At 60.5% G+C, this 57263-nt stretch carries 51 protein-coding genes and 1 tRNA gene; 27 read left to right on the top strand and 25 right to left on the bottom strand.

Going from position 1 to position 57263, the window contains the following annotated elements:
• The first annotated feature begins 521 nt into the window (after positions 1 to 521).
• The 3 genes from NW851_RS10535 to ubiE all read left to right on the top strand — a co-directional run bounded on the left by NW851_RS10535 (position 522) and on the right by ubiE (position 2456).
• Positions 522 to 776, top strand: a complete 255-nt coding sequence (locus tag NW851_RS10535) for a hypothetical protein (protein ID WP_414334100.1) — start codon at positions 522 to 524, stop codon at positions 774 to 776.
• Positions 777 to 897: 121 nt separating this feature from the next.
• On the top strand, positions 898 to 1623 hold the full coding sequence (locus NW851_RS10530) for a hypothetical protein (protein WP_414334099.1): 726 nt from the start codon (positions 898 to 900) through the stop codon (positions 1621 to 1623).
• Between the two features lie 89 nt (positions 1624 to 1712).
• The gene (gene ubiE, locus NW851_RS10525) at positions 1713 to 2456 is read left to right on the top strand and encodes a bifunctional demethylmenaquinone methyltransferase/2-methoxy-6-polyprenyl-1,4-benzoquinol methylase UbiE (RefSeq protein WP_414338347.1); all 744 of its coding nucleotides are present in this window, start codon (positions 1713 to 1715) and stop codon (positions 2454 to 2456) included.
• Between the two features lie 462 nt (positions 2457 to 2918).
• On the opposite strand, the gene NW851_RS10520 is transcribed toward ubiE, so the two are convergent.
• A complete protein-coding gene (locus NW851_RS10520) occupies positions 2919 to 3788 on the bottom strand; it encodes a SpoIID/LytB domain-containing protein (protein ID WP_414338345.1) in 870 nt (289 codons plus the stop codon).
• 50 nt (positions 3789 to 3838) lie between these two features.
• A complete protein-coding gene (locus NW851_RS10515; RefSeq protein ID WP_414338343.1) occupies positions 3839 to 5128 on the bottom strand; it encodes an MFS transporter in 1290 nt (429 codons plus the stop codon).
• A gap of 193 nt (positions 5129 to 5321) precedes the next feature.
• On the opposite strand from NW851_RS10515, the gene yidD reads away from it, so the two are divergent.
• A complete protein-coding gene (yidD, locus tag NW851_RS10510) occupies positions 5322 to 5600 on the top strand; it encodes a membrane protein insertion efficiency factor YidD (RefSeq protein ID WP_414338341.1) in 279 nt (92 codons plus the stop codon).
• Positions 5601 to 5670: 70 nt separating this feature from the next.
• Here yidD and NW851_RS10505 read toward each other — a convergent pair whose 3' ends face one another.
• The gene (locus tag NW851_RS10505; RefSeq protein WP_414334105.1) at positions 5671 to 6087 is read right to left on the bottom strand and encodes a RidA family protein; all 417 of its coding nucleotides are present in this window, start codon (positions 6085 to 6087) and stop codon (positions 5671 to 5673) included.
• 140 nt (positions 6088 to 6227) lie between these two features.
• Here NW851_RS10505 and NW851_RS10500 point away from each other — a divergent pair, with 140 nt between their 5' ends.
• Both NW851_RS10500 and NW851_RS10495 read left to right on the top strand, forming a co-directional pair.
• Complete coding sequence (locus NW851_RS10500; RefSeq protein WP_414338339.1) at positions 6228 to 6578, top strand: phenylpyruvate tautomerase MIF-related protein; 351 nt, start codon at positions 6228 to 6230, stop codon at positions 6576 to 6578.
• A gap of 158 nt (positions 6579 to 6736) precedes the next feature.
• Positions 6737 to 7402, top strand: coding sequence for a TVP38/TMEM64 family protein (locus NW851_RS10495; protein ID WP_414334087.1), 666 nt, complete (start codon positions 6737 to 6739; stop codon positions 7400 to 7402).
• A gap of 69 nt (positions 7403 to 7471) precedes the next feature.
• Here the strand turns inward: NW851_RS10495 and gshA are convergent, their stop codons facing one another.
• Entirely contained in the window at positions 7472 to 8608 is a 1137-nt protein-coding gene (gene gshA, locus NW851_RS10490) for a glutamate--cysteine ligase (protein WP_414338336.1), read from the bottom strand.
• A 114-nt stretch (positions 8609 to 8722) separates the two neighbouring features.
• Between gshA and NW851_RS10485 the strand changes: the two genes are divergently transcribed.
• The 7 genes from NW851_RS10485 (at position 8723) to NW851_RS10455 (ending at position 15795) form a co-directional block, all read left to right on the top strand.
• Positions 8723 to 10156, top strand: coding sequence for an NAD(P)/FAD-dependent oxidoreductase (locus NW851_RS10485; protein WP_414338333.1), 1434 nt, complete (start codon positions 8723 to 8725; stop codon positions 10154 to 10156).
• Positions 10157 to 10158: 2 nt separating this feature from the next.
• Positions 10159 to 11439 carry a hypothetical protein gene (locus NW851_RS10480; RefSeq protein WP_414338330.1) on the top strand — a complete coding sequence of 427 codons (1281 nt, stop codon included), beginning with the start codon at positions 10159 to 10161 and terminating at the stop codon, positions 11437 to 11439.
• A 22-nt stretch (positions 11440 to 11461) separates the two neighbouring features.
• Positions 11462 to 12739: a hypothetical protein gene (locus NW851_RS10475; protein WP_414338327.1), complete on the top strand. Its 1278-nt coding sequence runs from the start codon at positions 11462 to 11464 to the stop codon at positions 12737 to 12739.
• 57 nt (positions 12740 to 12796) lie between these two features.
• Positions 12797 to 13249, top strand: coding sequence for a hypothetical protein (locus NW851_RS10470; protein ID WP_414334079.1), 453 nt, complete (start codon positions 12797 to 12799; stop codon positions 13247 to 13249).
• Positions 13250 to 13385: 136 nt separating this feature from the next.
• Positions 13386 to 14687 (top strand): gamma-glutamyl phosphate reductase, encoded by a 1302-nt coding sequence (locus NW851_RS10465; RefSeq protein ID WP_414338325.1) that lies wholly within the window; start codon positions 13386 to 13388, stop codon positions 14685 to 14687.
• A 130-nt stretch (positions 14688 to 14817) separates the two neighbouring features.
• Entirely contained in the window at positions 14818 to 15459 is a 642-nt protein-coding gene (locus tag NW851_RS10460) for a hypothetical protein (RefSeq protein WP_414334076.1), read from the top strand.
• A 3-nt stretch (positions 15460 to 15462) separates the two neighbouring features.
• Entirely contained in the window at positions 15463 to 15795 is a 333-nt protein-coding gene (locus NW851_RS10455) for a DUF3493 domain-containing protein (protein WP_414334074.1), read from the top strand.
• 7 nt (positions 15796 to 15802) lie between these two features.
• Here the strand turns inward: NW851_RS10455 and NW851_RS10450 are convergent, their stop codons facing one another.
• The gene (locus tag NW851_RS10450) at positions 15803 to 16192 is read right to left on the bottom strand and encodes a hypothetical protein (RefSeq protein WP_414334072.1); all 390 of its coding nucleotides are present in this window, start codon (positions 16190 to 16192) and stop codon (positions 15803 to 15805) included.
• Positions 16193 to 16436: 244 nt separating this feature from the next.
• Between NW851_RS10450 and psaC the strand changes: the two genes are divergently transcribed.
• Positions 16437 to 16685 carry a photosystem I iron-sulfur center protein PsaC gene (gene psaC, locus NW851_RS10445; RefSeq protein ID WP_244348937.1) on the top strand — a complete coding sequence of 83 codons (249 nt, stop codon included), beginning with the start codon at positions 16437 to 16439 and terminating at the stop codon, positions 16683 to 16685.
• 16 nt (positions 16686 to 16701) lie between these two features.
• On the opposite strand, the gene nadD is transcribed toward psaC, so the two are convergent.
• Together nadD and ruvA are read right to left on the bottom strand one after the other, a co-directional pair.
• Positions 16702 to 17364 carry a nicotinate-nucleotide adenylyltransferase gene (gene nadD / locus NW851_RS10440; protein ID WP_414334070.1) on the bottom strand — a complete coding sequence of 221 codons (663 nt, stop codon included), beginning with the start codon at positions 17362 to 17364 and terminating at the stop codon, positions 16702 to 16704.
• Entirely contained in the window at positions 17361 to 17975 is a 615-nt protein-coding gene (ruvA, locus tag NW851_RS10435; protein ID WP_414334069.1) for a Holliday junction branch migration protein RuvA, read from the bottom strand. Before ruvA ends, nadD begins: the two co-directional genes overlap by 4 nt.
• Positions 17976 to 18083: 108 nt before the next feature.
• Here ruvA and NW851_RS10430 point away from each other — a divergent pair, with 108 nt between their 5' ends.
• Positions 18084 to 19019 (top strand): alpha/beta fold hydrolase, encoded by a 936-nt coding sequence (locus NW851_RS10430; protein WP_414338320.1) that lies wholly within the window; start codon positions 18084 to 18086, stop codon positions 19017 to 19019.
• On the opposite strand, the gene NW851_RS10425 is transcribed toward NW851_RS10430, so the two are convergent.
• Positions 19016 to 19549 carry an HNH endonuclease gene (locus NW851_RS10425; protein WP_414334103.1) on the bottom strand — a complete coding sequence of 178 codons (534 nt, stop codon included), beginning with the start codon at positions 19547 to 19549 and terminating at the stop codon, positions 19016 to 19018. The genes NW851_RS10430 and NW851_RS10425 overlap by 4 nt on opposite strands.
• A 103-nt stretch (positions 19550 to 19652) precedes the next feature.
• Here NW851_RS10425 and NW851_RS10420 point away from each other — a divergent pair, with 103 nt between their 5' ends.
• Together NW851_RS10420 and NW851_RS10415 are read left to right on the top strand one after the other, a co-directional pair.
• Entirely contained in the window at positions 19653 to 21230 is a 1578-nt protein-coding gene (locus NW851_RS10420; RefSeq protein ID WP_414334065.1) for an apolipoprotein N-acyltransferase, read from the top strand.
• Between the two features lie 82 nt (positions 21231 to 21312).
• A tRNA-Thr gene (locus NW851_RS10415) sits at positions 21313 to 21385 on the top strand.
• Between the two features lie 66 nt (positions 21386 to 21451).
• Here the strand turns inward: NW851_RS10415 and NW851_RS10410 are convergent.
• The 10 genes from NW851_RS10410 to sufR all read right to left on the bottom strand — a co-directional run bounded on the left by NW851_RS10410 (position 21452) and on the right by sufR (position 36124).
• Complete coding sequence (locus NW851_RS10410; RefSeq protein WP_414338317.1) at positions 21452 to 23749, bottom strand: DUF1796 family putative cysteine peptidase; 2298 nt, start codon at positions 23747 to 23749, stop codon at positions 21452 to 21454.
• 329 nt (positions 23750 to 24078) lie between these two features.
• The gene (locus NW851_RS10405) at positions 24079 to 25413 is read right to left on the bottom strand and encodes a sensor histidine kinase (protein WP_414338314.1); all 1335 of its coding nucleotides are present in this window, start codon (positions 25411 to 25413) and stop codon (positions 24079 to 24081) included.
• 24 nt (positions 25414 to 25437) lie between these two features.
• Positions 25438 to 26019: a tRNA-(ms[2]io[6]A)-hydroxylase gene (locus tag NW851_RS10400; RefSeq protein WP_414338312.1), complete on the bottom strand. Its 582-nt coding sequence runs from the start codon at positions 26017 to 26019 to the stop codon at positions 25438 to 25440.
• 345 nt (positions 26020 to 26364) lie between these two features.
• A complete protein-coding gene (locus NW851_RS10395) occupies positions 26365 to 27435 on the bottom strand; it encodes a 3-deoxy-7-phosphoheptulonate synthase (RefSeq protein ID WP_414336186.1) in 1071 nt (356 codons plus the stop codon).
• 556 nt (positions 27436 to 27991) lie between these two features.
• Positions 27992 to 29353 (bottom strand): efflux RND transporter periplasmic adaptor subunit, encoded by a 1362-nt coding sequence (locus tag NW851_RS10390; RefSeq protein WP_414338309.1) that lies wholly within the window; start codon positions 29351 to 29353, stop codon positions 27992 to 27994.
• Positions 29354 to 29403: 50 nt separating this feature from the next.
• Positions 29404 to 30696 carry an NAD(P)/FAD-dependent oxidoreductase gene (locus NW851_RS10385; RefSeq protein ID WP_414338307.1) on the bottom strand — a complete coding sequence of 431 codons (1293 nt, stop codon included), beginning with the start codon at positions 30694 to 30696 and terminating at the stop codon, positions 29404 to 29406.
• A gap of 74 nt (positions 30697 to 30770) precedes the next feature.
• On the bottom strand, positions 30771 to 31307 hold the full coding sequence (gene petC, locus NW851_RS10380) for a cytochrome b6-f complex iron-sulfur subunit (RefSeq protein WP_414338304.1): 537 nt from the start codon (positions 31305 to 31307) through the stop codon (positions 30771 to 30773).
• 117 nt (positions 31308 to 31424) lie between these two features.
• Positions 31425 to 32015 carry a DUF3365 domain-containing protein gene (locus NW851_RS10375; RefSeq protein WP_414333930.1) on the bottom strand — a complete coding sequence of 197 codons (591 nt, stop codon included), beginning with the start codon at positions 32013 to 32015 and terminating at the stop codon, positions 31425 to 31427.
• Between the two features lie 42 nt (positions 32016 to 32057).
• Entirely contained in the window at positions 32058 to 35273 is a 3216-nt protein-coding gene (locus tag NW851_RS10370; RefSeq protein ID WP_414338301.1) for an efflux RND transporter permease subunit, read from the bottom strand.
• A 122-nt stretch (positions 35274 to 35395) separates the two neighbouring features.
• On the bottom strand, positions 35396 to 36124 hold the full coding sequence (gene sufR, locus NW851_RS10365) for an iron-sulfur cluster biosynthesis transcriptional regulator SufR (RefSeq protein WP_414333924.1): 729 nt from the start codon (positions 36122 to 36124) through the stop codon (positions 35396 to 35398).
• Between the two features lie 162 nt (positions 36125 to 36286).
• On the opposite strand from sufR, the gene sufB reads away from it, so the two are divergent.
• The 4 genes from sufB to NW851_RS10345 all read left to right on the top strand — a co-directional run bounded on the left by sufB (position 36287) and on the right by NW851_RS10345 (position 41524).
• Positions 36287 to 37723, top strand: a complete 1437-nt coding sequence (gene sufB, locus NW851_RS10360; RefSeq protein ID WP_414333922.1) for a Fe-S cluster assembly protein SufB — start codon at positions 36287 to 36289, stop codon at positions 37721 to 37723.
• A gap of 123 nt (positions 37724 to 37846) precedes the next feature.
• Entirely contained in the window at positions 37847 to 38620 is a 774-nt protein-coding gene (gene sufC / locus NW851_RS10355) for a Fe-S cluster assembly ATPase SufC (RefSeq protein ID WP_414338298.1), read from the top strand.
• Positions 38617 to 39924, top strand: coding sequence for a Fe-S cluster assembly protein SufD (sufD, locus tag NW851_RS10350; RefSeq protein ID WP_414333918.1), 1308 nt, complete (start codon positions 38617 to 38619; stop codon positions 39922 to 39924). Before sufC ends, sufD begins: the two co-directional genes overlap by 4 nt.
• Positions 39925 to 40303: 379 nt before the next feature.
• Positions 40304 to 41524 (top strand): S-layer homology domain-containing protein, encoded by a 1221-nt coding sequence (locus NW851_RS10345; RefSeq protein ID WP_414338295.1) that lies wholly within the window; start codon positions 40304 to 40306, stop codon positions 41522 to 41524.
• 128 nt (positions 41525 to 41652) lie between these two features.
• Here NW851_RS10345 and NW851_RS10340 read toward each other — a convergent pair whose 3' ends face one another.
• Positions 41653 to 42288 carry an exopolysaccharide biosynthesis protein gene (locus NW851_RS10340; protein ID WP_414338292.1) on the bottom strand — a complete coding sequence of 212 codons (636 nt, stop codon included), beginning with the start codon at positions 42286 to 42288 and terminating at the stop codon, positions 41653 to 41655.
• Positions 42289 to 42387: 99 nt separating this feature from the next.
• On the opposite strand from NW851_RS10340, the gene NW851_RS10335 reads away from it, so the two are divergent.
• Positions 42388 to 42813: a hypothetical protein gene (locus tag NW851_RS10335; protein ID WP_414338290.1), complete on the top strand. Its 426-nt coding sequence runs from the start codon at positions 42388 to 42390 to the stop codon at positions 42811 to 42813.
• Between the two features lie 37 nt (positions 42814 to 42850).
• Here the strand turns inward: NW851_RS10335 and NW851_RS10330 are convergent, their stop codons facing one another.
• The 4 genes from NW851_RS10330 to NW851_RS10315 all read right to left on the bottom strand — a co-directional run bounded on the left by NW851_RS10330 (position 42851) and on the right by NW851_RS10315 (position 48150).
• On the bottom strand, positions 42851 to 43843 hold the full coding sequence (locus NW851_RS10330) for a tyrosine-type recombinase/integrase (RefSeq protein WP_414333909.1): 993 nt from the start codon (positions 43841 to 43843) through the stop codon (positions 42851 to 42853).
• Positions 43844 to 43936: 93 nt separating this feature from the next.
• Positions 43937 to 45292, bottom strand: a complete 1356-nt coding sequence (gene accC / locus NW851_RS10325; RefSeq protein ID WP_414333908.1) for an acetyl-CoA carboxylase biotin carboxylase subunit — start codon at positions 45290 to 45292, stop codon at positions 43937 to 43939.
• A gap of 144 nt (positions 45293 to 45436) precedes the next feature.
• Positions 45437 to 46546 carry a hypothetical protein gene (locus tag NW851_RS10320; protein WP_414338286.1) on the bottom strand — a complete coding sequence of 370 codons (1110 nt, stop codon included), beginning with the start codon at positions 46544 to 46546 and terminating at the stop codon, positions 45437 to 45439.
• On the bottom strand, positions 46543 to 48150 hold the full coding sequence (locus tag NW851_RS10315; protein ID WP_414338283.1) for a hypothetical protein: 1608 nt from the start codon (positions 48148 to 48150) through the stop codon (positions 46543 to 46545). The genes NW851_RS10320 and NW851_RS10315 overlap by 4 nt, the downstream gene beginning before the upstream one ends.
• Positions 48151 to 48413: 263 nt before the next feature.
• On the opposite strand from NW851_RS10315, the gene NW851_RS10310 reads away from it, so the two are divergent.
• The 3 genes from NW851_RS10310 to NW851_RS10300 all read left to right on the top strand — a co-directional run bounded on the left by NW851_RS10310 (position 48414) and on the right by NW851_RS10300 (position 53234).
• Positions 48414 to 48794: a cupin domain-containing protein gene (locus NW851_RS10310; RefSeq protein WP_414333931.1), complete on the top strand. Its 381-nt coding sequence runs from the start codon at positions 48414 to 48416 to the stop codon at positions 48792 to 48794.
• A 137-nt stretch (positions 48795 to 48931) separates the two neighbouring features.
• Positions 48932 to 50878 carry a cellulose biosynthesis cyclic di-GMP-binding regulatory protein BcsB gene (locus NW851_RS10305; RefSeq protein WP_414338280.1) on the top strand — a complete coding sequence of 649 codons (1947 nt, stop codon included), beginning with the start codon at positions 48932 to 48934 and terminating at the stop codon, positions 50876 to 50878.
• Positions 50879 to 50939: 61 nt separating this feature from the next.
• The gene (locus NW851_RS10300) at positions 50940 to 53234 is read left to right on the top strand and encodes a glycosyltransferase family 2 protein (protein ID WP_414338277.1); all 2295 of its coding nucleotides are present in this window, start codon (positions 50940 to 50942) and stop codon (positions 53232 to 53234) included.
• Between the two features lie 80 nt (positions 53235 to 53314).
• On the opposite strand, the gene NW851_RS10295 is transcribed toward NW851_RS10300, so the two are convergent.
• Together NW851_RS10295 and NW851_RS10290 are read right to left on the bottom strand one after the other, a co-directional pair.
• Positions 53315 to 53584: a hypothetical protein gene (locus tag NW851_RS10295; RefSeq protein WP_414338274.1), complete on the bottom strand. Its 270-nt coding sequence runs from the start codon at positions 53582 to 53584 to the stop codon at positions 53315 to 53317.
• A gap of 313 nt (positions 53585 to 53897) precedes the next feature.
• Positions 53898 to 55625 carry an alkaline phosphatase D family protein gene (locus tag NW851_RS10290; protein WP_414338272.1) on the bottom strand — a complete coding sequence of 576 codons (1728 nt, stop codon included), beginning with the start codon at positions 55623 to 55625 and terminating at the stop codon, positions 53898 to 53900.
• Between the two features lie 274 nt (positions 55626 to 55899).
• On the opposite strand from NW851_RS10290, the gene clpS reads away from it, so the two are divergent.
• Together clpS and NW851_RS10280 are read left to right on the top strand one after the other, a co-directional pair.
• Positions 55900 to 56181, top strand: coding sequence for an ATP-dependent Clp protease adapter ClpS (gene clpS, locus NW851_RS10285; protein WP_414333897.1), 282 nt, complete (start codon positions 55900 to 55902; stop codon positions 56179 to 56181).
• Positions 56182 to 56196: 15 nt separating this feature from the next.
• Entirely contained in the window at positions 56197 to 57003 is an 807-nt protein-coding gene (locus tag NW851_RS10280; RefSeq protein ID WP_414338270.1) for a lysostaphin resistance A-like protein, read from the top strand.
• Positions 57004 to 57263 lie beyond the last annotated feature (260 nt).

Below are 57263 nucleotides of genomic sequence, written 5' to 3'. Positions count from 1 at the left end.
CCCCCCCCCCCCCCCCCCCCCCCCCCCCCCCCCCGCACTAATATTTTAAAAACCCCTCAGCGGGAATCGCTTTTCGGGTTTTGTGTGGGGGGCTCGTTTTTTTGTATACTCGCCCGGGGGGGGGGGTGAGGATTTCGCGGCTGTTGGGCAGAGCAAAAGTAGCGGAGCCAGGGGCTTCCGGCTGGGCAAGAGCAGGAGCAACCCAGAGCAGACTCAACAGTAGGCCACAGGGGGCGGAACGGGCAAGGTGCAACTGGGATCCCGCCAAGCCCATCTGCCCTTGAGGAAGTCGCAGCGGATCCCCAGCTACATTTTCCATCGCCATTGCGTTGGGATTCTCAACATCACCCCTAGCAGTATCGCAGAATGAAAGACAAAAATAAAACGGTTTTCCACAGGCTCTCTTGCTGCTCCGCTGACCTGCCCGACCTGCGTCCGGTGGGATTTGCGCTCTGCCCAAGCACTGGGTTCCATGGAATGCCACCAAGTAGATTTAGGATCTGAGTAGCACGAGTTCAGCCATGACCAGTCCCAAGCCGGCATCTTCTCCCCCCCAAAACTCTCCGCCCCTCTGGCTCAGCCTGGCGTTGGGGCTCACCACCGCTCCGGTTCTGTTGGGCCTGGTCTTGGCGGATCGGGCCGGCAAATGGCTGGGATCCCTGAGCTGGGAAGATCCGGGTTGGTGGCTGGGGGAACGGCTGCCCAACTTGGACAGGGCCACGCTGCAGGCCCATGAGCAACAGCGCAAAAACTCTGCCCCAGTCGAGAATTCTTAGCTTCCCTATTGCTTGCGTATCATAGGTAAAGCGAATCTGCAGCAGGAGTTAACAGCCTTTGCGTAGACTGGCCAGACCGCCGCAGGAGTTCACCTCCGGGTTCTCGGGGGTGCTGTTTTGGTTGAGCGCATTCCTCTTCACGGCGGTGGTGAGCGCTTGTCTGGGCTATCTATTCGGCCAACGAGCCCTATCGGGGGTTTCTTCTCCCGTCACCGGTTCCGGTCAGGCTTCTCGCTCCCGCGCAGTTCGGGATCCCCGCAGCGTGCCCTTGCTGAACGAGGCTGAGGTGATCGCAGCAGCGGAAGCAAACCTTCGCCCACCCCCAACGCCTACCCCTCTTTTCACGGCAACGCCCACGCCAGTCGCAACACCTACCCCAACGCCCACCCCCCGCCTGTCGCCTGAGTTGGCGGCGGCCCCCTCTCCAACGCCTACCCCCCGACCTGTCACTCCATCTCCGCCGCCTCCCCGCGCCTCGTCACCGGCGCCCACCCCACCTCCCCTCCCTCGGCAAGTTGCCACCAGTGGCCAGGTTGCCATGCAGGTGCTCTCGGTTCGTCGCGAGGGAAGCCAAGTAGTCTTGAATGTGGCTATGCAGAACAACTCGTCAGAGACGGTGCGCTTTCTCTACAGCTTCATGAACGTTACCGACGACAACGGACGCTCGATCAACGCTCTTGCCCAAGGTTTGCCGGGGGAGTTGCCCCCCAACAGCCAAGTTTTCCAGGGCATCATCCGCATCCCGGCTTCCAGCTTGGCCGGATCCCGCTCCCTGTCCCTGAGTTTGGCCGATTACCCCAGCCGCCGCCACCGAGTGGGAGCCAGCGGGATCCCGGTGCCGCCCTAGCCCCCCTCTTCTTTTGGCTTCAGGCCGGCGATCCGTTCGCGCTCTTGGGGCTAGATCCCCAGGTCTTTACAGGGAAACATGAGGTGGCAGTGCCCAGTCCAACCTTTGAACAGCCTGAGCAAATCCGAGAGCTCTTCGACCGCATTGCTCCCCACTACGACTTCTTTAACCAAACCTTGAGCTTGGGTCTCCATCAGGTTTGGAAGCGCATGGCCGTGCGTTGGTCGGGCGCCAGCTCAGGGGATCACGTGCTGGATCTGTGCTGCGGAACCGGCGATCTGGCCCTGCAGTTGGCCCGCCGAGTAGGACGCAGGGGTCGTGTAGTGGGCCTAGATTTCTCTCCCGCCATGCTGAACATTGCCCGGCACCGCTCCCGGCAGCTATTCCCTAACCATCCCATCGAGTGGGTTCTAGGAGACGCTCTGACCTTGCCTTTTCCCAACGATAGCTTCGATGCCGTTACCATGGGCTACGGCTTGCGCAACGTGAGCGATATTCCCCAAGCCTTGCGCGAGATCCGACGGGTGCTAAAGCCGGGGTGCCGTGCCGCCATTTTGGATTTTCATCGCCCTACAGGGATCCCTTTTCTCGAACACTTTCAGCGCTGGTACTTGAACACCCAGGTCGTTGCCCAGGCCAAAGCCTTGGGACTGGGATCCGAATATGCCTACATCGATCCCAGCCTGGATCGCTTTCCATCTGGAGAAGAGCAACGGCGAATAGCCCTGCAGGCAGGGTTTGCTAGCGCCAAATTTTACCCCCTAGCGTGGGGCATGATGGGAGTACTGGTGATTGAGGCCTGTCACTGCGATCGTCAGTGTAGCGCCTCATAGGGATCCTTTCGCCTCTGCCTAAGTAGATAGGGATCCACCTGAGGCTCAGGCTCTGACCTAAACCATTGGTAGCAAACAAGCTGGACATCTTCTTGATTAAAAAACGGTGGATTCTGATGGTGAGAGGGGAGATCCTTGTACAATTCCTCATCAATAAACAACTCATCCAGCGAGTCAATTAGATTGGCAACATCCCGATCCTTCTGATAAGTTTCCCAAAGTTTCTTACAGTCTCTCTTCTATGTACGAATGCTTTTGATATGGGTAGCCAAGTCCAGCTTCCACCCCGTTCTCACGGGGAATTTTTGCGCTGGGTAAACCGGTTTATGGGCAGCGTTCAGATCCTAACTCCTCCAGAACTGGCTGAGCAGCATGCCAAGCTGGCTGAGGAACAGTTGCAGAGGTACCTAGAGCACACTCGATGCGGGCAAGATAGAAGGCCGGGACGAGACGTCGAGGATCTCACTCCGGCAGACGGGCCAAGCTGACCCCTCGGTAGTAATAGGCCAAAATTTGGTGGTAAGTCCAGCCCTGACGGGCCAATTCTTGGGCGCCCCACTGGCTCATGCCAATGCCATGCCCGTACTTGGGATAGGGGCTAAAATCCGGCAGACTTCTCAAGTAGGGGATCCCGCTCACCCCAACGGTTTGGCTGCCGGCGCTGGCGCTGTACATGGCGTTTACAAATTGCCCCCCATACACCATGACGATGCCGCGGGTGGCGTGTGTTGCTGCTAGGGCGGCGGCTGAGCGCTGCGAGAGGCCCCGATACACCTGGGAGCGGGTGTCGCTAAACACATCAAACCAGCCGCGGGAATTGCGGTGGTGAAGAACATAGGTGCGGGCTGCCACCGCCTGGGCCTTGAGGGCCTCGGGCAAGAAGCGGGATCCCATCTCGGCTTCCACCACGCCGGCCACGTAGTCTTCTAGATCCACGTAGTTGATGGCCATTACCCTGTTATACCCGGTCAAGAGCACCTTGCCGGAATACCAGCGGCCATCCACCGCCACCAGGCCACCCGCTGGCGGCTCGATGAACAACACCGGGCTGACCACCCCCTGCAGGCGCACCCCCTGAGGGCCGGGCTGGGCCAGAAACCCTTGCATCGGGGGCAACTCGGCCAGCACCTCTTGGCGGCCGTTGGTCAGTTGGGCGGGGCGAGAAACGCCCACCACCACAGGGGCGGTGGCGTCGGCCAATTGCACGCGCACCGTCACCCCCCAAGCGCTCTCTATCCATCCCCCTAAGGTGCCCACCAGCAGGGATCCCATCAGGGCAAGCCAACCCCGTGCTCCCATAGCCTCTGTCCAGAGTTCTTTTTTGTACAGCAACCCCAGCCTAGGATAGAGCAAATCGGACTTGGGAACGAAAATCAGGGTGCCTAAAGGGCGGGACGGGATCCCGTTGACAAGGGAGCGGGCGGATGGGGTTGCTCCAAAGGGAGAGAATCAGGTTGTCGAAACCGATCCGGTTCCAGGCCCAAGGCAAAGCACAGGGAGGACGCCGGTCGTCCATTGGAGAAGCAGAGAAAAGCTCCCAGCGAAGCCAATGCCAGAAGGGCCGCATAGCCGAACATGGCCCGATAGCCGGATCCCAGCGCCAGGGTGCCCAGGATCGGCCCCGCCAGCCCAATGCCCAAGTCAAACCCACACATCACCAAGCTGAACAAACGCCCCCGCTCCGCCGGCTCAGAGCGATCGGCTACCAGGGCGGAGATCAGCGGGATCAAGGTGCCAAAACCCGACCCCACCACGATCCCGGCGACAAGAAAAGCCCCGACGCTGTCGGCAACCAACAGGATCCCCATCGCCAGAGCATAGGTGGCCAAGCTCAGAGAGATAAACGGCCCCCGCCCGTAGCGATCGGAAGCGCGACCAGCCAGCAGGCGCACGCCGAAGCTGGCAAAGGCCACCGCCGTATAAAAAAGACCGGGATTGAGGGGAACTCCGACCTCTTGGATCAACAGGGCCACAAACGTGGTCTGGGTGCCGAAGGCCAGCCCCACCAAGAGCATGACCCCGGCGAGAGAGCACACCTTGGGGTTGAGCACAAGGCTCCAAAACGCTCCATCCGGGGGCAGGGATCCCCAACCCCCACGGCGCTGCTCGCGAACCGATTGGGTACAGAGAAAGCCCACCAACCCCAGCAGAGCGGCAAAGAGAAACAGAGGGCCATAACCAACCAGCTCCTGCAAAAAGCCGCCCAAAGCAGGGCCGATGGCTACACCAATGGGATTGACCAAACTCATGTAGCCCAAGATCTCGCCGCGTTTTGCTTCCGGGGCAAAATCCGCCACCAAAGTAACGTAGGCGGTGGCAAAAGCGGCGATGCTGATCCCGTGAAAGGCCCGCACCAGCGCTATCCACGGGATCCAATCCCAGAGCCAGTACCCCAAAGGCGCCATCCCCGCCGCGCCCATGCCGATGAGCAAGACGATCCGGCGACTATGGCCATCCGCCAGCCGCCCCAACCAAGGGCGAAAAGCCAGCAGCCCAATCGAGAAGGCCCCCATCACCAAGCCCACCTCTTGGCTGGTGCCGCCCACATCCCGGACGTAGAGCGGCAGTGTGGGCAACAGCGAAGACAGACTGGCCCAAAAGAGCAGCCCGGCCACGAAGAGAATGCCCAAGTTGCGCCGCTGCGCCGGCTGTAGCTGCCCGAATACCCTCACGCCCACTCCCGATGAAACTCTCACAACCCTGCCAGGGAGCAAAGCCGTCTCCACAGCATCCCTGAACAGAAATATTACGAAATGTCTATTTGGGTGCTGACTTTTTCAATCTTAACCTCTTGTCTGGAACTGTGCAGGATCCCTGTTCAGGGGCAGCCGTTAGCCTGGAAGTGGCCTTTTTGTACGCTCGCCTATGGCGGAACGGTCGGATCCCTTGACTCGCGGTTTGGTTGCCCTGATTCGGGGCTACCAGATAGGCATCTCCCCTTGGCTGCCTCCTGCCTGCCGCTACTACCCCACCTGCTCCCAGTACACCCTGGAAGCGGTGCGGCGCTACGGCGCCATCCGAGGCAGTTGGCTGGGGATCCGCCGCCTCTGCCGCTGCCACCCTTGGCATCCGGGGGGCTACGACCCAGTGCCCGACTTGCCAGGATCCGCACCTGACGAAACTTATCGCCCCAGCCGAGATTGATTGACGAGGGGGATCCCTGTCAGGCCAAGATCGGTGTTGCTGGAAAAGGCTGTATTTGGGAGCCGGTCAGTCAGGAATAGCAGGCCACCGCCTCGATTTCCACCAAGGCATTCAAGGGCAAGCCAGCCACCTGCACGCAAGAGCGGGCCGGCGCCGGGTCTGCGGCAAAAAACTCTCGATAAACCTCGTTCATGGCGGCAAAGTCTTTCATATCCGCCAAGAAAACCGTGGTCTTCACCACATTGGCCAGGCTCGTGCCCCCTGCTTCCAGCACCGCCTTCAGGTTCAGCAACGCCTGCCGAGTTTGCGAGGCAACATCTTCCCCCGCTAGCTTGCCAGTTTTGGGATCCAGGCCCACCTGGCCGGCGGCAAACAGAAAAGGCCCCGAAGCAACAACGCCCTGGCTGTAAGGGCCGACAGGAGCAGGAGCGGCCTCGGTTTGTACAGCACAAGGGCCTGGCCCGGTTTGGCCCTGCGGATGGCCCATCGCGGAATTGGCCAGATTGCTCGGCTCCATAGAGGTTTGCCCCCGTGAAGAGAAGCTCTTTCGCTACGCTACCACAGGCGGATCCCAGAGAAGACGAACCCGCAATGCCAAAATAGGCTTGTCGGGAAGAAAAAGTGCTCATGCCTTTGATCAAGTTGCAAACCTCTCTGCAGCCAGAACCTGCCACCGTGGCAGACCTACTCAAGTTCCTCTCTGCTGCTCTGGCTAAGCAGTTGGGCAAGTCGGAAGCCTACGTAATGACTGCTTTTGAAGGAGGGATCCCGATGACCTTTGCCGGCAGCGCCGATCCCTGCTGCTATGTAGAGATCAAGAGTATTGGGCAGTTTTCCGCCGATCAAACCCGATCCCTGAGCGAGTTGTTTTGCAGCACCATCGAGGACAAATTGGGGATCCCCAAGAAGAGGATTTACATTGAGTTCGGCGATGCCAAAGGCTATCTTTGGGGATGGAACGGCACGACCTTTGGGTGAAAGCTACTTCACACAAGTCAAGCATCTCCTCGCCTGGCTGCTCCAGCCTATCTAGCAAAAGCTTTTTGACGCTCCCGACCGCCGTGGCAGACCCCACCCAACCCAGAACAAATCCCGCAAAGCAGCAGCTTCTGCTGAAGCTTGCTGGCGTTTTGGGCGTGGCCGTTCTTGTTTTTTGGGCAGCCCATCGATTGGGATTTTTTGGAGTTATTCAAGACTGGTTCGCCGAGGCTCTGGGCTGGGTGGAAGGCTTGGGACCGGTGGGGCCGGTGCTTTTCATTGCCATCTACATTGTGGCCACTGTGCTGCTTCTGCCGGCTTCGGTGCTGACCTTGGGCGCAGGGGCTGTGTTTGGGGTGCTGGCTGGGGCTTTGTACGTGCTGATTGGGGCAACCATTGGAGCCAATTTGGCCTTTCTCATTGGGCGCTACTTGGCGCGGGAACGGGTGGCCAGATGGATCGAGGGCAATCCCCGGTTTGCGGCCATCGATCGGGCGGTGGGGCGCGAGGGATGGAAGATCGTCGGCTTGATTCGTCTGTCGCCCGCCTTTCCCTTTAATCTGCTCAACTACGCTCTGGGACTGACCCAAGTTTCTTTTCTGGATAACCTGCTGGGCACCGTCGGGATCGTGCCGGGCACCTTTATGTATGTGTACATCGGCTCGCTGGCGGGATCCCTGGCCAACAGGGAAGGCCTGGATCCCCAAGCGCAAATGGTTCAGTGGGCCGTTCGCCTTGTGGGCCTCATCGCCACCGTAGCTGCCACCGTCTACATCACCCGTGTGGCTCGGCAAGCCCTACGGGAAGTGGTGGAGCCTGTCTAGGCCAATCCAAGTCAGGTTTGAACTGGGGAGCCCGCGGGGGGTTAGCAGCGTCCACACTTGCGCAGAGGCTTAGCCAACCAGTTGGCAGAGGGTCTCTTGTCTTTCTCGGTCTTGTTCGGCCAGTTCCTGGATGGCGCGTTGGTACACCTGGGCGGGTGTGGATCCCTGGTTAACCTGCTTCAGCCAGCGCTGGGCCTCATTGCCTTCCTGGAGCAGGGTTTGCAAGGGAGCCAAGAAGCAACCCAGCCCCTGGGGCTGGCCCAGGCGCCACGCTTCAGTCAGCAGCTCTTCAATCCACTCCTGGGCTAAGCATTCCCGGCCGGTACGCCAGTCGAGCAAGCGGGCTTGCAGCGATTCTCGAGCAGCGGCCTGCTCGTTGGCCTCGCAAAGGCTCTCCAGCTCCGCTGGGGTAAAAGGCCCCCCCAAGGGATCCAGCGCCTCCGGCTGAGATAGCAATTGCCAGAGGCGGGCCTCTACTAGGGCGGTGATGGCCAGAATCATCACCGGATCCGCCACCAGGTCGCAGATGCGCAGCTCCACTCGGTTGAGGCGATAGGGCCGCTCCGGGCCGTTGGGCCGCACGGAAGCCCAGAGGTGGCGCACGTTCTGCATCGTGCCCAGGGCCAGTTGCTCCTGCATCCAGGCGATGTAGTGGGCGTGATCCCGGAAGAAGGGCACCTGGGCCGGCGTTTTAGGAAACACCTGCCAACGGCTGGAATGATAGCCCGTTACCTGGCCGTCCAGGAAAGGAGAAGAAGCGCTCAGGGCCAAATAAAGAGGGGCTTCCGCCCGCAATAGGCGACAGGCGAGGAAAATGGCTTCCGTATCCGGCAGACCGACATTGATGTGGATGCTGGCGGTCACCACCCGCGTGCCGTAGGTGCGCTCGATGTAGTCGTGGTAGGGGTTGCCCGGATCCGAGCGCTCGAAGTGGTCGCTGCCGCCCAGAGCCAGGGTGCTCCCCGGCAGCAAGGTGTAGGGGCCCAGGCGGCGCAAAAATTGCCGCAATTGCAGCCGGGGTTGTAGCAGGGCGCAGAGCAGGTCTTCGTAGCGGCGGAGAGGAGGAGTGATGTATTCAACGTTGCGCCGATCTGGTTCTCGCACAAACCCCGGCAAAACCTGGCAGATGCGATCCGATAAGCCCACCACTTCCCCGGCGGCGGTGCCGGTGTACATCTCCACCTCAAAGCCCTTGGTCAACAGCACAGGCCAGCCTCCAGCCGCAGCCTCCTCAGTCTACCTTTTTCCTCCTCTACCCATTTTCCCAGTCTCGCCCCACATTACAATGTCGGCAGCACTTGAAGGCAGAAGTAAGGCGAGATGCGGGATCCCATCTATATCCTAGGGGCGGGGCCAGCGGGCATGGCGGCTGCCTATCGCCTGACCCAGCTAGGCTTCCCCGTGGTGGTGGTGGAACGAGAAGACAGGGTCGGGGGCCTGGCCAAAAGCATTCGCTACCAGGGGTTCATTCTCGACTACGGCCCGCACCGGTTTTTTACCAAGATCCCAGCGGTGCTGGAGCTGTGGAACCGGGTTTTGGGATCCGAACAAGTGACTGTCCGGCGGCTTACCCGCATCTACTACCGCAAGCAATATTTTCAGTACCCCATTCAAGCCTGGGAAGTCCTGCGCAAAGTCGGCTGGTGGGAAAGTCTGCGCATTGTCCTTTCCTATCTCTGGGCGCAACTCATCCCCCGCCCAGCTCCCCAGAACTTTGCCGACTGGGTCAAGGGAAAATTCGGCACCCAACTTTTTCAAATGTTCTTTAAGGGCTACACGGAAAAGCTGTGGGGGATCCCTTGTACCGAAATCAGTGCCGATTGGGCTGCCCAGCGCATCAAAGGTCTCAGCCTTGGGCAAGCGATCCGCAAGGCGCTGGGGTGGAAGCGCGGCTCCGTCAAATCACTGATTGACCAATTTCAGTTTCCTCGCCTGGGATCCGGTCAGCTCTACGAAAAAATGCAGGAGTTTTTGCTGGCCGAGGGCCAAAAAGTTTGGCTAAATACAGAGGTCATTGCCCTTAGGCAGGAGGGATCCCGGATTGTTGAGCTGCAACTGCGCCATCTTCAGGATGGAAGGGAAACATGGGTCTCCCCCTCCCACGTCATCTCTTCGATCCCTCTGACAGTGTTGGTGCAGAGCCTGCGGGAACTGCCTCCCCCAGAAGTGCTGCAGGCAGCCCGCAACCTCAAGTTTCGCAACACGGTTTTGGTTTACTTGATCGTGGAGGGATCCCAGCTTTTCCCCGACAACTGGCTGTATATCAACGACCCAACAGTGCAGGTTGGTCGGGTAACCAACTTTGCCAATTGGTCACCGGCTATGCTCCCCAACCGGGAACAAACCCCCTTGTGCTGTGAGTATTGGTGCAACTTTGGGGATCCCTTGTGGCAAGCCCCTGAGGAGCAATTGCTGGCTTTGGCTGAGAAGGAGCTACGCCAAATTGGCCTGCTGCAAGGCCAGAAGATCCGCGGCGGCTTTGTGGTGCGCCTGCCCCGCACCTATCCTATCTATGCCGGCAGCTACAAAGAAGATCTAGCCACTTTGCAGAAGTATCTTGGCCAGTTTGAAAACTTGCAACTGGTGGGTCGCTACGGCTCGTTTAAGTACAACAACCAGGATCACAGCTTGCTGATGGGCCTATTGGCGGCGGAAAACGTCCTCCGCCCCGGCAGCCACGATCTCTGGCAGGTGAACTCCGACAGTGATTACCAAGAAGAGATCAAAGTGCCACCCCCACCTGCGAAGGTCTGACGATGAGCTTCTCTCTTAGCCATCTGTTGCGGCAAAGCCGGCAGCGTCTTGCCCCTTTCTCTATCCAGGTTCTGCTGCCAAGCTTAGCCTTGACAGGGTTGCAGATCTTCTTAATCTCCCTTTGGAGCCAGGAGGATGACTATGCTTCCATCTTCAAGGGTTTAACCCAGTGGGATAGCCATTGGTATTTGGGGATTGTGCGGCAGGGCTATCAGTTTGTCGGCTTTGACAAGATTGCCTACGAGCAGAGCAATGTGGCCTTCTTTCCTGGCTACCCTCTGGCCGTTATTGCCCTCAGCCGCTTGTTGCGGGTTGAGCCTGAGTTAGGGCTTTACCTGACCGCCCAGCTCTTTTGCTGGCTGATGTGGGTTTATCTCCTTCTACTTTACCGTCTCTGGCAGATCCCCTTGCTTTGGCAAGTCCTGGCAAGTTTGATGATCTTGGTCTATCCCAGCAGCTTTTACCTTGTCGTGGGCTACAGCGAATCCCTCTTTATGGCCAGCTTGTTGGGTTTTTTCTACTGGTCGGCCCACTTGAATTCAATGAGGTCAGGACTCCTGGCCGGGATCCACGGCTTGGCGATGAGTGCCACCCGCATTGTGGGTTTGCCGGTGGCGCTGGTTCCTCTGCTGCGGCTATCCCGCCCTTGGTTTTGGACAGCCAGCGCCGTTGTTTTGGCCTTGTCGGGCGGGCTGAGCTTTTTCCTCTACTGTCAGCTCCGCTTTGGCCGCTGGGATCTCTACCTGGAAATGCAGCGCTACTTTGGCCCCAGTTCTTTCGATTACCTGGCTATTATTCAACCTCGTACTTATGCCCCCCTCTTTTCTCTTGGGTACTGGCAGTCCTTATTTTCCTTTTCCGAGGCTTTGGGGGATGGGATATGGGCCATTTCCCTCAGTCAACTGTTTGTTCCCCTCACCCTGGGATCCCTAGTTGTTACCAGTTTGCTGGATGGGTGGAGTGTCCTGGCCGGCAAGAGCCGGCACTGGCAGGAGCGGCTGGGGTTCCATTTGGCTGCCTGGATTATGTTCTCCATTTCCGTGGCCGGCATGAGTGCCGTGGCCCAGAGAAGTATGATCCGCTACTGTCTGCCGATTCACACCCTGCAGGTGCTGGCCTGGTTGCATGGGATCAGATACACCGATTTCAGCTTCATCCCCCAACAGGTGCGTTTCTATCTTGGCAGTGTCCTGAGGCTGGGCTACTGGATCTTGGCTTTAGTCTTCTTTGCCCTAAACCAAATCCTCACCTGGCGCTACGTCCAGCATCTTTGGGTGGCTTGATCGAACCTTGGTGGTGAAGCTGATGAGTTTGCGCCCTGGCCCTCTGCTGCAGCAGATTCGCAAATGTTTAGTTGGCTTTTCTACTCGGATTTTTTTGCTGGGCTTAGCGCTGACTATCCTACAAGTGTTAACGATATACCTCTGGACAAAACGCGGCAGCTATGCTTCTGCTTTTACAGCCCTGAGCCAGCGCGATAGCTATTGGTACCTGAGCATTGTGGAGCGGGGGTATCAGTTTGTGGGCTTTGACAAGATTGCCTACGAGCAGAGCAATGCAGCTTTCTTTCCCGGCTATCCGCTGGCAGTGACCATAATGAGCCGCCTATTAGGAGTTGATCCGGAGCTGGGGCTTTATCTCACTGCCCAGCTCTTTTGCTGGCTGATGTGGATTTACCTTTTCCTATTTTACCGCCGCTGGCAGATCCCCTTGCTTTGGCAAGCTTTGGCAAGTTTGATGATCTTGGTCTATCCCAGCAGCTTTTACCTTGTCGTGGGCTACAGCGAATCCCTCTTTATGGCCAGCTTGTTGGGTTTTTTCTACTGGTCGGCCCACTTGAATTCAATGAGGTCAGGACTCCTGGCCGGGATCCACGGCTTGGCGATGAGTGCCACCCGCATTGTGGGTTTGCCGGTGGCGCTGGTTCCTCTGCTGCGGCTATCCCGCCCTTGGTTTTGGACAGCCAGCGCCGTTGTTTTGGCCTTGTCGGGCGGGCTGAGTTTTTTCCTCTACTGTCAGCTCCGCTTTGGCCGCTGGGATCTCTACATGGAAATGCAGCGCTACTTCACTGGCGTGCAGGCCAATTACCAAGCCCTTTTCCAAGCTTCTACCTATGTTCTTTCCCCTGAGCGATGGCAAGTCTTGCTCTCTCCTTCTGCACCCGTGAAGGATCCTGGCCTGTGGTCTGATGCTCTCAGCCAACTGTTTGTGTCTGTTACGTTGGGATCCCTAGTTGTTACAGGCTTGCTGGATGGGTGGAGTATCCTGGCCGGCAAGAGCCAGCGCTGGCGGGAGCGGCTGGGGCTCCATTTGGCTGCCTGGGCCATGTTCTACATCGCTGTAGCCGGCATGAGTCCCCTGGGCCAGCGAAGCATGATTCGCTACTGCCTGCCGGTTCACGTCGTACACGTGCTGGCCCTCCTGCACTGGGCCAGGCACACAGATTTCGGCTTCCTTCCCCTCTGGGCCCGTCCCCACCTGAGCAGAGTTCTCAAGCTGGGCTATGGGCTTCTGGCTCTCATCTTCCTCGTCCTCAACCAAATCTTGACCTGGCGCTACGTTCGCCATCTCTGGGTAGCTTGACTCCACTTTCTTGAAGATAGGATGTGAAGGATCCCGACTTCTCCCCAACTAGGAGCTGTGGCGTTTTCTTCTCCCCGCAAGTTGCCTCGGCAGAAATCGTCCCTGCGGGTGGCTCAGCCGATTGAGCCCACCAAGATCTACCCCTGCCCGTGTTGCCATCAGGGTCAGTTGCGCCTGATCACCCTGACCGAGGCTTTTGGCTGCAGCCGTTGCCAGCATATTTTCGCCATCACCCCCGACCGTTTGCATATTGAGCAACTGGCGGTTTCTTATCCCTATCGCAAAATGTGGTTCTGGAACGGCCATCAGTGGGTCTTGCGGCGGGAAAATGCCCTCCAGGGATCCACGCTCTTGGGCCTCACCTTTAGCCTGGGGGTTGTTTTGGTGGTGGGGTTTATCGGTGCGGTGCTCTTTCCCAGCCAAACCCAGTTGCTCAGTTGGTTTCTGATTCTTGGCTTGTTGCTGACCCTGTTGATGGCCACGGCGATCCTGCTGCTGCGGCGGCCTTAAGATTGGCGGGACTTTCCCCGGCGATCCCCTGCAGAATCAGCAGCCCCGGCACTTGTGGATCCAGCCATTTCTTGTTAGCAGTGGTCTGGAGAAGGGAGCAGGTCTGTCGTCGGTCAGCCAGGCAGGAGAGAAGCGAGTGACAGATTTCGGTTCAGCCTTTGACCTAAGCACTACTCTGCGACAGGTACGCCGTTTGCTGCCGCAGATGCAGCGGCTGAGCAGCCAAACCAAGCGCCAGGCCCTGTTGGCTCTCTCGCGTTGTTTGCTGGATCGCTCCGATCTGCTGCTGGAGGCCAATACCCTCGACCTGGAAAGCTGCCGCGAGCAAACCCTGCCGGAGTGGATCCTCAACGGCCTCAAGCTCACTCCTGAGCGCCTGCAGCGATCCGCCCAGTTGCTTGCTCTCTTGGCCCAACAGCCGGATCCCATCGGTAGCCTGGAGAGGGGGTGCCGTCAGGACAACGGGCTGTTTATTGGCCGCTACCGCGTTCCTTTGGGGCTGATCGCCTTGGTCTACGAGATCTACCCCGAGTTTGCCTTGAATGGCATTGGCATGTGTCTCAAGACGGGCAATGGCGTGATTCTGGCCGGCAGCGGCCCTATCCAGAAAACCCATCAGGCCCTGGTCAACCTGTTGGCAGAGACCGCCTACGAGCACGGGATCCCGGAAGGGGCCATTCAAACCCTGCCCGTCCAAGACCAAACGGCCGATCCTCAGGCCGATTCCCCACTGTTGCTGTTGTTGCAGCAAACCCGCTACGTGGATCTGGTGATCCCCTGCGGTCGCCCCGGCTGGGTGGAGTTCCTGTTGCAGGCCAGCAAAGTGCCGACTCTGGTCACCCATCTGGGGTACGGCCACATCTACGTGGATCGCACGGCTCCCTGGCCTTTGGTCAAGTCAGTTGTGTTGGATCCCCTGGCCCAGTATGGCGCGGAAGGGATCCCGATTTATCAGCCCCTCACCCTTTGGCTGCTGATCCACACCGATTGGTCCGCCAATCATCTGACCGCCCTGATTGAAGACTTGCTGGGTCAAGGGATCGATATACAGGCAGCAGCCCCTATTCTGGAGCGATTCCCCCAGCTTCACCCGCTTGGGGAGGGCTTTGACTCCACAGAACAGCCTCATCTGCGCCTACAGCCCGTTGCCGACCTGACGGAGGCGATCGCCTGGATCAACAAAAATGGCTGTCGTCAATCGGAGACGATCCTCACCGATAGCCAATCGGCAGCCCAGCGCTTTCTCCAGGAGGTGGATGCCGCCCTGATCCACCTCAACACGTCCCCCCTCTCGGCAGGCCGGGGAGCCGGGATCCCCACCTTGGGAGCGTTTCGCGACCTGTCTTTGGGCATTTCCACCCAGCGGCTGCACGTGCGCGGGCCCATTGACCTGGAAGCTTTGACAACAGTGAAGGTGGTGGCTCAGGGTGGCCTGTAGCGGGGAAAAGTTGGGATCCCGAACTGCCGTTCTCCCCAAAAGCCAGGAGATGGCGTGAGACTAGAAAGGGAGGGATGCCGGCCCGGTCGTCCGACGTCCAACCCAGCCCAACAGACGGGGGAGAACTCCTTTGGGGATTGACCTGCGCAGTTATGTGTTTTTGGATCGGCTCCAGCCCCAGTACGCGGCCTACCTGGGCACGGTGGCCCAGGGCTTTTTGCCCCTGCCAGGGGATACTTCCCTCTGGGTCGAGATTTCCCCCGGCATCGAGATCAACCGCGTCATGGACATCGCCCTCAAAGCCACTTCGGTGAGGCCTGGGCTGCAGGTGGTGGAGCGCCTCTACGGCCTTTTGGAGGTACACTCCAGCAATCAGGGGGATACCCGCACGGCTGGCCGCGCCATTCTATCTGCTCTGGGGGTGAGCGAACAGGAGCGCCTCAAGCCGCGCATCATCTCCAGCCAGATCATCCGCAACATCGATCCCCACCAAACCCAGTTGATCAATCGTTTCCGCCGCGGCCAAATGCTGTTGGCCGGCCAAACCCTCTACATCCTGGAGGTGCAGCCGGCAGGCTATGCCCCCCTGGCCGCCAACGAGGCAGAAAAATCGGCCCGGATCAACATCCTCGAGGTGATGCCCTTTGGCAGCTTTGGCCGCGTGTACCTGGGCGGGGAAGAGCAAGATATTCTGGCCGCCTGCCGCGCTGCCGAAGCCATTTTGGCGGGGGTTTCCGGTCGGGATCCCCTTCTGTTGCCCGAGGAGGTGTAGTCGATGGCAGAATCGGATCCCAAGTCTTCGCCCAAAGCCAGCTTGCCCCAGGATCCGATGGCGGATCGGGTGAGGCTGCTCACGGAGCTGGCCGCTCCCTATCGGAGTTTGCGGCGCTTCATCTACCTGGCGGTGGGATTCTCGGCCACCATCGGGGCATTTGTATTTTTCTTCCGGGCCTTGGCGGGGCGAGATCTGGAGACCACCCTGCCCAGCTTGGCGCTGCAGTTGGGGATCCTGGCCGGCGCCCTCGGCCTGAACAGGCTGGAAAACCGTTCCCAGCAAAAGCTGGTCAGACAGGTGAAGCAGCGCTTGGGCATCCGACAAGACCGCTAGCCCGGCTCTAAAAATCCCAGTTCTCTGGGCCGGGATCGGAGTCGTCCTCCGCGTCGGCGCTGGGCAGATAACGGCGCTCCCTTGCCGGGGCTTCCTGGGGCCATTTTTGAACTATTTGGATGGCCAGAAAGGCAACCAAGGCAACCAAGACCGCCAAGGTGAGCAGCGGAATCGCCAGGATCACCACCGCGCCCAACACGTAGATGGCCACCTTGGGCAAGGAGGGATCCACCCTCCAGCCGCGGCGGTACACCCACTCGGTGAGCTGCCGATCCCATTGGCGCAGGCGAGGGACGTTCTCTGCGTAGATCTCCTGGAGGATATCGGCCAAAACAGGCCCCAGGCGGCGCATCTGGCCTTGGGTTTGCCTTCTCCAATTCCGCAGCGAGCGTCCCATTGATAGGATCCCTTGCCCTGGTCTTTCTCAGGCGATCCTAGCCCAACGGGAACAACGGCTCCGGGGCCCTTATGACAGCCGTTCCGCTAGCCCAATCCTGTAAATTTGTTTGAACATTTGGATCGGAGCTTGGGGTGTCTTGGCAGGACTACAGTACACTGAGGGCACTTGCGCAGCGATGTTGCTGCCACGCCGATTGGTCAATCTTTTTTAACTTTTCAACCTGCTCGACTGGAGAACGCTAATGGCTCACTCGGTCAAGATCTACGACACCTGCATCGGCTGCACTCAGTGTGTGCGAGCTTGTCCCACCGACGTGTTGGAGATGGTGCCCTGGAAAGGGAACAACAAAGCCGGGATGATCGCGGCCTCTCCCCGCACCGAAGACTGTGTTGGCTGCAAACGCTGCGAAACTGCCTGCCCCACGGATTTCTTGAGCATCCGGGTCTATCTCGGCCCCGAAACCACCCGCAGCATGGGCTTGGCCTACTAAGGGGTTGGGGGTACTTCTACCGGATTGATTCGGAGGGGAGGGATTCCTCCCCTTCTTCACGCTGCAGGTAGAGGCGGTGCTGGCGGATGTAGTGCTCCACGGCAGGGGGCACCAGGTAGCGAATGGATCCCCCCTTTTGGATTTGCCGCCGCAAGTAGGTGGAAGAGAGGGTCAAGGTAGGGGCTTCCAGGATTTCCGCCTGGATGGGCAACTGTTGGGCCACCAACCGCAACACCTGGGCGGCATCGCCGGCATCCACCCGTGGGGCGACAATCCAGTGGCAGAGGCGGGCCAATTCTTCGGCTCGATACCACTGGGGCAGATCCCGCAGGGCATCCACGCCGAGGATCCAGTACCACTGGGTATTGGGTTGCTCCTGGATAAGGCTGCGCAGCGTCTCAATGGTGTAGGAGCGCCCCGGACGGCGGATCTCCAGCTCTGAGCAGGCGAAGCGCTGGTGGTCGGCAATGGCCAGTTTGACCATAGCCAAGCGGTCGGCTTTGCTGGCGCCGGCGGCCAGGGGCTTGTGGGGGGGATCCCCTGCCGGCATCCACAGCACCTGATCCAGGTCAAACTGCCAAAGGGCTTGTTCCGCCATGATCAAATGGCCGTGATGTACAGGGTTAAAGGTGCCGCCCAGGATGCCGATGCGGGGCTGCTTGCGGACAGAGGGGCTCATGGCTGGCGGCTGAGGTAGGTGATGGCATCCCGCAGCCACTCTTCCGTTGGGCGAGGCTGGGAGGGCAAAGCTTGCAGGGCCGCCTGAATTTCTTGAGCGCTGTAGCCCAGGGCCAGCAAGGCCATTTCCACCTCTTCCCGGATGGGCATGGGCGGCCCGCCGGCCAGGGGGCGATCTGCGTTCTCCAAACCTTGTCGCCAGTGGGCCAGCTTGGTTTTCAGCTCCAAGGCCAGCCGCTGGGCCGTTTTGTGACCTACCCCTGGTGCGAGGGAAAGTAGGCGCACGTTTTCGGTCACCACTGCCTGAACCAGCTCCGGCAGGCCAAAGGTATTCAGCAGAGCCAAACCCAGAGCCGGCCCTACCCCCGCAACTTTGATGAGCTCCACAAACAAATCGCGCTCGGCTGGCGAGCCAAACCCGTACAACACCAGCTCGGTCTCTCGCACCACCAAGTGGGTAAACACCCGCACGGGCTCTCCGATGGGGGGCAGTTGCTTGAGAAAACGCGCCGGGGCCTTGACCCGATAGCCGATCCCCTGCACCTCAACGGTGAGGCTGCTGCGCTCTCCCCATTCGATGGCGACGAGGTGGCCGCTCAAAAAGGCGATCATGCTGCAAGTCCAATCCGTGTTTAGGATACTCTGCGCGGCTACAGCTCCAGAGTCGGCTGAGCAGAATTTAAAAGAATCTAGAATAAGAAAAGCTTACAAGCGACTTCTATGGCTTCAACATCGGCATCGGCCACTCCCATTTCGGCGCGGTGGACTTGGCGAGGGCAGTCGGTTCATTATGTCAAACAAGGCGAGCAGGGTCAGCCTTTGCTCTTGGTGCACGGCTTTGGGGCCTCCACCGACCACTGGCGCAAAAACATTCCCGAATTGGCGCAACACTATCAGGTGTATGCCATCGATTTGCTGGGTTTCGGTCGCTCCGCCAAGCCCAACTGGGACTACCGCACCGAAATCTGGCGGGATCAACTGCGGGACTTTTGCCAACAGGTGATCCGTCGGCCCGTGGTGGGGATCGGCAACTCCCTGGGCGGCTATGTGGTGCTCAGTCTGGCGGCGGAGTGGCCGGAGTGGGTGCGGGGCGTGGTGCTCTTGAATGGGGCAGGGGGGTTCTCCACGCTCAAAGGATCCCCGAGCGGCTGGCGGCAATGGCTGGGCGGATTGGTGGGCTGGGGCCTGCGGCAGCGCCTGGTATCTTACTTGCTGTTTCAGTACTTGCGACAGCCGCACGTGATCCGGGCCAAGCTGAAGCAGGTCTACTACGACCCGGCGGCGGTGACAGACCAACTGGTGGAAGACATCCACCGCCCCACGCGGGATCCGGGGGCTGCCGATGTGTTTGTAGCCTTGATGCGGGGCGGGCAGAAGGGACGCTACGTGGATGAGCTGCTGCGCAGCTTGGTGCGCCCGCTGTTGTTGATCTGGGGAGAACGGGATCCCTGGATGCGGGCCCGCGAGCGCTCTAAGCTCTACCGGGCTCACTACCCTCAGGCGGTGGAATACTTCCTGGAGGCCGGCCACTGCCCTCACGATGAGCGCCCCGAACAGGTCAATGCCCTGATCCACCAGTGGATCGAGACGGGGATCCCGGCCACCACCTCTCCCCCCATTTCCAAAGCTGCCCCCACGTCAGAACTCCATCCTTAGCCGTTGTCCAACGGTTCCTCTTGGGGATCCCCTTCCAGGCCGATGGCGTACTTGGACCATTCTCGGTGGGAACCACTGTCAACCGCTTTGGAGATTTCAAAGTAGAGGGTGCTGTGGGGACGGCGGGGTTGGCGCAGCAGGGGCATACCGGCTTCGCGGGGGGTGCGGTTGCCCTTTTTTACGTTGCAGCGCACACAGGCGCTGACCACGTTCTCCCAAGTATCTCCACCGCCGCGGGAGCGCGGGATCACGTGATCAAGGGTGAGGTCTTCGCCGTAGCAACCGCAGTACTGACAGCGGTGCCCATCCCGGTAGAGGACGTTGCGGCGCGTGAGCGGGATCTCCTTGTGGGGAACGTGGACATAGTGGCGCAGACGAATGACAGTGGGCAAAGGAATGTTGCCGTACACCACTCGACCGTTGTGCTCGATTTGCTCGGCCTTGCCCTTGAGCAGCAGAACAACCGCCCTGCGCCAACTGGTGATGTTGAGCGGCTCGTAGGAGGCATTCAAAACCAAAACCTTGCCCATAGTGCTACGCACCGCTGACGAGATCCCCAAGCCAAGCCGGAAGGCGCCAGACCCCTGAAGTTATGCAAAATGTTAACACAGCTTTAGATTTAGGCGCTTGTTGATGAAGCTGAAAGTGGGAGATTCAACCCAACAGCAGGATCTGCTCCAAAAAGGAAACCCAGGCAGGCGCTGGCTGATGGGGCTGGCCATTCTGCTACTTTGCCTGGGATCCCCCAACCGCTGGCTGCATTGGTTTCCGGGGGCGCTGCTGGGCCTAGCCCCGCTGTTTGACTTGTGCGAACAACAGCAAGGGTGGGCGCGGTGGCGTTTGGCCTATGGCCTTTGGTTTTGGGTTTGCCTGTATGCCTTCTGGGTGGATCCCTTCTCAGTCAAGGTGCTGAGCGCCTGGGAGATCTTGGGGGGCGTGGTGGTGGCCCCCCTGATCCCCCTTTTCTTTACCACTGCTACGCTCCTGAGTTTGCATCTGAGTCATCCCCTGCCGCCTTGGGCGCGTCCGCTGGGCTTGGCCACGGTCTGGACAGGTTTGGATGGGCTGTTGGGCTTGCTCTGGTGGCCTATTCCCTTTCATTGGGGCTCCCTGTTGTTCGATTGGCCCCTTGCCATCCAGGTGGCCGATATCACAGGCATCTGGGGGGTTACCTTTTTTGCTGTGTTTGTCAATGGGGTGCTTTGGCAGATGGCCAGGCAGATGGCCCGAGGATCCCTGAGAACCTGCTTGGATGAGCTGCTCAGGAACAGGGATTTCTGGAGTACGCTCGCCTGGGGCCTGGGGTTGACGGGGCTGGTCTTGGCTTATGGAAGCGTGCGCCTGGCCTACTTCGATGCTTTGGCCAGGGATCCCGGCTTTCGGGTGGCGGCGGTGCAGCAGGTGGCTTGGTTGGAAGCCGATCGCAGTTGGGACTACCGCAGGGAGCGCTACCGGGAGCTGCATCAACTTTCTGCCCAGGGGGTGGCCGCCGGCGCACAATTGGTGATTTGGCCGGAGGGGGCGCTGCGGGCGCGGCTGCTGAATACCGCCCTGGAACCTTATGTGATCGAGCCGATGCAAGCGATTCTGCCGCCAGAAGGCGCTTTGATTACGGGGGCAACAGAGCCGGATCCCCGCACAGCCCATCTGCCGGAGGAGCAGCAGCGATTGTTGAACATGGCCCTGTTGTTCGACGCCCAGGGCAGCTTGCTGGATGGGTTTGGCAAGCAGTGGATCTTTCCCTATTTCGAGTCGGGGCGCTATGTGCCCTCGCCGGATGGCTATCGGCCTTTGGCCGGGGGCGAGCTTTTCGGGCCTTTGGGGGTGATGATCTGCCTGGAGAGCGTGCTGCCTGCGCCCAGCCGCGCTCTAACCCGTCATGGCGCCGAGTCTTTGATCGTGATTTCGGATGATAGCTGGTTTGGCAATAGCCACTGGCCGATGCTGCACGGCAAGCTCTCGGTTTTCCGGGCTGTGGAAAACCGGCGTAGCATGGTGTTTGTCAACAACACCGGCGGCAACCTGGTGGTGGATCCCTCAGGTCGGCTCCAGCAGGTCGGCCCCATCTTTCAGCGGGGGGTGATCACGGGAGAGGTAAGGCGGCGTTCTGAGACCACCTTCTACAGCCGCACGGGGGATTGGTTGGTGTGGCTGACGCTGGGGCTATCTCTGGGGTTGTGGCGCCGGGGATCCCGAGTAAGGCAAGGATGAGGTAAGATCAGTAAGCTTGCCCAGGATCAAGATCGGGATTGCTTGCTCCGGAGTGGCGGGTTCCCCCATCGAATCAACCGTTGCTGATGTAGCTCAGTCGGTAGAGCAGCTCACTCGTAATGAGCAGGTCATCGGTTCGAGTCCGATCATCAGCTTTCTGGATTGAGCACCTTGGAGCGCCTCAAACTTCTGCTCTATCCCCACCCGCCCATTGTCGGCGCCTACAGTTGTGGGGGGCACCAGAAAAGATTGCGGCTAGAGACCCCCAAGGAATGGAGAATATCCCTCATGATCCCTGTGCAGTACTTCCAATGCTCGGGATCTGCACACATGCGGTCGGGGTTAAACTCCAAGTTGTAATGGATAACATTGGGGATCCCTACAAACTCATCGGAAGACTGAAGGGAAATAACCAGCAACAAGAAAGGCTTGCCCCTGCGCTTAGCCGCCAGCTTATCTACCAAGTCAACAACAGCCTCTCGCCGGCAACCGCCTGTGCGCACGAACAAAACTTTATCGGCCTTTTCCAAGACATACAGAAAGCGCTTGGCGCGAGCTGTATAACGAGTCCGCATCCGCTCGTGGATTGGATTCATATTCTGCAGTGGATCTTCCCCTTCTTCCACCTCATGGCCGAAAGAAAGACCTGTCCACTTGCTGTGATAAATTCGCCTGTCTTCAGGGCTGTAGTGCAAATATTGCGGATCCCACATGCCCTGAAACTCGTGCTGGATCATATCGGCCACATCGGCCAAGTTGCTGGTGCGGGTCAGATCAAAAGGAAATGCAGGCCCGTCATATTCCAACTTGTAGAGCAGCATTCGCACCGCACAGCGATCCCCCAGGGGAACAACAGCAACGCGATGAATATCAGATAAGGCGCATGTGTATTCCAATAGCATGACCGAGTTGGGAGCGGCCTTGACCCGGCTTTCCAACCCCCCTTCTCCAATCATCAACGTGCGGAAAGGAGCATCGCGATAGAGGGGATCCTCATAAACCCCTGGTGGCAGAGCTCTGAGGGCAGCCCGCACTTCCTTCCACATGGGGTGGATGTTGTACTCGTGATTGCTCCGATTGATCACGCACAGGCGAGGCCTGGGATCAGAAGAGCCTTTTGAAGATCCACTGAGCTTGAGCAGGATCAGGGATCCATCCTCGAAGATCGTTTCTACTGCTTCTGCGGAAAAGAACTGAGCTATTGGGGAGAAGATGAGGTCGGCATCTGCAGGAATGGAGAGGGTGGTTTGAACCGAACTGTCCTCTTGTATGGAAAGTAAATGTAGGGTCTTGTCTCCTATCCTTGCATCGCTTCTGCCAATATACAGTCCCGGCTGCAGGCGTGATTTTTGGAAAGCAGTTTGCAAAGATTGCCAAGTTGGCGCAAGGGTATAAGGGTAGGGGGTTATATTCACGATGCGAAATTGATCTCTGCCTATTTCTGCAGCTACCCAAAAGCCATTGCCGTCTTCAAAAATGATTCGTTCTGCAGTGGATTGAGCCAGCTTTCCACGAGCCGACAGAACTTGGCCGGGATCCAAGAGCGAGAGATCGATGGCCTCAAACATGACCTGATGCCCCCTGGAATTGGGGTGAGCGGGGTCAAAAGCAAGGTCTGGTTTCCAGCGGCCCTGGCCATTGTCTAGGATGGGCAGCCAATTGAACACAGGGCATCCCCAACCGAGCATCTTTTGCTGAGTTTCCTGCAGAAGCAGATGCTGTTCTGGACCATAGTCGCCGTGAGGATAGACCCCTGCCAAGATGGGCAAAGCGCCTATATTTTGAATCTTCTCAATCAGGCGTCGCAGGCCGTTTTCAAACCGCCTTTGGACGGCACGTCGATGCTCCGGCAGAGCCGTGGCCAAGCCCTCATTTCCCAACGACAAGGCCACAATTACCACGTCCGGTTGTTCGGGAACGACAACTTGATCAAACCGTGCCAGCGTTCGGCTGACCGTAGCCCCCAATTCCGAGAGATTACGCACCCGATGGCCGTAGCGCTCCCGCAAGGCTTTCTGCAACAGCCAGGCCCAACCTCGCAATAGCCAGGCGCTGCACCCCAGGGCAACGGAGCTACCCAAAACAACTATCTTCAGTCCCGGCAAATCTTCAGGCTCAGGCTCAAGAATAGGGGTGGCAAAATAGCCGTAAGGACAGGAAGGGATCCGGCCAAACTCGCCATCTTCCACGATCAAAACTGATGGCAAAGGCTGAGGCTCAAGCGGCACCCAGCGATTCCTATCGGCAGCTTCCCAAATAACTTCGCCATCGGCCTGAACGCGCAGATATCGGTACTCCACTCGAGGGGTCTCTTGAGGCCACTCCCCGGAGGATAGGGGGCCAGAAGTGCCATCTGCCGGGCCTAATGGCAACTCCACCCACCAGAGCGGATAACAAGCGGGATCCGTCTGCAGCCAAACACAGCGGCTCGGATCCCAGGCGCCCAACCGAGGGCTGGATCCCACCAGGGCAATTCGATCACCGGGCTGAGTGGTGGCGCGAACTTGGAAACGATACATTTTTTTGGAAGTTTTTGGAGGAGGGGGAGAGGAACTTCTCCGGACTTGCCGGTAAACAGACATACTCAAGCAGTCGGCTTACTACCCTGCCGGCAACTTGCAAGAGAAAGCAGAGGCTGGGATCCAGTTCCGCCTCATCTGTCTTAGTCCTGACTTTGCTTTTAAAGAGAAATTCTGAAATCCGGAAACAGAAAATGACGGAAAGTCAGAAAAAGAGCCTCGGCTCAAAAGTAAGGCTATTAAGCCAGGATGTTTGCAGTAAAGAGTAGACTGAACTTTAGCCTTAGTTTAACATACTGTCCAAGGATTGTCTGTTTTCTAGAGCACCTTTAGACAGTTTCTGGAGTGCAAGTTTCCAATCGTCGCTGGGGCAAAATCACCTCAAAGGTGGATCCCTGCCCCACCTTGCTCTCAACCCGCACCTGTCCCCGGTGCTGCTCGGCGATGCTTTTGACAATGGCCAGCCCCAAACCTGAGCCCGACCGCCGATTGGGATCCCCGCTGCGGGCCGGATCCACCCGATAGAAACGGTCGAACAGGTGGGGCAGTGCCTGGGGTGGGATCCCCGGCCCGGTATCTTGCACCTGCAGCACCAGTTCTGGGGATCCGGAGCGCAGCCGCTGTTTTAGCCGCACCTGCACCTCGCCGCCGGGGGGGGTGTGGAGAAGGGCGTTTTCGATTAGGTTGGTGAACAGGCGGGCCAGTTGCTCTTCATCCCCCCAAAAGGCAAAGGGATCCCCTCCTGTCTCCTCTGGGGGGGCGGCCATATCCAGCTTTAGACGGATCCCTTTTTGGTTGGCCAAGCCCTGCAACTCTTCCACCACCTGCAGCAGCAGAGCATCCAGGGCACAGCAGCGGGGCTGGAAAGGCACCATGCCGCTGTCGTGGCGGGCCAGAAACAGCAGGTCGTCCACCAGCCGGCCCAGCCGCAGGCACAGCCGCTCCACCATCTGCCAGCGCTGGCGGGTGTCGGCATCCAATTGGGAGTCTGCCAAAGCCACCTGTACCGTGGTCTGGATGCTGGCCAAGGGGCTGCGCAGCTCGTGGGAGGCATCGGCGGTAAATTGCTTGAGCTGCTGGTAAGACTGGCGGATGGGCTGCATGGCCAAACCGGAGAGCAGCCAGCCGATTCCTCCTACACAGGCCAAACTGGCCGCTACCCAGAGGCTGAGATCCCGAATGAGCTGGCGTGTCGGCTTGCTCACCTCAAACCAGGGGTGGCTGACCCGCAAATACCCCAGCAGCTTCCCACTGGCCAGGATCGGCTCGGTGAACTGGCGCAGCCAATACCCAGGCGCGATGCGGGCGGTGTGCAGGGATCCCTCCGTCAGCAGGGGGGCAGGGATGCCGCCGGGCACGGTGGACCAGATGAGGGATCCCTGGGGATCAAACCACTCCAGGTCGATGTGGTCGTCTGCTAGGGTGCTGGGATCATCCCGAAAGCTGGCTTCCAAGCTGTGGCGGGCCTGCTGCGGGTCCAAGAGGCTCTCGTCCACCACCAGGGAGCGCTCGACAATTTCCACCACATGGCCCAGCGTGTCGTCCACCCGCTCAATCAGGGTTGACTGCACATACCAGTAGAAGCTGCCGGCAAACAGCAACAAAAACACCCCCGTTACCACCGTGTACCAGAGGGCCAGCCACCGCCGCGTTGCCTGGAACATGGGGTTGCACGGGAAGGGGAGAGGTTAGCTGTGGACACGAGGCTCGGGGTGAAGGGTGGAGAGGATCTCGGCTTCCACCTGCAGCAAAGCGTCCAGCCGCTCCTGCACCGGCTCGGCGGGGAACTGTTCTAGCGCCAGATCCAAATACAACTGCCAGTGCCGCTCTTCAGCCGCCGCCAGCCAGAGGTAAAACTGCCGCAGCTCCGGGTCGGGGACGTGGATCCCCAGCAGGCCTAGGCGTTCGTGGCTGCGGGCCTCGATGATGGCGGCCACTAGCAGTGCATCCAAGAGATGCTCCGGCTCGGAGCGGCGTAGGTGCTGGTTGAGGCGGCTGGCATAGGGAGCAGCCGAGAGGGGCCTGATCGGGATCCCCAGCCGTTGCAGGTGCCGGTGAACCCGCTCAAAGTGCTGCAGCTCCTCCCGCGCCAGTGGTGAAAGGGCTTCCACCAGCCGCCCGTTGGCCGGGTAGCGAAACAGCAAACTGAGGGCATTGCCCGCTGCTTTCTTCTCGCAGTTGGCGTGATCTAGCAAAATCAGGTCGAGGTGGCGAATGGCCTGCTCGATCCAGGCCGCGGAAGTTGGCGAGGCCAGTTGTAGCGTCGGCACAGGGTCAGAAGAGGTTGCAGGGATCAACAGCTTCCAAGTTGACCCATCCCGCCCGCTGCGGGAGCAGGGAACGGAACTGGGTCAATCGGATCTTAGCCTTGCCAGCGTACCCCTTTCTGCTAACTCCTAGATCCCGTCTGATGCTCTGGCAGCAGTTGTCCTTATCCCCGGCCCCTCTCCCAGAGAGAGTCAGCCCAAGCGCTCCGCGCCGCTCACGCGACCACCCCCAGCCCCTCTCCCAGAGGGAGTCAGCCCTCACCCCCAGCCCCTCTCCCAGAGGGAGAGGGGAGTTGCACTGCTGCCGAGCACAACTTTATTGCCTTGCTTGGGTCTTGCGGGGCTTTTTTAGTGATTCAAAGCCAAGGTTTTCCCTGCTACGACTGCTGCCATCTCCTGCAACAGATCCTCGGTCTCCTCCCAGCCGATGCAGCCGTCGGTGATGGAAACGCCGTACTTGAGTGGTGCCCCTTCCTGCCAGGTTTGCTTGCCTGGGTTGAGGTTGCTCTCCAGCATCAGCCCCATCAAGGCCCGCTGCCCTGCTTGGTACTGCCGCAGCACTGCCCGACAGACGGCTCCCTGCTGGCGGTAGTCTTTGTGGGAGTTGTCGTGGGAGCAGTCCACCATCACCGAGCGCGGGATCCCTTGATCCTTCATCAGCAGCGCCGCCCGCGCCACATCTTCCGGGCCGTAGTTGGTCTTGCCGCCGCCGCCGCGCAACACAATGTGCCGGTCTGGGTTGCCGGTGGTTTTCACCAGGGCCGTCATGCCGTCTTGGCCGATGCCCAGAAAACTGTGGGGGTGACTGGCGGAGAGAATGGCGTTGAGGGCAATTTCCAGCCGCCCGTCGGTGCCATTTTTGAAGCCCACGGGCATAGAGAGGCCACTGGCCATTTCCCGGTGGGTCTGGCTTTCGATGGTTCGGGCGCCGATGGCCGCCCAGCTCACCAGGTCTGCGGTGTATTGGGGAGTTACCGGATCCAACATTTCTGTGGCACAGGGCAAGCCCAGCTCGTTGATCTGCAATAGGATGGAACGGGCCAGTTGCAAGCCAGTGGCAATATCGCAGGAGCCGTCCAGGTGGGGATCATTAATGAGGCCCTTCCAGCCCACTGTGGTGCGCGGCTTCTCAAAATAGGTGCGCATCACAATCACCAGGTGCTCGCGGGTTCGATCGGCCACCCGCTTGAGGCGGTGGGCATACTCCAAGGCCGCTTCGGGATCGTGGATGGAACAGGGGCCGACAATCACCACCAAGCGATGGAGATCCCGCCCGTGGATGATGTCGCGGATGGCTTGCCGCGTGGAGAGCACCACTTGGGCTGCCGTTTCCGTCAGCGGCAGCTTGGCCTTGACAGCAGCAGGGGCAATCAAGGGAGTCACCTCTTGGATGTTGCAGTTGTCGGTTTGGGGGGGCATAGAACTGTCCTTCATCGTGGGCAAGATTGTGTGCAAGGGATGGGAAGTGAGGGAATGGAGCATCGAGCCATCAAAAAAGCCCTGGCACTGGGCTCAGGGCTTCAGGACTGACTCGGGTAAACCTAGGCTCTATAGTTTACGCGCCACCCTTCCGCCCTGGTCGTTGCCAGGGAAAGCTAAAGTAGCCAAAAAAGGGAGCGCGCCAGGTCATCTTCAGGGGAAGGAACTCGGAATCTGTACGAGATGAGTATAGCGGAAGTATACCCAAAAAGAAACTGGATTTACCAAGACGGGTTCAGGTTCTGGGTCGCTCCCAGGGTTCCCAGGCGCAGCCCAGAGGACGGTTTTCTCCCACCCAGATCAAGAAGCTTGCCCGCTCCGTAGCCATCACTCTGCGACGCTGTTGCAAGCGGGGCGAGGAGAAAAGCTTCAGGGCGGTGAGGGACTTCTTTCCGCTGCCTCAGCCCGACAAGGTCGCAGCGGCGAAAGCCCCGCAAGCCCGGTGGAAATCAAGAAAGTCAGCAGAACTCTGGGCTTCTGTCCTAGGAAACAGTTTTCAGAAGGATCTAGCCCGGACGGCAGCCGCTTCCTGGATTACCTCGTCTCCAGGCTGTAGCCCACTGTGGATCTCCACCTGATCCCCATAGCGGGATCCCACCACCACGGGCGTAAACAGCGGCTTGCCGTCCACCAGCCGGTACACGCCCGTAAGGCCGAACTGTTCTACCAGGCTTGCTTGGGGCAGGAGCAGGGCTTGGCGGGTTTCTCCTGCCAACTTCAGACGGCCCAGCATGCCCGGCATTGCTCCGGGGAGCGGGGGAATCTCCACCTTCACCTCCACCGTTCTTGAGCTGGGGTCGGCGCTGGGGATGATTTGGCGGATGGTTCCCTCCACGGTTTGGTTGAGGCTGTCGATGCTGATGGGCACCGCTTGTCCCACCCGGATTTGGCCGGCCAGGGATTCGGGCAAGGCCACGGAAAACCGCAGCCGCTCGCTGCTTTCTAGCTCCACAATCGGCTGGCCCGGCCCCGCCAAAGCCCCTACCTCCACATACTTGCGGGTGACAACGCCGGCAAAGGGGGCAACCAGGGTTCCGTAGGCAAGGTTGGCTTGGGTTTGCGCCACCCCTGCCTGGGCCTGGGCCATGGCTGCCTGCACCTCAGGGATCCGGCTTTCCGCCTGGGCAAGCTGGGCCCGTGCTTGGGTCAATCCCTGTTCGGCCTGCTGGATCCCGGCCTCGAGCTGGGCCAGGCGGCCCAGGAGCACGGCTACCCGCGTATTGGCCTGATCCACCTGGGCTTGGGCCACGGCTCCTTCGGCGTGCAGCTTCTGCATCCGCTCTTGGTGCAAACGGGCCTCCTGCAGCTCCGCTTCCGCCTGCTGCTTCTGGGCTTGCACCTGGCGCAAGGCTTCTTCCGCTCCCCTCACCCCCGCCTGGGCGGCCAGAAGGCCTGCTTGGGCCTGCTGCAGTTGCGCCTCAGCCTGTTGCCGCTGGGCTTGGGCCTGTTGCTGGGCGGCTTGCACATCGCTGATATCCAGGCGGGCAATCAGGGATCCAGCCGCCACCCGCTGCCCCTCCTGAACCGGCAGCTCCACGACTCGGCCCACGATGCGGCTGCTGAGGGGGGTGCGCTCCACGGCCTCTAGGCTGCCCACCAGGATCCGCTCTTGGCTGATTTCCCGTGGCTTGACCTCCAGCGTGGTCAGCGGGGCGGCCTCGGTGGCTTCCAGGGATCCTGTCCCGCCGACGCGACCGGCAACCTCCAAAGCTGCCCCCCCTTGGCCGGGCCGGCCTTGGGATCTCAGCAGCCAGCCGCCCAGCCCCCCTAGCGAGAGGAAGAGCAGCGCCCAGCCCAGGTGGCCCCAGCTCCAGCCGGAAAACGTTTGTTGTTGCAACCTGCCGACTTGAGTTTTCATAGCGCAAGTGTCCGGCGTAACTTGAGCGTGACGAGAAAATCGGAACTTTTCTAAGGGGAGACCAAATCTCCCAATGGCTTGGAGATGGGCTCTATCAGAGAGAGCCCCACCCCCTGCAAACTGAGGCGCTCAAACCAAGGCACCGCCCACCCCCAGCGCATCTTGGCCAGGAAATAGTGCTCAAAGGCGGACTTGAGCCAACTGACCCATGGCCCTTGTACGGCCAGGGCGCGGCGGCGGCGCCCCAGCACCGGCAAGACAGGATCCGCCAAAAAGAGAATGCCCGTATCGCCGAAGTCGGCAAAGCAGATGGCTTCCAGCGTCGGGCTCACGGGTTCCCCCCGCAGGGCTCCCAGGCGCAGGGCGATATTGTGCGCCACTGCCATCCCCATCGCCTCGGTCATCTGGCCGGTTTTGGGCACTCCCACCGGCAAAGGGGTTGTCTCGGAAGGGGCTAGCTGGGTCACCACGCCCACCGCATAGAAGCTATCGAAGTCGGGATGCTGGTAGGTGGAAGTTACCGGCAGGAAACCGCGGGCGTCCGTCAGGCCGGGGACTTCCCGCAGGAACTGGGCTCCCCGGAAGGGCGGCAGCAGCATGGCGTAGGCAAAAGGGATCCGCTCCCCTTCTGCCAGCACGATTTCCCCCTCTTCGACACGGGCAATGGCAGTATTGGCCAAAACCCGGATCTGCCGCTGGGCCAGCAGCCGTTTCACCAGCTCCTCGGCCCCCGCCATGCCGCCAATCCCGAAATGGCCAGCATAGGGCTCCGGCGTGATGAAGGTGATGGGCACCTGCTCCCGCAGCCCTCTTTTTCGCAACTGCCCCTCGGCCAGCAAGACAAACTCATAGGCCGGCCCAAAACAACTGGCCCCCGGCACCGCCCCCACCACCAGCGGCCCCGGCTGGCGGAGAAACTCTGCCCACGCCTTCTGAGCTAGCAAAGCATGGTGCGGCGTGCACACCGACTGGGTAAACCCCTGTTCCGGCCCCAGACCTGGGATGGCGTCCAAGGCCAACTCCGCTCCCGTGGCCACCACCAAGTAGTCGTAGGCCAGAGGCTCCCCGTTAACCCGCAGGGTGCGCTTTGGCGGCTGCAAGTCGGTTACCGTGCCCTGGATAAATTCAATCCCCTTCCTCTCCAGCCGCTGCGGCAGCTCCACCTGAATGTCCGCCAGCCGCTTCAGGCCCAGCGCCACCCACGGCAGAGAAGGGGTAAACGTAAACTTTGGAGTATTGCTGACTACAGTTACCTGGTGGGATCCCTGCGGCAAAAGATGCCGCAGCTCGTAGGCAGTAGGCAGCCCTCCCAGCCCAGCCCCAATGATGACGACGCGAGCCATAGAAAATGCCCCCTCTTTTCTGAACTTGATGAAAAAAACCTGCGGCCAGAAGCCGATCCCAAGAGCGCCCTCCTTCACACCCACCAGGGCAGACTCCCCGTTCGCGGATCGACATCCAACCAGGGAGAGAGCCAGATCCACCCCTCCCGCACCTCCACCCGCACCAGTTTCAGAGGCAGCGCTGCCGGCCCTCGAATCACCGAGCCATCAGCCGCATAGCGGGATCCGTGACAAGGACACTGGAACTCTTCGGCCAGCGGGTTCCACGGGAAGGTGCAGCCCAGGTGGGTACAGTTGTTCACCAGCCCTTGCTCGTCCAGCTTCCCCCCCTCCCTAACGGTAAGGTAGGTGGGCTCCCCCGCCAGACCCGCCACCAGCGCCCGCGTCCCAGACGGCTCTGCCAAGATCTGCTCCGCCGGGATCGGGTTCCCCAGTTTGTCTTTGGCCAGGGCCGATCCATTGGCGGATCCCTCCGCCGGCGGGATGAGATAGCGGCCCAGCGGGTAGAGCACCGAACCCGCCACCGCCGCCAGCGCCGAGCCGGTCAGGAAGTTGAGAAAACGGCGCCGCGACAGCGGCGGCTCTTCAAACGGAACCAGGGCGGCGTCCATAGAAATTAAACTCCTTTGCAACCTTCTCCTATCATTATCATTATTTTGGCAAACTATATAACTATATGTCGATAGAAAGATAATACAGAGTCCCCTTCCTCTCCCTGGGACAAGGGGCTATTGAGGAGATTCCTCCTCTTCGGGAATGAACACGGCGTACATGCCCCGCAGGTCTCCCACCTTGAAGTCGTAGGCCCGGTCTTGGGGGTACTTGCTGACAATGAAGGCCGGTCGCGAGTCCTTGGGCCCATGACAGGCCAGGCAGCTAGCCTCGACGTTGATGCGGCGGTAGTAGCGAATGCCCCTCTGGCCAGCCAGCACTTCCCGCTCCCAAAAGCCAATGAGCTCCGGATCCCGCTGGAAACGGGCCAGGGCCATCGTGGCGTGTAGATTGTCGGGGGCGTGCTCCGGGTTACGGTACTTTTGGGCAATTTGCTTAACTTGCCAGCCATTTTCTTGGGCCAGGGCCTGCGCCTGCACCGCCACAGGGCGACAAACCTGTTTGAAGGTCTCGGCATCCACCCCCGCAGGTGGGGATCCGGCCAAGCTGGCCGCCAGGCCGTGCCGCAGTTGATCCAGGTATTCTACGGACTCCACCGCTTTGGCCAGTTGGGCGGGATCCGGCTGGGCCAAGGCTGCGGCAGCGCCCCAGCCCAAGCTGCCTAAGGCCACCGCCAGCAAGAGCCATCTTCTCAGGTATGTCCACATCGTCTTGTCTCCTTCTCGAAGGGTGGATGTCAAAAAGTTTCTCTACGGGTGGGATGGCTGGTGCTCCAGAGCCGGCTTGGCTTTGGCAAGGCGGATTTGCTCCCCGTAGAACCAGATGGGAATGACCACCAGGGTCAGAGCCGAAGAGGTCAACATCCCCGTCAACAGCGTCCAGGCCAAGCCTGACCACACCGGGTCGGACAAGATGGGTACCGTGCCCAGCATGGTGGTGATGCTGGTCAGCAAAATCGGACGGAAACGAACGGCCCCGGCTGCCACAAGGGCTTTCTCCAGGCTGACTCCCTGCGCCCGCTGGTCGGCGATAAACTCCAGCAAGACGATGGCGTTGCGCACCACGATCCCCGCCAAGGCGATCACCCCAATCATGGCCGTGGCGCTGAAGTACACTCCGTTGAGGCTAAAGCCCACCAGGATGCCGATAAGGGCCAGGGGAATGCTGCCCAAGATGATCAGCGGAACCTTGAAGCTGCGGAACTGGCCCACCAGGATGAGGTAAATCAACAAAATGGCTACCAACATCGCGAGGCCCAGATCCCGGAACACGTCCAGGGTCAGCTTCCATTCCCCATCCCACTGGATCCAAAAGCCCTTGGGGAGGGGATGCCGCCAGAAATAGGCTATTTGATCCAAGACTGCATAGACCGAGGAGCGGCGGGCCATCTCGCCCATTACGTAGGCCACGGGCCGCTGGTCTTTATGGAAGATGGGCTCGTCGGCCACTGTGGGCACCCACTCCACCAGCTCCGACAGGGGAACCAGGGATCCCGTCGGCGTCGGCAGTTGAATGCGGTTGAGATCCTCCAGGCTTTGCCGGGCCGACGGCTCGAGGCGGACATGGATCCCCACGGGTGTCAGCTCCCCAGGCAGTTGCAGGATGCTGACGGTGGATCCCCGCAGGGCCAAGCTCAAGGTCTGGGAGACCTCCGCCGTGGTCAGGCCGACGCGGTTGGCCCGCTCCGGATCCACCTTCAGGGTCAACTGGGGAATGGGGTTTTTCACCGAGTCGTCGATGTCCACCACGCCCTCCGTCTCGCCAAACACCTGGCGCACCTGCTTGGCCAACTGCCGCAGTTGGGCGTAGTCGGGGCCATAGATTTCTGCCAGCAGGGTAGACCGCACGGGCGGCCCAGGTGGATCTTCCACCAGCTTGACGATGGCGTTGTGCCGCTCCGCCACCGCTTGCATAGCAGGCCGTAGGCGCAGCACGATCCCTTCCGAGTCGATCCGACGGGCTTCCGGCTGGCTGAGGTGGACGCGGATGTCGGCCACATCCTCGCCCTCGCGGCGGTAGGATCCCCGCAGCAGGCCGTTGAAGTCCACCGGCGCCCCTGTACCCACGTAGGTTTCAAAGCTAAACACCTCGGGATCCTGCTTGAGCACCTCCTCCAGCTCGCGGGCTACAGCGTCGGTAGCGGCCAGCTCCGTCCCCCGCGGCATATCCAACTGCACTAGGAAGGTGTCCTTGTCCGCCTTGGGCAGCATGCGAAACTTTACCACCTGGGTCAGGGGTAGGAGAAAGCTGGCCAAGAACAGGCCGGTGACCACCCCGATCAGCAGACGCCGCCGGAAGGCCGACTCCAGCAGCGGCTGCATCACGCGGCGGTAGAGCCGATACAGGCGCGTTTCTTCCAGAGCGAGCTGGGGTGGAGAGGCCTCGGTGGAGGACTTGAGGCGAATCCAGCGGGCCGCCAGAAAGGGGGTAACCGTCAGGGCCAGCGTTGTGCTGATGATCATCGCCACCGGCACATTAAAAGGGATCGGCCCCATGTAGGGCCCCATCATCCCCGTGACAAAGCGCATGGGCAGGAAGGCCAAAATGACCGTGATGGTGGAGAGAATAACCGGCACACCCAATTCCTCCACCGCGGCAATCGCCTCCTCCACCTTCTCGCGAAAGTTCATGCCGGGGCGCAGCTCAAAGCGACGGTGGATATTCTCCGTAACGGCGATGGCGTCGTCCACCAAGGTGCCCAGGGCCAGGATCAGGGCAAAGAGGGTGATGCGGTTAATCGTTTGGCCGGCAACCCAGCCCACGCCCAGCGTGCCGGCCAAAGTTAACGGGATTACAAAAGCCACAATGGCCGCCTCCCGCCAGCCCAGGAAGATCAACAACAGGCCCACCACAATGCCGATGGCCTGGAAGAGGCTGTTGTAGAGGTTCCCAACCGCTTTTGAGGCCGTCCGCCCGTCGTTGCGGGTGACGGCAACTTGGATCCCGGGAGGCAACTGCGGCCGCAACTCTTCCAGCCGCCGAAAAATGGCCTTGGCTACGGTGACCGCGTTGGTTCCCGGCTTCTTGGCAATGCCGATGGTGACCGCCGGCTGGGTGATCCACTCTCCCGTCGAGCGGCGGCGCGGATCCGGATAGGGCTCTGTGATGGGCTCGTCGCTGCGGAAGTGGATGCGGGTTAGGGAGGTGCGCTCGGCAAACTCATCCCGCACGCTGGCTACATCTCTGAGATAGACCTCTGGCTTGACCTGAATGGCGGCCACGTCCTCGGCCGAGGCCAGCCGCTGCCCTCCCTCCAGGCGGATCTGCTGGGATCCCACCTCCACTTCTCCCGCCGGCAGTTGCAAGTTTTCGGCGGCAATCTGTTGGGCCACCTGGGTCGGGGAAAGACCATAGCTGGCCAGCCGCTCCGGATCCAAATCCACCCGGATGGTGCGGGGATGCCCCCCCACCAGCGTCAGGTGGGCCGTGTTGGGAAGGCTGCGCAGATCCTCCAGCAGCCGCTCTCCCACCCGCCGTAGCTGATTGTCGGTGTAGTCGGCCCCTGTCAAGGTCAGGGTAACGATGGGAACATCGTCAATGATGACCGGCTGCACCTGATAGCTGGCGCCGGGGGGGAAGAGCTCGGGGTGGCTAAACAGATGGTTTTGCAGCTTAAACAGGCTGTCTTCCCAGTTTTCCCCCACCTCATACTGCACCGTGATCAAGCCGCCAGAGGCCTGGGCCACCGAGTAGATGTGGTCGATCCCTGTCAGCTCCCGTAGCTTCGCTTCCACAGGGGTGATCAGCGTCTTCTCCACGACCTCGGCACTGGCCCCCGGATACCGCAAAACTACATCCGCTGCCGGGACGACAATTTGCGGGTTTTCTTCCTTGGGGGTCAAGGTCGCCGCCAGCAGGCCAAAGATGGCCAGACCCACAATAATCAAGGAAGTAAGCTGGGCGTTGTTGATAAAGTAAGCGGTAACCCGCCCCACCCCTTGGTGCGGCTTCTCCAGCTCTGACATGGGAAAAATCCAGATTGGTTCATGCTTATACTACCATATAGCTATACCTTTATGCATCCATAGCTGCTCTTGCCCGTCTTCCGAAGCCGTCACCTGAGGTAGGCCCAGCAAAGGACGAACTGCTACTCGTGGCTGGGTCTAGGAGGGGATCCTGGCTTGGCAATCCAGTAGCCGCACTGGTGTTCTCCGTTCACCTGCCAGGTGAGGCGCTCCACCCGACAATCGGGCAGGGCGGCGGCAAACATCTCCAGCTCGTGGCCGCAGACGCTGGGAAAGCGCTGGGCAATCTGGGCGATGGCGCAGTGGTGCTCCACCAAGACATATTGCTCGACATACTGCTCAGAGCCTTCTGCTGCAATCGGGGCAGCCAGGTTGGCAGGATAGGGGTAGTACTCCGCCATGTAGCCCTCTGCCTGGCGCAACTGCACCAGGCGCTCCAGCCGCTCGGCCAGGGATCCGGAGCCCATCTGGGCTTGGTACTCCTGGGCTTTGCGCTGCCACTGCTGCTGGAGCAGGGATCCCATCTGTTCGGATCCCAGGGTTTCAGCCAGCGTATTGAGCAGACCGAGGGCAAACTCGTCGTAGCCGGTGGGGAATTGCGCTTCTCCTTGGGGGCTGAGCTGATAGAGGTGCTGGGGGCGGCCCAAACCGCTAGCTTGAGCGACATGGTGGATCAGCCCCTCTGCCTCCAGATCCTTGAGGTGGCGGCGAATGGCCTGGGGAGAAATGCCCAAGTGCTCTGCCAGAGTCTGGGCGGTGGCCTGCCCCGTCTTGCGTAGGTAGATCAAGATAGCCTGCTTGCTGGAAACGGGTTGCGTGAACGGATCGGTGATCTTGCGCGCGCTCTCCACCCTCGCCCTCCTGGTTAGACTGGGTTTACTCGGCTGCCGCTGCCAGCACCGCTACTTTGACAAGGGGATCATTGCTAAAGTAACCTGAGGATTAGTTAAGCAACAACCATGTTGTTTTAATTGGCCATCTGTTTTGCCCCTGTCCCTAACCGAGAGCCATCCATGTCTACGAGCGTCCGCACCCTAATTAGCCAGCCCTACAAGTACGGCTTTGTTACCGACATCGCCTCTGAGTCCATCGGCAAAGGCTTAAATGAGGACATCATTCGGCAAATCTGGGCCAAGAAGGGGGAGCCGGACTTTATGCTGGAGTTCCGGCTGCGGGCCTACCGCCAGTGGCTGAAGATGAGCGAGCCCACCTGGCCGAATGTGACCTACCCGCCCATCGACTACCAGAACATCGTTTACTACTCCGCTCCCAAGGTAAAGGAGAAGAAAAAGAGCCTCGACGAAGTGGATCCCGTGCTGCTGGAAACCTTTGAGAAGCTGGGGATCCCTTTGTCGGAGCAGAAGCGGCTGGCCAATGTGGCGGTGGACGCCATTTTCGACAGCGTCTCGGTGGCCACCACCTTCCGGGAAAAGCTGGCCAAGGAAGGGATCATTTTCTGCTCCATGTCGGAGGCGCTGCGGGAGTACCCTGAGCTGGTGCGCAAGTACCTGGGCACGGTAGTACCCATTGCCGACAACTACTACGCGGCGCTGAACTCGGCAGTGTTTAGCGATGGCTCCTTTGTCTATGTGCCCAAAGGGGTGCGCTGCCCGATGGAGCTGTCCACCTATTTCCGCATCAACAACGGCGAGTCGGGCCAGTTTGAGCGCACCCTGATCATTGCTGACGAGGGATCCTACGTCAGCTACCTGGAAGGCTGCACGGCCCCCATGTTCGACACCAACCAACTGCACGCGGCGGTGGTGGAGCTGATTGCCCTGGACAATGCCGAGATCAAGTACTCGACGGTGCAGAACTGGTATGCCGGCGACGAAAACGGCAAGGGCGGCATCTACAACTTCGTGACCAAACGCGGCCTCTGTCAGGGGGCCAACTCCAAGATCTCCTGGACGCAGGTGGAGACCGGCTCGGCCATCACCTGGAAATATCCGAGCTGCGTGCTGGTGGGGGAAAACTCGGTGGGCGAGTTCTACTCAGTGGCCCTGACCAACCACTACCAGCAGGCCGATACCGGCACCAAGATGATCCACATAGGCCGCAACACCCGCAGCAGAATTATCTCCAAAGGCATCTCGGCGGGGCATTCCAAAAACAGCTATCGCGGCCTGGTGAAAATTGGGCCCAAGGCAGAAGGCGCCCGCAACTTTTCCCAGTGTGATTCCATGTTGATTGGGGATCAGTGCAGCGCCAACACCTTCCCCTACATTGAAGTGCAAAACAACACTGCCAAAGTAGAGCACGAAGCTTCCACTTCCAAAATCGGAGAAGAGCAACTGTTCTACTTCCAGTCGCGCGGCATTTCTGTAGAAGACGCCGTCTCCATGATCATCAGCGGCTTCTGCCGAGAGGTGTTCAACCAATTGCCAATGGAGTTTGCCGTCGAGGCGGATCGGCTGCTGAGCCTGAAGCTAGAGGGATCCGTTGGCTAGATCCCTGGCGAGCGGCTATGCTCGTTGCCAATTGCCGAGCAGCCTGGCGCAGCTCCACCTTGGGGGCGGCGCTGAAGGGGTAGGTCTGTCCGCCAATACTTCGACCCAAGACGAACTTCTGACATGATCCGGGAAAACAGCCCTGTCATTTTATCTATCCGCGATCTCACGGCTGAGATCGACGGTACTCCTATCCTCAAAGGGGTGAACCTGGAAATCCGGGCCGGCGAGATCCACGCCATCATGGGGCCCAATGGCTCCGGGAAAAGCACCTTCTCCAAGATCTTGGCCGGCCACCCCGACTACCGGGTAACAGGGGGCGAGATCCTCTATCTGGGCAAGGATCTCTTGGCAATGGAGCCGGAGGAGCGGGCCTGGGCCGGGATCTTCTTGGCCTTTCAATACCCCATCGAGATTCCGGGGGTGAGCAACTTGGACTTCTTGCGCGCCGCCTACAACGCCCGGCAGAAATATCGGGATCAGCCGGAAATGGATCCCCTCGATTTTGACGACTTGGTGCGGGAAAAACTGAGCATTGTCAAGATGGATCCCGCTTTTTTGGAGCGCTCCGTCAACGAAGGGTTTTCCGGCGGCGAGAAAAAGCGCAACGAGATCCTGCAGATGGCGGTGCTGGAGCCGACGCTGGCTATCTTAGACGAGACGGACTCCGGCCTGGATATCGACGCGCTGCGCGTCGTTGCCCAGGGCATTAACCAACTGGCCAGCCCTGAGAAGGCCATGCTCCTCATTACCCACTACCAGCGCCTGCTGGAGTATGTAACCCCCGACTATGTGCATGTGATGGAAGGGGGGCGCATCGTCCTCAGCGGCGATAAGACTTTGGCGCTGGAGCTGGAAGAGCGGGGCTATGACTGGCTCAAGGAGGAGGTGGGATGAGCGCTGCGGTGCCCAAGTCCTCGGTTCGAGAAAGCGACGCCAGCGGTTTTGGCCGTCCCTTTCTGGAGCACATCCTCCGCCAAATCCCAGAGGTGGAAGATCCCCATACCACCCTGAGACAGCAGGCCCGCGCCCAACTGGCGGAACTGGGGATCCCCACCCCCCGCGAAGAAGACTGGAAATACAGCGACCTCTCGCCGCTGGTGGCCCACACCTTTCGCCTGGCCGGCCCTGGACAGGCAACGCTAGAGAAGGCCGTGCTGGATCCCTGGCTGTGGCCGGAGAGCCGTCACAGCTATGCGGTGTTCGTCAACGGCTACTTTGCTCCCCACCTTTCTGACTTGAGCGGCCTGCCCTCGGCCCTGCGAATTGCTCCCCTAAGCCAGTCGGCTCCTGGATGGTTGCAAACCATCGTCAAGCTCGATGTCTTCAGCGCCCTCAACACTGCCCATCTAGGCGATGGGATCCAGATTGAGCTGCCACCCCAGCAGGAGGTTTTGCCGCCCTTGCACCTGCTCTGGATAACCGTGGCCTCTGAAGGAGAGGCGGTTTTGGCCCAGCCCCGCTGTCTGGTGGCTTTGCAGGCCCACAGCTCCCTCACCCTGATTGAAGATCACCTCTCCTGGGGGGCCGGGATCCCCTTTGGCAACGCCGTCGCCGAGATTGCCCTGGCCGAAGGATCCCGTCTACACCATGTGATCTTGCAGCGGCAGGGATCCCAGGCTTTTCACATCAACCAAACTGCTGTGCGCCAGGGCCGCCACAGCCACTACCGGCTGCAGGCCATCCAGTGGGGATCCCAATTTTCCCGCCACAACCTGGAGCTTGTCCAGGTAGAACCCCAGGCCCACACCCACCTGCAGGGACTGACCCTGCTGAAGGGATCCCAGCACAGCGACACCCACTCCCGCCTGGTGCATCAAGCGCCCCACGGCAGCAGCCGCCAATTGCACAAGTGCATCGTGGACGAGGCGGCCCGTGCGGTCTTCAGCGGGCGCATTTTGGTGAGCCAAGCAGCTCAACTGACAGACGCCGCCCAGACCAACCGCAATCTGCTGTTGAGCCCCAAGGCGCGGGTGGATACGCAGCCACAGTTGGAGATCTTTGCCGACAACGTCAAATGTGCCCACGGGGCCACCGTCAGCCAACTGGAGGCCGAAGAAATCTTCTATTTGCAAAGCCGCGGCATTCCCCAGGCCCAGGCCAGGCAACTCCTCACCTATGCTTTTGCAGCCGAGATCCTCGAAGGGATCCCTTTGGCCCAGCTTCCTTCTCAGGTGGCCTGCCGGTTGGGATCCGATTAATTTGCGATCAATTCGGTTTCTGGTTACAGCTTTTTCCGACTTCATGGGAGTTCTGTAGCCAAGCGAGATCCTTCCTACGCAAGAGATGGATCTACATTGGCTGTAGTAACGCCGGAAAAAGCTGTAGTTGTTGGCTGCTCCCGAAATGGCCATTATCCTCAAGAGTGACCGGGCTTAGGCGTAATGGCTTGACGCGAAATAGATTCGGGAGTTTCCTTATCGATCTTCTATGGTTGCGTTTTCTTGCAAATCTTAGGTTGGAAACGCTCAAACTGCTATACAGAGAGGGTTTCAGCTATTGTCACCACTGAGGAAATAGCCAGAATAAGAGTAGCTATTGACCCAGCAATGGGCGCTACGACAACTTGGTGAATGCACGATGTTTCCCTCTCTGTTGACCCCACGCACAGCCGGCCTACTCCTATCGGGAGCCGCACTGGGCATTCATTGCCAGGCGGCTATGGCCGCCCCTTTTCGCGACACTTTTGGTCACTGGGCCCAAACCTACATTGAGGCTCTCTCCGCTCAAGGGGTGTTGAACGGCTTCCCGGATGGCACCTTCCGTCCCAACGAGCCGGTGACCCGTGCTCAGTTTGCCACCCTCGTCACCACTGCCTTTCGCCTCCGCAACACCTCTGGTGCCTTCATCGGCTTTCGGGATGTGCCCTCCAACCACTGGGCGGCCAGCGCTATCTCCGCGGCGGCAGCCAACAACTTGGTGGCCGGCTTCCCGGACGGCACCTTCCGACCCGAACAGCCCGTTACCCGCACCGAGGCGCTGGTGATCCTGACCAACGCCCTTGGCAACACAAGTGCCATCCCCGCGGCCCAGCCGAGCGAGCTGTTCAGCCGCTACCGTGACGCGGCAGCCATTCCCAACTGGGCCCTGACGCTAATTGCAGCCGCCAACCGCGCCGGCCTGATCGTGAATTACCCAGATCCCATGCTCTTGGAGCCCAACCGTCCTGCCACCCGTGCTGAGGTGGCTGCTTTTACCCACCAGGCCCTGCTCAGTCGGGGATCCCTGGTGGCCCAGAACCCAGGCAATTGGCTCTCCACCCCTCAGCCCGGCTTTGACCTGCGCCTTTCCACGCTGGCGGCGGGCACTCTGATACAGACCACCACCCCCTTCAACGAGCGCCTCTTCATCGCCCCCAACGAAACTCGCCCTATGTCCTTGATCGTTCGCAACCCAATTCGCAACGGCCAGGGGGACATCCTGGTGCCTTTTGGCTCACGGGTGGATGGCCGCTTTGAGCCAGCGCCGGGCGGCACGCGCTTTGTGGCGGAAAGCATCATCGTCAACAACCAACTGTTCCCCTTGGCCGCTCAATCGGATGTAATCCGCGATGTCAAGGATCCCCGCTACACCACCACAGGCAAGATCATCCAAGATGCGGCCATCGGCGCGGCAGCAGGCGCCGTTCTCGGCTTGGTAACCGGCGATAATGCCATTGCCACAGAAGAAGTGCTGGGGGCAGGGGTGGCCGGAGCGGTGATCGGCAACGTGACAGCGCCGCCGGTGGTGGTGTTGGATCCCAACCAGGTGATCGAGCTGCGCCTCACCCAGGATCTGGCGCTAGTTCCTCAATCCCGCTAGCGGCGCGGGGGTGTCCGTTGCAACAAGACGCAGGCGATACAACTTCTCACTGTCTTTCCATCGGTGAAGCTGGGCGTTGTCTCGATCCCCAACTCCCCTCTCCCTCCGGGAGAGGGGCTGCTAGGGCGCTATCTTCTCAGCCAATCCAACAGAGTCGTTCCCCCCAGCCACAGGCCCACCAAAATGGAAGTGGTCAGTAGCCCCCCTGCCACACAGATCAGGGATCCCAGGCTGCAGAGGAGCCCATCTTCTTCCAGGAGACCGAAGGCGGTGACGAAGATCCCCATCGCCGGCAGGGTGTTGGTGCCGGGCACGGGAATGATCATGGAAATGCCCATCAAACCAATCCAGGTGCCCAGCCAGACCTGGCCCAGGCGGCTGGTGCAGACTCGTTGCCAACGGGGGCAGGCAACTTTTTCAATGCGCTGCAACCATGGGATCCCGGCCTGCACCCACTTTTGCAATTGCTTCCGTTCAATGGATGTCTGCAGCACCCATGGCGGCAACCAGGGAGTGGTTCGCCCTGCCAGCATTTGCAGGGCCAGCAGTAGGATGACCACGCCAAAGGGAGTGGAATAGCCAGGGGCCGGCAGAGGTAAAGCCGAGGGAAAAGACAGCACCGCCAAAAACAAGCCAAAGCTGCGCTCGCCCGCCAGTTTGAGAATCTCTTCAATGCAGATCGCCACGGGTGGGGATCCCTCAGGCTGCTCTGGGTTGGCGGGAAGGCAGGCAAATCGGGCTAGCTCTTGGGATAGACGAGCCATAGGGGGGTCTGCAAACGGTTTGGGAGCCAACGATAGCCTACTGCAAATCCAAGGTTTGTTGGATATCTTGAACAAAGGGGTGGTCTTTGAGGGGTTAAGATGAGCGGCGAAGCGCTGGGCAAGAGGTTGGGCAGCGGTGGCCTTGGAGAAGGTCTGAAGAAGCGCGCCCCGCTCAGCAAAGAAATGGGTAAGTTGGGGGGATCCCTGCTGCTGGGATCCCTGTTGGTGGCAGGGCACGGTGTGGCCCTGGCCGAAGCGCAGTTGGAGGTGGGTACCTCCACCACCTTGCCCCCCCAGTCGGCTCCGCCGGTGTTGCCACCCCCACCGGTGGGAGTGCGACAAATTAGAGAGGATACCGATCCTGAGCAAACCGCCGATATGCCCCTTTCCTTGATGGCCGAGCAGGTGCTGGAGGCGGTGTGCGAAGCGCAAATCGATGCCCAACGGGCCCTGGCCCTCATGCCCGATCTGAGCGAATCCCACATCCGCGCCGCCTGTCCCAAGCGGCTGATCCCCAAAAGCTGACCTTTGGGGTGCCGCAGAAAGGCCAGACAAGGGATCCCTAAATCAAGCCCTGATCCAAGATCGCGCGGGAACGGGCAATAGCTGCTCTCAAGTTGGCCCGCTGGGTGTAGCGCATCGTCATGGCGGCAGTCGTATGGCCCAGCAAGTGCTGGATATGCTCAGGGGCAACGCCGCGATCCAGCAGCAGGGTGGCAAAGCTGTGGCGAAACTGGTGGGGGGTTTGGTGGCCCGGCTCAGGCTCGGTGAGCTTAAGCACAATATGACGTAGGCCATCGTAGGTGAGGGGACGACCCCGGTAGGCCGGGCAGCGGGATTGGGAGACAAACAAGGGATCCGTCGGCGCGCACGGGCCCCGTTCTTGGCTCAGATATTGTTGCAGCAGCTCGGAGAGGGGATCCCCGACCGCCACAGCGCGAGGTTTACTTCCCTTGCCACAGCGCACCTCCAACAGGGATCCCTCAGGGCTGATCTGAAAATCCTGTACTGTCAAGTCCAACAGCTCCTGCGCCCGTAGGCCGCACTCCAACAGCAGGCGGATTAAGGCTGCGTAGCGCAGAGAATGGCTCTGGGCCCGTTGCAGAACCCGCTGCAACAACAGCCGATCCAGGTCGCGGGGCAGACGAGCGGGCAGGCGGGCAGGTCGAATGGCCTGGGTGGGCAAGGGATCCGGAAAGTAGCCTCGCTGGCTGGCCCATTCAAAAAATTGTTGCAGCGCCAGCCGCTTCAGGTTGTAGGTAGCGGGAGAGGCAGGCGGATGGATCCACTGGCCCGAACGGTTGCGCAACGGACGCCCCCTCAAGCTGTTTAAAAAAGACTGAACGTGGGACGGCTGCACCTGTCCCAGCGGCACCGGGCAAGTTTTGGCAAACTGCTCCAGAGCAATGCGGTAGGTGCGGCGGCTGGCTGGGGCCAGATCCCGCTCCCGCTCCTGCAAAAATTGCAGCACCAACTGGCTGAGGCTGGGCACAGGGCAGCTCGGCTGACGCTGGAGATGGGCCTGTTGAACCGAGTCGGGCCGGGGATCCCTCATCTGCAAGACCAGCAACCCTCAACTCACGCTTAACCTTAACTTCCGGCAAGCCGCAGTTCAAAGCGGGATCCCAAACGACTTCTGATTGGATTGCTACTGGCTGGGCAGCAGGTGTTGGGTGATGAAATCCGTGTACACCTCGCCCCGCAAAAAAGCCTCGTGGCGCAGGATCTGCTGGTGGAAAGGGATCGTGGTGGGCACGCCGGTGATGGCGCATTCCCCCAGCGCCCGCTGCATGCGGCGGATAGCTGCCGCCCGGTTAGGCCCCCAGACGATCAGCTTGCCCAGCAGCGAATCGTAGTAGGGGGGAATGGTGTAGTCGGTGTAAATGTGGGAGTCCATGCGCACCCCCGGCCCCCCAGGGGGCAAATAGGCGCTGATGGTGCCCGCGCAAGGGCGAAACTGCTGCTTGGGATCCTCGGCGTTGATGCGGCACTCGATGGCATGGCCCCGCAGTTCCACATCCTTCTGGCGAAAGGTCAGGGGTTGACCTTGGGCGATGCGAATTTGCTCGGCAATCAAATCCAGCCCCGTCACCATCTCGGTAACCGGGTGCTCCACCTGGATGCGGGTGTTCATCTCGATGAAGTAGAACTGGCCGTTTTTATCCAGCAAAAACTCCACCGTGCCCGCCCCCACGTAGTTCACCGCCTTGGCTGCCTTCACCGCTGCTGCTCCCATGCGGGCGCGCAAGCTCGTGGTCAAAGCCGGGCTGGGGGCCTCTTCCAGCAGCTTTTGGTGCCGCCGCTGAATTGAGCAATCCCGCTCGTACAGGTGCACCACATTGCCGTGGCTGTCGGCCAAGATCTGAAACTCCACATGGCGGGGGCGCTCGATAAACTTCTCCAGGTAGATGCCCCCATCGCCAAAGGCCGCCTGGGCTTCCCCCTGGGCGGTGCGCATCATCTTCAGCAATTCTTGGGCATCTCTGGCCACCCGCATGCCCCGCCCCCCGCCGCCGGCAGTGGCTTTGATGATCACGGGGTAACCGATTTTCTCCGCCAGCTTCACTGCTTCTTCATCAGAGGTGATCAAGCCGCGGCTGCCGGGCACGGTCGGCACGCCCACCGCTTGCATAGTCTCGCGGGCCGTGGCTTTGTCGGCCATTTTGCGCATCGCCTCTGGCGAGGGGCCGATGAAGATCAAGTTGTGGTCGGCACACATCTCGGCAAACTTGGCATTCTCCGCCAAGAACCCGTAGCCCGGGTGAATGGCATTGGCACCGCGGGTAAGGGCTGCCGAGATGATGTTGGGAATGTTGAGGTAGCTTTTGGCCACCGGGGCATCCCCTACACAGACGGCCTCGTCCGCCAGTTGGACATGCAGCGAGTTCTGATCCGCAGTGGAGTAGACGGCCACGGTGCGGATCCCCATTTCCTGACAGGTGCGGATGATGCGCAGGGCAATCTCGCCTCGGTTGGCGATCAGGATCTTGGTGATGGGCGGCATGAGGGGCGTTTGAGGTTAGAAAAATCTCGGCCGCTAAAGACCAGCGGTCCGTGCAAGGTAGGGTACGCAGGTGCTGATCCTACTATGGCAAGCAGACGGAAGGATCCAGATGGGGATCCCACATCTGGTCAATTCAGCCAACGCCTACACCCTCTGGGCAATAGCCGGCAAACCTACGCGGGCCCGGAATTGCCGGGCTGCCGTCAGCGCCCCATAGGGATCCCCCTTGTAGAGGCCGTAGTGCATCAGGGACAGGCGCCGCAATCCCAGTTGCGACACCTCCTGCAGCCACTCGGGCCGGCTCATGATCGCGAAATCCCCCTGGACGGTGTCGGCCCGGCCACCGTTGGGGTGCTTGTCCTTAATCGAGGGCTCGTAGTGGGCCAGCATCAGGTTGCGGTGGATGGGGGCAAAGAGGCGGCAGCAGAGGCGGATCTGCTCGGGGTTACCCGGATCCGGGCCGTTGAGCTCCGGGTTAAACTCCCCCGGTCGCCGCTGGCGCATCGACTGGAAGGCGATCCCGTCCATTTGGCTCATCGTCTCGGCAAAAGGCTCTACCATGCTGCGCCCTGCCCCGCGGCGGCGATCGTCAAAGGTGGCAATCCAGCCGCCCCAGCAGAGGGCCACTTCGGCCTCGGGCAGCCGCTCCTTGATGGCCTGGCGGGCTCTTAAGATGTTGCGCATCAGAGCGCGGTAGTAGGGGGCAGTGTCGGCGTTGTAGGCGTCGGCAGGGACGCGCCAGTAGGAAAACTCAGTGGCCAGGCTCCAGTAGGTGGGGCGGCCCTGGGGGTTGGCTTGGGCAATATACCCGGCCAGCTCGGCTACGTCCTGGATAAACTGCGGCGAGAGGTGGTAGTCGCCGCAGGGGCGGGTGGTGTCGTCTTCCCAGGTGATGATGTGCAGGCTGTAGCCCCGCTCAAACCACTGCCGCAAAAGCCCCGCCTGGTGCCAGTTACGCCAGAAGGAGAGATCCCCCTGGCGGTGGTCAAAGCTGTTGAGCCAGCCACTCAAGAAATGGGGATCCCAGTCCCGCGCCACCACTGCCACCTGCGGATCCGACTCGATTTCCCAGAGGAAGCGACCGGGATCCTCGCCAGTGCCCACTTCCCAGCGGGCCAAGAGCTCTGACAAGTTCAGGTTTCCAGTGGTAACGTTCTCGAAGCCCTGACCACAGCCGGCAACTCCAGAGGCAGCCAGCAGCGCTCCGCCCATCTGCAGCACCTGTCGCCGCGGCCATTGCCGTTTCCAGATCATCTCGTTTCCTCCTCAAGCTCTGCCTGGCGGGCCCACAGCCGCACCTGCGGGGAGCTGTAGACCTCCCTAAAGCCCGGCAGCCCCTCAAAGGTAAGCTCAGGCCAAAATTGCAGGATGCGGTCGGCGCTCCGCAAGGGATCCGCCGGCCCCGCCACCAGCAAGTAGTCCACCCGCTCCTGGGGGTGTTGCAGAGCCAAGGCAAACTCGTACTGGTGGGGAGTAAGGAACAAGCGGGGATCCCCCGCCCAAAAGATAGCCTCAAAGTGGATGTCGTCGTCCACCAACACCTTCTCGCCAGGCACCAGGTGGCGGCGGAGATATTCCCCTACTTGACGCTTTGCCTGCCGCTGCTGGCGCCACGCTTCCAAAGTCTGCCCCCCAGAGGTCACTTCGTACAGGTCTTGGGCCGCTCCCAACTCACGGCTAAGGGGCGCCACCCCTGCCACCAGCCGCTCCCAGAGATCCCGCTCCTCGAGCACCAGGGGCGCCAAAAATCGTGGCTCTTGGCTTAGCCCATAGCCGGCGGTGAGGCAGTTCAGCCCCAAAAGGGCAGTGATCAACAGACGCTTGGCCCAGCCGGGGCCGGCTCCGCGGACTAAGTAGGCCCCCATCAGCAACGGCAGCGGCACCCAGACGAGACCAAAGCGGCTCAGCTCCGGCAAAAACAGCCCCTGCCCCAGGGAAGCCAGCAGAACCACCAGCGGCATCCCCCAGATCAAGGCCCAGACCCAGCGGCCCAGCAGGGATCCCATCCCCACCAGGAGATAGGCAGGGGCCAGCACCGCCAGCCACTTGCCCAGCTCCACCAGCCCTTGCCAGCCGCCGGCCTGCTGCAGGTCTTCCCGCAACTGCGGCAGGCGCAGGCCGCTACCCACCTGGTAGGTAAAAGCCCAGGGATCCCCCACCGCCAACCAGTTGACATACAGCCAGCTCAGGATCAGGGCCAGGCTGATAAACCCCACCACCAGCAGCGAGACCCAGCGAAACCCCCAAGATTCGCGGCGAAAAGCCACCAGCAGCAGTCCTGCCAGCCAGGGCAACAGCCAGCCGCTCTCCCAGCGCAGCACCATCAGCGGCCCCAAGGCCAGCCCAATGAGCAGCAGCCGCAGGGTAACGGGCAGCTCGTCCTTCTCCGCTGCCCGTTTCCCATCCGCCAGAGGGAACAACAAGGCCATGTTCACCCCCACTAATAGCGAGGTGGCCGTCCAAACTGGGCTGCGCAGCAGCATCAGGAGCAAAGCCGGCTGCAGCAGCAGCAACAGGCCCCACAGCCAGCGCCACCCCAAGTCGACAGGCAAACGGCGCAACTGTTGCCCCATCCAGTCCAACACCAGGGATCCCAAAATGGCCTGCAACACCAGCGGCGAGCGCCCCAAAATGGCCGTGGCCAGCACCAGCGAAGGGGGAAAGGTGGTGCCGACAATGGGCAGGCGCGGATCCGGCCCCAGGGCGGCTACGGATCCCTTGTAGCTAAGGAACTGCATCTCCAGGCTCACCCAGCCCCAGCCTTCCTTTAGCCCCCACAAGAGGCCAGCTAGGAGCAGCAAGGGGATCCCTACCGGCGCCGCGAGCCGCAAGATGGCTTTAAGCCGGTTTACGAACATCCATGCCCCATGAACGAGTTTCACTAAACTTGACGGCCTAGGGCATTGGAACACCCTAGTTAATCCTAAAAGCAAGTTTTGCAAAAACTGTTAGAGATGCAAGGGAGCGTTAGTATTCCCCTTCTCGAGACTTTTTTTCTACGAGTTTTGGCGTATTGGGTTCAGCAAGATGGTCGATGAAAAGTTGCCGCGCTGCAGGTGAGGATGTGAGAGCCCCTGAAGTGGAACAAGGTGTGACCTCAATGCTACAGTCTGTGCGGGACATGGACAACGCGGCAATTCCGGCACTGGAGCTTTTGCCCTCTCAGGCTCAGACCCGCCCCTGGGGAGCCTTCTGGATCTTGGATGAAGGCCCAATGTACAAAATCAAGCGCATCGAGGTCAAGCCCGGCCATCGCCTTAGCCTGCAGATGCACTACCACCGCAGCGAGCACTGGATTGTGGTTCGGGGCACGGCGCGCGTTACCCGGGGCGAGGAGGTGGTGCTGCTTAACTCCAACGAGTCCACCTACATTCCCCCCTGCACCAAGCACCGTCTGGAAAACCCCGGCACCATCCCCTTGGTGATTATCGAGGTGCAGAACGGGGAATACTTGGGGGAGGACGACATCGTGCGCTTTGAGGACGACTACGCCCGCGCCTAGGAGAGTTCCTGAGGAAGGGGGCTTTCTTGTGGCCAGTTCATCACTCTTGCGCCATATACTCCTAGAAGTTTGGCGACTGCCCCCGCCGCAGGTGTAGGCTTTTTCTGTCGTCAGAGCAGGGGCTAGGGATCCCGCAGATGGCTAGGGTAAGGCAGAGAAGAGGAGGGTGGGGGCTGTTGGTGGCCGGCTTGCTCTGCTGCGTGCCAACAGAGGCAGTGGGGGCGGAGCCCCTTGCTTTCCAGAGGCTGGGCTACGAGCGTTCGGTGCTGCTGCAGGGATCCAACCCGCGCCTGGATGTCACCGTCCCTGCGCCCATCAACGGCATCGACCCAGAAGCCAGCTTTGTGCAGTTGCGCCTAGAACCTTCGCCGGTGCTCAAGCCCACTTCTACCGTGCGGGTGCTGATTAACGACGAGCTGGCGGGGATCTTTCTGGTGCAAGATCTGCGCCAGGAGCCGGTGGTGCGGGTGCCCATCCCTAACCTGCCGCCGGGTGAGCGCTTTATCACGGTGTCGGTGCAGCCGTTTTTGAGCATCAGCGACGACATCTGTGCCGACCTCAACACCGGCAACCTGCTGCTGAGGGTAGGGCGGGACAGTTTTTTTGAGCTGGTGCCCCGCGTGCCCGATGCTACAGTGGCCGGCTTTCTGCGCCTGATGTACCCCCAGCTCACGCTGGTGGTGCCCGCCAACCCCTCTCCTGAGGTGGCGGAAGCAGCGCTGGGCCTGTACAGCTTACTGGCCCACCTCTTCCCTCAGACCCCCATCCTCTGGAGCAACCGTCCAGGGGAAGGGCCTCAAGTGATTCTGGAGCCGGCCAACTTTACCCCCCACCTGCAGCATCAAGTAACTTCAGAGGGATCGCGGCTGCGGGTGGCCGCCCGCCGCGAGGCCATTCTTGCCCTCTATGAAGAGTGGAAGCGGGCGGGGCTGGTGAGCCGCGGCATCCGGGTGGCGGCGGTGGCGGACTGGAAGCGGGCTCTCAAGGCCAACCGCCTCAGCTTGCGGGAGTTGGGGATCGTGGATCCCCTGCTGCGGGGCTTTGGCAGCCAGTCTTTGGTTTTCAACCTCAACCTGGCGCAGTTGGGGGGGCGCCCGCGGGATCTGGCGGCCCAACTGGATGTGATCATGAACCCGGTGGATGGTCGGGCCGGGGATCGCCTGACGGGCTATGTGTTCTTCAACGGTGTTCTGCTGCGCACCTACAACCTCACCGGTCGCAGCCAGCTCAACGAGACCGTGACCCTGCCCACCCGCCTGCTGCGCCGCTTCAACCAACTGGAGCTGCGCTTTGACTACGGGGCCAGCCCCGGCAATTGCCAGGGATCCCTGACGCCGCTGACGGTTCAGGTGCGCTCGGATAGCTCCGGCTTTCTCTGGAGCGGCTACCAAGCCCCCAGTGGCGAGCTGCAGGAGATCCCGGCGGTGCTGCAGGGATCCGGACGGGTTTGGCTGGGGGATCCCCAACGGCTGCCGGCTGCCGCCTACCTGGTGGGGGCCTTGAGCCGGCTGGCCGCCCAACCGCTCCTGCCCACCCTTCAGTTTCTGCCCCAGGAAAAGACCCAGTTGGAAACAGGCGACTTCGCCTGGCAGATCCTTGTCGCTGCCCCGGAGCAGGTGGAGCTCCCTTACAGCCCCATCCGGCTGGGATCCCAGTTCGAGATCCTCAACCCCTTGAACCAGCAGGTGGCCCTGGCCGCCCAACCCCAGGAAAACCTCGGCCTCTTGCAGTACTTTTTGCTCCAAGGCAGGCCTACCCTCTGGCTATCCTGGTGGGGATCTGATCCGGCCCTGGCAGAGCGCCTCAGCCGCGGCCTTGCCGATCCACGCACCCGCCTGGCCAACCAACTGCAGGGAAATGTGCTCACCGCCTACGCCGCCGCCCCCGCCCTCACCCAGGTGCAGAGCTGGGATCTCACCCCCCAGGGCTACCGGGTGCGCTACCCAGGCCGCTTCAGTTGGCAGCTTTTGGTGTGGCAGTACCGCTATTGGCTGGTGCTGCTGCTGGCTATTCTGCTGGCAGCGGGAGCCTGGAATGTCTATCGCCGCTTGGCCCGCCGCCCCGAGTCGCCCATCCCTTCCTAGGGGGGGCTAGGCATGGGCTTGCGGTTGAGCCAGACTTGAGCCAAACCGCAGGTTTTAGGCCATGCTCCAGTCCCTTAAGTCCTCGCTTTTGCGCGCGGGCTATCTCACCCGCCAGCAACTGGCGGCAGCGGAGGAGTACCGCGAAGAGGTGGGCTGCTCCTTGCCCAGGGCTTTTTGGAGCTTGCGGGTCATGCATCCTGGCAAGTTTGCCGACCTGTGTCGCCAGATTTTGGATCGGCCCAAGCTGCGGGACTGGCTGCTCAAGCAGCCTCTAGATCTAGAGCTGCCTTGGCTAGTGGAACCCAGCGATCTCCTGCCGGTGCGCTTTTTGCCCTGTGGCTGGCTCAACCCGCAAACCGTTGTGGTGGCCACGGAAGAGCCCGGCTTTCCTGGCGTCTGGCAGGCTGTGAAACGCCTTTGCCCAGAGGCCGAAAAGCTGTGGGAGATCCCGGCCACCGAAAAGCAGATCTTGACAGTTATCCTCGAGCGCAAGCTGGCTGCTGAGCTGCTGGGCAGCCGCCTTACCCTGGAGCAGTGGCAGCAGGCTCTGGAGATCCGCCGCCGCACCGGATCCAGCCTGGGGCAGGTGCTGACCCGGCTGAGCTACCTCTCCACCCCCGAGTATCTCAGCATTCTGGCCCACTTGCTGGGCTACCCTTCCGTCTCGGAGCTGATGGGAACAGGGCTGCTCTACCGGGACGAGAGCCTGAGCCGCCAGTTCGATCCGGAGCTGATGATGCACCACCTCTTCTACCCCCTGAGCTGGACGGACGAGCACACCCTCACCGTGATGGTCAACGACCCCCTGGACTGGGCGGTGGACGAGCTGCTCTACAGTTGGCGGCCAGGGTTGCGGATAGAAAAGGTGCTGGGCACCGAGCAGGATATTACCCAGCTCCTCAGCCAAGATCAGGGATCCCGCTTTAGCCAAGAGGCGGTGTACAAGCTGCTGGCCCGCCTGCCGGAGGAATCGGCCTCGCGGGTGTTTACCCCCTCGCAAATTGCCGTCGGCTATGGCCTGCTGCTGCTGCTGCTGTGGAGTTTGGCCAGCGCTCCCTGGACAACTCTGACGATCTTGGTGCTTTTGATTAACCTCTTCTACATAGCCTCGATTTTCTTCAAACTGCTGCTCAGCTTGGTGGGATCCGCCGATCGCTTCCACCAGATTACCGACGAAGAAGTGGCCGCCCTCGATGACCGCAGCTTGCCCATCTACACCATCCTGGTGCCGGTCTACAAAGAGCCGGAGGTGATGCCGATTCTCATCAACTCCCTCTCCAAGCTGGACTACCCCCACGAGCGCCTAGACGTGCTGATCCTGTTGGAAGAAAACGACCAGGCCACCATCGAGGCCGCCCGCGCCGCCAAGCCGCCCCGCTACGTGCGCCTATTGATCGTGCCGGATAGCAAGCCCAAGACCAAGCCCAAAGCCTGCAACTACGGCCTGGCCTTTGCCCGCGGCGAATACCTCACCATCTACGATGCCGAAGACATCCCCGATCCGGATCAACTGAAAAAAGCCATCATTGCCTTTAAAAAAGGGGATCCCAGCTTGGTCTGCGTCCAGGCGGCCCTCAACTATTTCAACCGCAACGAGAACTTTCTTACCCGCATGTTTACTCTGGAGTATTCCTATTGGTTTGATTACCTGCTGCCGGGCCTGGAAACCTTGAAAATGCCCATTCCTCTGGGGGGCACCAGCAACCACTTCCGCACCGACCGCCTGCGGGAATTGCAGGGATGGGATCCCTTTAACGTCACCGAAGATGCCGATCTAGGCATTCGCGCCAGCCAGCACGGCTACACGGTGGGGGTGATCAACTCCACCACCTACGAAGAGGCCAACTGCGCCCTTAAAAACTGGATCCGGCAGCGCTCCCGCTGGATCAAAGGCTATATGCAGACCTGGCTGGTGCACAACCGCAACCCGCTGCGCTCTTTGCGCAAGCTGGGCCTCAAGAACTGGCTGGCCTACCAATTTTTTATCGGCGGCAGCTTCTTCACCTTCCTCACCAGCCCCATCATGTGGCTGCTGTTTTTCTACTGGCTGCTCACCCGCGCCCATTGGCTGCAAAACATTTTTCCCAGTTGGCTAATTTACTTGGGCTTGTTTAACCTCTTGGTGGGCAATGCCATTGGGATCTACTTGAACTTGGTGGCCGTTTTTCGGCGGGGCTACTACGACTTGGCCTTCTATGCTCTCCTCAACCCCATTTACTGGCAACTGCACTCCATGGCAGCCTACATGGCCCTGTGGCAGCTTTTTACCAAGCCCTTCTACTGGGAAAAAACCATCCATGGCTTGAGCAAATTCACCCACGCCAAAGTGCAGGAAGCCAGCCACAAACCCGCCTAGCCAGCCCCCTTCATCCCTACAGCAGGCGGTACCTCCTTCCCCTCTTCCAAGAGGGAGAGGGGCTAGGGGCGAGGGAAGCGCTAGAAGCCGTAGTCAGAATCGACGACGACAGCACAGCCGCGTGGGTGGCGGCAGCCGGCCATGATTACTTGGATTGCGAAATTGCCCTCATAGGGAGCCTGGACGATGGGGAAATCGTCCAAGAGCGTATCTTCCGCTACCACCCGACCGTTGCGATCGTAAAGCACCAGATCCACGTCGTGGCAGTCGAGGTCGCACTCGGCCCAGATGTTCTCGCCTGGGTAGAAATAACCGTTAACCCAGGTCGATTGCCCGTTCAGTAACCACAAGCTACTTTGGGCCCACGCTTCACCACCACCCAGGATTGCAGCCGCGCCGATCATGCCCGCTGCCAGCCAACCCCGCAGAGCAACCATCGGATTTTCCTCCTTCCATGAAGTTTTCTTTGCCGCAACAGGGATCCCTGCCCTACCTACACGCTAGCATTAACGTTTTCGCTCCCTGGCTGATTGCGATCACAGCCGGCATCTTCCTTACAAGTTGCAAAAAAGGGTTACAAAAGGGGATCCCAACTTGCGCAGGGATCCCTGAATTTCGATCAGAATGAGAGTGAGAAAACCTGCCCAAAGCCCTTGATTGTTCTCACTGGGGCAGCACCAGTTCTCCGCGGCGCCCCAGGGGATCGGTGAGGACGCTGCCGGTGGGGCCCTTGATCTGAAGGGTGCAGCGGCTGCCGGAGACTTCAATGAGGGTGTAGTTGGGCACCGCCAGCTCCAAAAAGCGCAGGTTGCCTGTCGTTACGCCAGGGATCCCGCTCACTTCTGGATTGGCAGGGTTCACAGGGGCGAGAAAGCCATTCACAATCCGGTAGTAGAGGCGGCTGGCGTTGGGGATCCCCAGTTGGCTGCCCAACTCGTCAATGCTCAAGGCGGTCACGCTGCGTCCGGTGGGGCCAGTCCACACCTCCCAGATGGGGTTGCTGCTGCCGGGGTTGACCTGGCCGATAAAGCCGGCGTGGTTGTTGCCGGTTAGGAACACCACGTTGCGGATGTTGTTGCGCTCAATAAAGTCGATCACCTCCTGCCGCTCCAGCCAGTAGCCCTCCCAGACGTCGTTGGAGCGGAAATAGGTCACCGTGATGGGAAACTCGCTGACGATGAACTTGTAGGTGGCGGTGGAGCTGCGCAGGCCGTTGAACAACCACTGCTTTTGGGGTTCTCCCAAAAGAATGCGCGGCGTGCGGCGCAGCAGGTTAAACAGCGCCTCTTCCGATCCCGGCGGGCCGAAGAACAGGGTCTCCTGCTGGGGCGTGAGGCGGATGCCGGCCAGCTCCAAAAAGCGCTGGCGGGTCAAGCCAGGGGGCAAAATGGGCAGGATCGGGGTCACAGCAGCCAAGTCGCGGTACTGGCGCAGGTCGAGGATAAAGACTTCGGCGTTGGCGCCGTAGCGGAAGCTGCGAAACACCCGATCCCGGCTATCTACCCCCGGTACATCCGTCAAGGTGGGGGTGATGGGGTTGTACTCAAAAAAGGCCTGGTAGCCCAGCACCCTAAAATCTTCCACGTCGCGGGTTTGCCCGGTGGTGTCGTTGAGCTGGACGGCGCGGCCGCCGCGGGCCTTCTGGCCGCTGTAGTTGTCGATCACCTCGTGGTCATCCCAGTTAACGACAAAGGAAGTGCGACTGAACAACTGCGGGAACTCCGGCCCGGCATACTTGGGATCCCGCTGATCCCGATAGAGGCTGCGGTAAAACTCCAGGTTGCCGATGGGATCCAGCCCCAGCCAGAAGCGATCCGCGTAGACGGTGTCGCCGTTGAAGGAGATGAAATCGATATCGCCGCGGTTAACCTCAGCCAACAGGGCCGCCCCAATGGGGAAAGGAGGCTCATTGGCGCAGCTAATGTGCAAGAAGCGGATGGGCCGCCCATCGCCCGGAGCCGGCAGGGTGCGGAACTGGCCCACAGGGCTGGTAAACCCCTCACTGACAAAGCGGTAGAAATAGCGCTGCGCCGGCCTCAGGCCGGTAACAACGGCGCGGGCAATGTAGTCGCCCGGCTCGGTGCGGTAGTTGCGACCGGCCACGCGGCGGGCAGTCAGCGCAACCTGCTGCAGAATGGGGTTGAACTCGGCATTTTCCGCCATCTGCAGCGTCACAGGCACCGTATCCACGCTGCTGGCCGGCACCACTCGCGTGGAAAGCACCGCCCCCTCAGAGGTGGGATCCCCGGCAAACACCCCCTGGGGAAATCCCGGCTCTCCCAGCGGCGGGATAGAAGAACTGGAGGTGCCCTCACAGGCGGCCAGGGCGGCTGCCCCACCGCCAAACATCAGCAACTGCAGGAAAAAGCGACGGGAACGCAGGGAACTCATACAGCTAACCTCAGCGACGCCGGCAAATGTAAAGGGATCCGCAACAATGGCCAATTGCCCCTAGTCAAGCACTTCTGCGCCCAAACTGAGGTTGTGGGCCGGTGAAAACTGGGTTAGCTTCTGTTTAAGAACGCCAGACCTGAGGCTTGGGTTCTCCGCGGCCTTTTCATAGCCCTTCCTGCGAAGGCTAAAATTCCATTAAGGTTTTTTGCTTTTTGGCTTTGTTTTCGGTTTTGCGTTCTGGAACCTCTTGTTGACCCAAGGAGGGATCGTCGTGGCTACGGAGACTCTGGTTAAGCCTTCTGTAACCCCGAAGCATATGCCCATGTACCGGGTGTTGCTGCACAACGACGATGTCAACACCATGGAGTACGTGGTGCAGGTGCTGGTGAAGGTCATTCCATCGATGATGCCGCCGCAAGCCACCGAGATCATGTTGGAAGCCCACAACAACGGCGTTGCTGTGGTCATCGTGGTGCCGCGGGAGCACGCGGAGTTTTACTGCGAGCAGCTGCGCCAGCACGGCCTCACCAGCTCGATCGAGCCGGAACGCTAGTTAGGAGCGGTTTGGGTGGGCCTGCCGACTGCTGAGCTGATTGGCAAACTCAAGGCCTTTCCCTTGCCGCTGCGGCTGTTGCTGTTTTTGGGGATCCCCCTTTTGGCCTGGCTACCGTGGGTCGGCCTGGGGGGATTTTTCTTTGGCCGAGAGTACCTCTGGCTGCCGCTGTATGCTCTACTGCTCCTTTGGCTGTGGCTGTGGGGATCTGGGTTTGCCGCCTATGGCCTGGACAAGAGTTGGGCCTGCCGAGCTGGGATCCTCTGGGGCCTGGGGATGGGTGTGGGCGGGCTTTTTCTGCTCTTTGGCCTGGAGGGGGCCCTGGGCTGGCTGAGCTGGCGGCCGGTGGAAGGGGGATCCCTGCTGGGCTATGGCTTGCTGGGGCTAGGGGTGGGCCTGGCGGTGGCTCTAGCAGAAGAGCTGTTGTTCCGCGGCTGGCTGCTGCAGGAGATGGCCTTGGACTACGGCTGGACAAGCGCTCTGTGGGGATCCAGCCTTCTCTTTGCTTTGGCCCACTTTTTGAAGCCGCCAGCAGAGATCCTCGCCACCTGGCCCCAGTTTCCGGGACTGTGGCTGATGGGCCTGCTGCTGGCCCAGGCCAAGGTGTGGAACCAAAACAAGCTAGGACTCAGCCTGGGGCTGCACGCCGGCTGGGTGTGGGGCATCACCTGGGTCAACAACTTGGCTTGGATCGAGTACACCGGCAGGGCGCCAGAGTGGCTCACCGGCATCGGCGGCAACCCCCTAGCCGGGCTGATGGGCCTGCTCTTCCTGGGCGGCACCTTCCTTGTTCTCAAGAGGTTGGCCACCGACAGAAGCTGAACAACGCCGAAGCATCTCCCCTCTCCCTCAGGGAGAGGGGCCGGGGGTGAGGGTCATCCCTCAGGGAGAGGGGCCGGGGGTGAGGGATCCCTCAGGGAGAGGGGCCGGGGGTGAGGGTCGTCCCTCAGGGAGAGGGGCCGGGGGTGAGGGTCGTCCGTCAGGGAGAGGGGCCGGGGGTGAGGGTCGTCCCTCAGGGAGAGGGGACGGGGGTGAGGGTGGTGCTGGACGCGGCTGGGACTGATTGTGAGGAGCGGCTGGCG

The sequence above is a fragment of the Synechococcus sp. H55.7 genome (genome assembly GCF_047462395.1).
Taxonomy (GTDB): domain Bacteria; phylum Cyanobacteriota; class Cyanobacteriia; order Thermostichales; family Thermostichaceae; genus Thermostichus.
This window is presented reverse-complemented; position numbering and strand designations above follow the sequence as displayed.

Bases quoted from the DNA above. Each gene is read 5' to 3' on its own strand.
- NW851_RS10535 (WP_414334100.1), top strand. From the start codon at position 522: ATGACCAGTCCCAAGCCGGCATCTTCTCCCCCCCAAAACTCTCCGCCC.
- yidD (WP_414338341.1), top strand. From the start codon at position 5,322: ATGGCGGAACGGTCGGATCCCTTGACTCGCGGTTTGGTTGCCCTGATT.
- NW851_RS10505 (WP_414334105.1), bottom strand. From the start codon at position 6,087: ATGGGCCATCCGCAGGGCCAAACCGGGCCAGGCCCTTGTGCTGTACAA.
- NW851_RS10500 (WP_414338339.1), top strand. From the start codon at position 6,228: ATGCCTTTGATCAAGTTGCAAACCTCTCTGCAGCCAGAACCTGCCACC.
- NW851_RS10485 (WP_414338333.1), top strand. From the start codon at position 8,723: ATGCGGGATCCCATCTATATCCTAGGGGCGGGGCCAGCGGGCATGGCG.
- NW851_RS10480 (WP_414338330.1), top strand. From the start codon at position 10,159: ATGAGCTTCTCTCTTAGCCATCTGTTGCGGCAAAGCCGGCAGCGTCTT.
- NW851_RS10475 (WP_414338327.1), top strand. From the start codon at position 11,462: ATGAGTTTGCGCCCTGGCCCTCTGCTGCAGCAGATTCGCAAATGTTTA.
- NW851_RS10455 (WP_414334074.1), top strand. From the start codon at position 15,463: ATGGCAGAATCGGATCCCAAGTCTTCGCCCAAAGCCAGCTTGCCCCAG.
- NW851_RS10450 (WP_414334072.1), bottom strand. From the start codon at position 16,192: ATGGGACGCTCGCTGCGGAATTGGAGAAGGCAAACCCAAGGCCAGATG.
- psaC (WP_244348937.1), top strand. From the start codon at position 16,437: ATGGCTCACTCGGTCAAGATCTACGACACCTGCATCGGCTGCACTCAG.
- nadD (WP_414334070.1), bottom strand. From the start codon at position 17,364: ATGAGCCCCTCTGTCCGCAAGCAGCCCCGCATCGGCATCCTGGGCGGC.
- ruvA (WP_414334069.1), bottom strand. From the start codon at position 17,975: ATGATCGCCTTTTTGAGCGGCCACCTCGTCGCCATCGAATGGGGAGAG.
- NW851_RS10430 (WP_414338320.1), top strand. From the start codon at position 18,084: ATGGCTTCAACATCGGCATCGGCCACTCCCATTTCGGCGCGGTGGACT.
- NW851_RS10425 (WP_414334103.1), bottom strand. From the start codon at position 19,549: ATGGGCAAGGTTTTGGTTTTGAATGCCTCCTACGAGCCGCTCAACATC.
- NW851_RS10420 (WP_414334065.1), top strand. From the start codon at position 19,653: ATGAAGCTGAAAGTGGGAGATTCAACCCAACAGCAGGATCTGCTCCAA.
- NW851_RS10410 (WP_414338317.1), bottom strand. From the start codon at position 23,749: ATGTATCGTTTCCAAGTTCGCGCCACCACTCAGCCCGGTGATCGAATT.
- NW851_RS10405 (WP_414338314.1), bottom strand. From the start codon at position 25,413: ATGTTCCAGGCAACGCGGCGGTGGCTGGCCCTCTGGTACACGGTGGTA.
- NW851_RS10395 (WP_414336186.1), bottom strand. From the start codon at position 27,435: ATGCCCCCCCAAACCGACAACTGCAACATCCAAGAGGTGACTCCCTTG.
- NW851_RS10390 (WP_414338309.1), bottom strand. From the start codon at position 29,353: ATGAAAACTCAAGTCGGCAGGTTGCAACAACAAACGTTTTCCGGCTGG.
- NW851_RS10385 (WP_414338307.1), bottom strand. From the start codon at position 30,696: ATGGCTCGCGTCGTCATCATTGGGGCTGGGCTGGGAGGGCTGCCTACT.
- petC (WP_414338304.1), bottom strand. From the start codon at position 31,307: ATGGACGCCGCCCTGGTTCCGTTTGAAGAGCCGCCGCTGTCGCGGCGC.
- NW851_RS10375 (WP_414333930.1), bottom strand. From the start codon at position 32,015: ATGTGGACATACCTGAGAAGATGGCTCTTGCTGGCGGTGGCCTTAGGC.
- NW851_RS10370 (WP_414338301.1), bottom strand. From the start codon at position 35,273: ATGTCAGAGCTGGAGAAGCCGCACCAAGGGGTGGGGCGGGTTACCGCT.
- sufB (WP_414333922.1), top strand. From the start codon at position 36,287: ATGTCTACGAGCGTCCGCACCCTAATTAGCCAGCCCTACAAGTACGGC.
- sufC (WP_414338298.1), top strand. From the start codon at position 37,847: ATGATCCGGGAAAACAGCCCTGTCATTTTATCTATCCGCGATCTCACG.
- sufD (WP_414333918.1), top strand. From the start codon at position 38,617: ATGAGCGCTGCGGTGCCCAAGTCCTCGGTTCGAGAAAGCGACGCCAGC.
- NW851_RS10345 (WP_414338295.1), top strand. From the start codon at position 40,304: ATGTTTCCCTCTCTGTTGACCCCACGCACAGCCGGCCTACTCCTATCG.
- NW851_RS10340 (WP_414338292.1), bottom strand. From the start codon at position 42,288: ATGGCTCGTCTATCCCAAGAGCTAGCCCGATTTGCCTGCCTTCCCGCC.
- NW851_RS10335 (WP_414338290.1), top strand. From the start codon at position 42,388: ATGAGCGGCGAAGCGCTGGGCAAGAGGTTGGGCAGCGGTGGCCTTGGA.
- NW851_RS10330 (WP_414333909.1), bottom strand. From the start codon at position 43,843: ATGAGGGATCCCCGGCCCGACTCGGTTCAACAGGCCCATCTCCAGCGT.
- accC (WP_414333908.1), bottom strand. From the start codon at position 45,292: ATGCCGCCCATCACCAAGATCCTGATCGCCAACCGAGGCGAGATTGCC.
- NW851_RS10320 (WP_414338286.1), bottom strand. From the start codon at position 46,546: ATGATCTGGAAACGGCAATGGCCGCGGCGACAGGTGCTGCAGATGGGC.
- NW851_RS10315 (WP_414338283.1), bottom strand. From the start codon at position 48,150: ATGTTCGTAAACCGGCTTAAAGCCATCTTGCGGCTCGCGGCGCCGGTA.
- NW851_RS10310 (WP_414333931.1), top strand. From the start codon at position 48,414: ATGGACAACGCGGCAATTCCGGCACTGGAGCTTTTGCCCTCTCAGGCT.
- NW851_RS10305 (WP_414338280.1), top strand. From the start codon at position 48,932: ATGGCTAGGGTAAGGCAGAGAAGAGGAGGGTGGGGGCTGTTGGTGGCC.
- NW851_RS10300 (WP_414338277.1), top strand. From the start codon at position 50,940: ATGCTCCAGTCCCTTAAGTCCTCGCTTTTGCGCGCGGGCTATCTCACC.
- NW851_RS10290 (WP_414338272.1), bottom strand. From the start codon at position 55,625: ATGAGTTCCCTGCGTTCCCGTCGCTTTTTCCTGCAGTTGCTGATGTTT.